Annotated in this window: 53 protein-coding genes, 2 tRNA genes, 2 riboswitches and 1 other annotated feature (2 of these 58 cut by a window edge); of the genes, 41 read left to right on the top strand and 14 right to left on the bottom strand. The window is 44.1% G+C overall.

The window, feature by feature from the left end:
* Nucleotides 1–948: the 3' portion of a formate--tetrahydrofolate ligase gene (locus OC538_RS04905; RefSeq protein ID WP_262173517.1), read on the top strand. Its footprint begins 732 nt before the window's first position; 948 of the gene's 1,680 nt are visible here — the last part of the coding sequence; the start codon falls outside the window, past its left edge; the stop codon is at nucleotides 946–948.
* A 46-nt stretch (nucleotides 949–994) separates the two neighbouring features.
* Here OC538_RS04905 and OC538_RS04900 read toward each other — a convergent pair whose 3' ends face one another.
* Nucleotides 995–2,692, bottom strand: coding sequence for a M3 family oligoendopeptidase (locus tag OC538_RS04900; protein WP_251694199.1), 1,698 nt, complete (start codon nucleotides 2,690–2,692; stop codon nucleotides 995–997).
* A gap of 184 nt (nucleotides 2,693–2,876) precedes the next feature.
* On the opposite strand from OC538_RS04900, the gene OC538_RS04895 reads away from it, so the two are divergent.
* The gene (locus OC538_RS04895; protein WP_251694200.1) at nucleotides 2,877–3,164 is read left to right on the top strand and encodes a DUF6509 family protein; all 288 of its coding nucleotides are present in this window, start codon (nucleotides 2,877–2,879) and stop codon (nucleotides 3,162–3,164) included.
* A gap of 210 nt (nucleotides 3,165–3,374) precedes the next feature.
* Nucleotides 3,375–4,358: an NAD(P)/FAD-dependent oxidoreductase gene (locus OC538_RS04890; protein ID WP_251694201.1), complete on the top strand. Its 984-nt coding sequence runs from the start codon at nucleotides 3,375–3,377 to the stop codon at nucleotides 4,356–4,358.
* A 24-nt stretch (nucleotides 4,359–4,382) separates the two neighbouring features.
* On the opposite strand, the gene OC538_RS04885 is transcribed toward OC538_RS04890, so the two are convergent.
* From OC538_RS04885 to OC538_RS04875, 3 genes are all read right to left on the bottom strand, one after another.
* A complete protein-coding gene (locus OC538_RS04885; protein ID WP_251694202.1) occupies nucleotides 4,383–5,492 on the bottom strand; it encodes a DUF1648 domain-containing protein in 1,110 nt (369 codons plus the stop codon).
* Nucleotides 5,493–5,494: 2 nt separating this feature from the next.
* Nucleotides 5,495–5,878 carry a GntR family transcriptional regulator gene (locus tag OC538_RS04880; protein ID WP_251694203.1) on the bottom strand — a complete coding sequence of 128 codons (384 nt, stop codon included), beginning with the start codon at nucleotides 5,876–5,878 and terminating at the stop codon, nucleotides 5,495–5,497.
* A gap of 90 nt (nucleotides 5,879–5,968) precedes the next feature.
* On the bottom strand, nucleotides 5,969–7,486 hold the full coding sequence (locus OC538_RS04875) for a polysaccharide deacetylase family protein (RefSeq protein WP_251694204.1): 1,518 nt from the start codon (nucleotides 7,484–7,486) through the stop codon (nucleotides 5,969–5,971).
* A 373-nt stretch (nucleotides 7,487–7,859) separates the two neighbouring features.
* Here OC538_RS04875 and OC538_RS04870 point away from each other — a divergent pair, with 373 nt between their 5' ends.
* Both OC538_RS04870 and OC538_RS04865 read left to right on the top strand, forming a co-directional pair.
* A complete protein-coding gene (locus tag OC538_RS04870) occupies nucleotides 7,860–8,837 on the top strand; it encodes a rhodanese-related sulfurtransferase (protein ID WP_251694205.1) in 978 nt (325 codons plus the stop codon).
* A 168-nt stretch (nucleotides 8,838–9,005) separates the two neighbouring features.
* Nucleotides 9,006–9,824 carry a DUF368 domain-containing protein gene (locus tag OC538_RS04865; RefSeq protein WP_251694206.1) on the top strand — a complete coding sequence of 273 codons (819 nt, stop codon included), beginning with the start codon at nucleotides 9,006–9,008 and terminating at the stop codon, nucleotides 9,822–9,824.
* Here the strand turns inward: OC538_RS04865 and OC538_RS04860 are convergent.
* From OC538_RS04860 to asd, 3 genes are all read right to left on the bottom strand, one after another.
* A complete protein-coding gene (locus OC538_RS04860) occupies nucleotides 9,817–10,155 on the bottom strand; it encodes a DUF5658 family protein (RefSeq protein ID WP_251694207.1) in 339 nt (112 codons plus the stop codon). The genes OC538_RS04865 and OC538_RS04860 overlap by 8 nt on opposite strands.
* Nucleotides 10,156–10,432: 277 nt before the next feature.
* Nucleotides 10,433–11,932: a catalase gene (locus OC538_RS04855; RefSeq protein WP_251694208.1), complete on the bottom strand. Its 1,500-nt coding sequence runs from the start codon at nucleotides 11,930–11,932 to the stop codon at nucleotides 10,433–10,435.
* 199 nt (nucleotides 11,933–12,131) lie between these two features.
* The gene (asd, locus tag OC538_RS04850; RefSeq protein WP_251694209.1) at nucleotides 12,132–12,905 is read right to left on the bottom strand and encodes an archaetidylserine decarboxylase; all 774 of its coding nucleotides are present in this window, start codon (nucleotides 12,903–12,905) and stop codon (nucleotides 12,132–12,134) included.
* A 64-nt stretch (nucleotides 12,906–12,969) separates the two neighbouring features.
* On the opposite strand from asd, the gene pssA reads away from it, so the two are divergent.
* Both pssA and OC538_RS04840 read left to right on the top strand, forming a co-directional pair.
* Nucleotides 12,970–13,503 carry a CDP-diacylglycerol--serine O-phosphatidyltransferase gene (pssA, locus tag OC538_RS04845; protein ID WP_251694210.1) on the top strand — a complete coding sequence of 178 codons (534 nt, stop codon included), beginning with the start codon at nucleotides 12,970–12,972 and terminating at the stop codon, nucleotides 13,501–13,503.
* 425 nt (nucleotides 13,504–13,928) lie between these two features.
* Nucleotides 13,929–14,016, top strand: a tRNA-Ser gene (locus OC538_RS04840).
* Between the two features lie 601 nt (nucleotides 14,017–14,617).
* Here the strand turns inward: OC538_RS04840 and OC538_RS04835 are convergent.
* Nucleotides 14,618–15,754 (bottom strand): restriction endonuclease, encoded by a 1,137-nt coding sequence (locus tag OC538_RS04835; protein WP_251694211.1) that lies wholly within the window; start codon nucleotides 15,752–15,754, stop codon nucleotides 14,618–14,620.
* Nucleotides 15,755–16,228: 474 nt separating this feature from the next.
* Between OC538_RS04835 and OC538_RS04830 the strand changes: the two genes are divergently transcribed.
* Complete coding sequence (locus OC538_RS04830; protein ID WP_251694212.1) at nucleotides 16,229–16,642, top strand: hemerythrin domain-containing protein; 414 nt, start codon at nucleotides 16,229–16,231, stop codon at nucleotides 16,640–16,642.
* Between the two features lie 55 nt (nucleotides 16,643–16,697).
* The gene (gene recQ, locus OC538_RS04825) at nucleotides 16,698–18,476 is read left to right on the top strand and encodes a DNA helicase RecQ (protein ID WP_251694213.1); all 1,779 of its coding nucleotides are present in this window, start codon (nucleotides 16,698–16,700) and stop codon (nucleotides 18,474–18,476) included.
* 238 nt (nucleotides 18,477–18,714) lie between these two features.
* On the opposite strand, the gene OC538_RS04820 is transcribed toward recQ, so the two are convergent.
* From OC538_RS04820 to OC538_RS04810, 3 genes are all read right to left on the bottom strand, one after another.
* Nucleotides 18,715–19,356 carry a queuosine precursor transporter gene (locus OC538_RS04820; RefSeq protein ID WP_251694214.1) on the bottom strand — a complete coding sequence of 214 codons (642 nt, stop codon included), beginning with the start codon at nucleotides 19,354–19,356 and terminating at the stop codon, nucleotides 18,715–18,717.
* A gap of 15 nt (nucleotides 19,357–19,371) precedes the next feature.
* A complete protein-coding gene (gene queF, locus OC538_RS04815; protein ID WP_251694215.1) occupies nucleotides 19,372–19,869 on the bottom strand; it encodes a preQ(1) synthase in 498 nt (165 codons plus the stop codon).
* A gap of 90 nt (nucleotides 19,870–19,959) precedes the next feature.
* A riboswitch (PreQ1 riboswitch) is annotated at nucleotides 19,960–20,003 on the bottom strand.
* A 35-nt stretch (nucleotides 20,004–20,038) separates the two neighbouring features.
* Nucleotides 20,039–21,196, bottom strand: a complete 1,158-nt coding sequence (locus OC538_RS04810; RefSeq protein WP_251694216.1) for an MFS transporter — start codon at nucleotides 21,194–21,196, stop codon at nucleotides 20,039–20,041.
* Nucleotides 21,197–21,350: 154 nt separating this feature from the next.
* On the opposite strand from OC538_RS04810, the gene OC538_RS04805 reads away from it, so the two are divergent.
* From OC538_RS04805 to argF, 3 genes are all read left to right on the top strand, one after another.
* Nucleotides 21,351–22,334: a diaminopimelate dehydrogenase gene (locus OC538_RS04805; protein ID WP_262173510.1), complete on the top strand. Its 984-nt coding sequence runs from the start codon at nucleotides 21,351–21,353 to the stop codon at nucleotides 22,332–22,334.
* A 76-nt stretch (nucleotides 22,335–22,410) separates the two neighbouring features.
* Nucleotides 22,411–23,499, top strand: a complete 1,089-nt coding sequence (locus OC538_RS04800; RefSeq protein ID WP_251694218.1) for a M42 family metallopeptidase — start codon at nucleotides 22,411–22,413, stop codon at nucleotides 23,497–23,499.
* A gap of 238 nt (nucleotides 23,500–23,737) precedes the next feature.
* Nucleotides 23,738–24,703: an ornithine carbamoyltransferase gene (gene argF / locus OC538_RS04795; RefSeq protein ID WP_251695254.1), complete on the top strand. Its 966-nt coding sequence runs from the start codon at nucleotides 23,738–23,740 to the stop codon at nucleotides 24,701–24,703.
* A gap of 56 nt (nucleotides 24,704–24,759) precedes the next feature.
* On the opposite strand, the gene sspI is transcribed toward argF, so the two are convergent.
* A complete protein-coding gene (gene sspI / locus OC538_RS04790; RefSeq protein WP_251694219.1) occupies nucleotides 24,760–24,975 on the bottom strand; it encodes a small acid-soluble spore protein SspI in 216 nt (71 codons plus the stop codon).
* Between the two features lie 91 nt (nucleotides 24,976–25,066).
* Here sspI and OC538_RS04785 point away from each other — a divergent pair, with 91 nt between their 5' ends.
* The 3 genes from OC538_RS04785 (at nucleotide 25,067) to pheT (ending at nucleotide 29,615) form a co-directional block, all read left to right on the top strand.
* The gene (locus OC538_RS04785; RefSeq protein ID WP_251694220.1) at nucleotides 25,067–25,831 is read left to right on the top strand and encodes a TrmH family RNA methyltransferase; all 765 of its coding nucleotides are present in this window, start codon (nucleotides 25,067–25,069) and stop codon (nucleotides 25,829–25,831) included.
* 55 nt (nucleotides 25,832–25,886) lie between these two features.
* Nucleotides 25,887–26,115 (top strand) — a binding site (T-box leader).
* A gap of 38 nt (nucleotides 26,116–26,153) precedes the next feature.
* Nucleotides 26,154–27,191 carry a phenylalanine--tRNA ligase subunit alpha gene (gene pheS, locus OC538_RS04780; protein WP_251694221.1) on the top strand — a complete coding sequence of 346 codons (1,038 nt, stop codon included), beginning with the start codon at nucleotides 26,154–26,156 and terminating at the stop codon, nucleotides 27,189–27,191.
* A gap of 12 nt (nucleotides 27,192–27,203) precedes the next feature.
* Nucleotides 27,204–29,615, top strand: coding sequence for a phenylalanine--tRNA ligase subunit beta (gene pheT, locus OC538_RS04775; RefSeq protein ID WP_251694222.1), 2,412 nt, complete (start codon nucleotides 27,204–27,206; stop codon nucleotides 29,613–29,615).
* 184 nt (nucleotides 29,616–29,799) lie between these two features.
* Here the strand turns inward: pheT and rnhC are convergent, their stop codons facing one another.
* Complete coding sequence (rnhC, locus tag OC538_RS04770; RefSeq protein ID WP_262175160.1) at nucleotides 29,800–30,732, bottom strand: ribonuclease HIII; 933 nt, start codon at nucleotides 30,730–30,732, stop codon at nucleotides 29,800–29,802.
* Nucleotides 30,733–30,917: 185 nt separating this feature from the next.
* Here rnhC and zapA point away from each other — a divergent pair, with 185 nt between their 5' ends.
* From zapA to uvrC, 12 genes are all read left to right on the top strand, one after another.
* The gene (zapA, locus tag OC538_RS04765; protein ID WP_251694224.1) at nucleotides 30,918–31,178 is read left to right on the top strand and encodes a cell division protein ZapA; all 261 of its coding nucleotides are present in this window, start codon (nucleotides 30,918–30,920) and stop codon (nucleotides 31,176–31,178) included.
* Nucleotides 31,179–31,187: 9 nt separating this feature from the next.
* Nucleotides 31,188–31,727, top strand: coding sequence for a CvpA family protein (locus OC538_RS04760; RefSeq protein ID WP_251694225.1), 540 nt, complete (start codon nucleotides 31,188–31,190; stop codon nucleotides 31,725–31,727).
* 118 nt (nucleotides 31,728–31,845) lie between these two features.
* Complete coding sequence (gene polX / locus OC538_RS04755) at nucleotides 31,846–33,552, top strand: DNA polymerase/3'-5' exonuclease PolX (RefSeq protein WP_262173507.1); 1,707 nt, start codon at nucleotides 31,846–31,848, stop codon at nucleotides 33,550–33,552.
* Between the two features lie 16 nt (nucleotides 33,553–33,568).
* Complete coding sequence (locus OC538_RS04750) at nucleotides 33,569–35,923, top strand: endonuclease MutS2 (RefSeq protein ID WP_262173506.1); 2,355 nt, start codon at nucleotides 33,569–33,571, stop codon at nucleotides 35,921–35,923.
* Between the two features lie 81 nt (nucleotides 35,924–36,004).
* The gene (locus OC538_RS04745; RefSeq protein WP_251694228.1) at nucleotides 36,005–36,418 is read left to right on the top strand and encodes a DUF350 domain-containing protein; all 414 of its coding nucleotides are present in this window, start codon (nucleotides 36,005–36,007) and stop codon (nucleotides 36,416–36,418) included.
* 227 nt (nucleotides 36,419–36,645) lie between these two features.
* Nucleotides 36,646–38,343 carry a long-chain-fatty-acid--CoA ligase gene (locus tag OC538_RS04740; RefSeq protein WP_285846932.1) on the top strand — a complete coding sequence of 566 codons (1,698 nt, stop codon included), beginning with the start codon at nucleotides 36,646–36,648 and terminating at the stop codon, nucleotides 38,341–38,343.
* Between the two features lie 89 nt (nucleotides 38,344–38,432).
* Nucleotides 38,433–39,014 carry a TetR/AcrR family transcriptional regulator gene (locus tag OC538_RS04735; protein WP_251694229.1) on the top strand — a complete coding sequence of 194 codons (582 nt, stop codon included), beginning with the start codon at nucleotides 38,433–38,435 and terminating at the stop codon, nucleotides 39,012–39,014.
* Nucleotides 39,015–39,069: 55 nt separating this feature from the next.
* The gene (locus OC538_RS04730) at nucleotides 39,070–39,843 is read left to right on the top strand and encodes an enoyl-CoA hydratase (protein ID WP_251694230.1); all 774 of its coding nucleotides are present in this window, start codon (nucleotides 39,070–39,072) and stop codon (nucleotides 39,841–39,843) included.
* 22 nt (nucleotides 39,844–39,865) lie between these two features.
* Nucleotides 39,866–40,639 (top strand): electron transfer flavoprotein subunit beta/FixA family protein, encoded by a 774-nt coding sequence (locus OC538_RS04725; RefSeq protein ID WP_251694231.1) that lies wholly within the window; start codon nucleotides 39,866–39,868, stop codon nucleotides 40,637–40,639.
* Between the two features lie 161 nt (nucleotides 40,640–40,800).
* The gene (locus OC538_RS04720) at nucleotides 40,801–41,775 is read left to right on the top strand and encodes an electron transfer flavoprotein subunit alpha/FixB family protein (RefSeq protein ID WP_251694232.1); all 975 of its coding nucleotides are present in this window, start codon (nucleotides 40,801–40,803) and stop codon (nucleotides 41,773–41,775) included.
* 120 nt (nucleotides 41,776–41,895) lie between these two features.
* Entirely contained in the window at nucleotides 41,896–42,210 is a 315-nt protein-coding gene (gene trxA, locus OC538_RS04715; RefSeq protein ID WP_251694233.1) for a thioredoxin, read from the top strand.
* 60 nt (nucleotides 42,211–42,270) lie between these two features.
* Nucleotides 42,271–44,049 (top strand): excinuclease ABC subunit UvrC, encoded by a 1,779-nt coding sequence (gene uvrC / locus OC538_RS04710; RefSeq protein WP_251694234.1) that lies wholly within the window; start codon nucleotides 42,271–42,273, stop codon nucleotides 44,047–44,049.
* 93 nt (nucleotides 44,050–44,142) lie between these two features.
* Here the strand turns inward: uvrC and OC538_RS04705 are convergent, their stop codons facing one another.
* Nucleotides 44,143–44,559, bottom strand: coding sequence for a DUF2507 domain-containing protein (locus OC538_RS04705; RefSeq protein ID WP_251694235.1), 417 nt, complete (start codon nucleotides 44,557–44,559; stop codon nucleotides 44,143–44,145).
* A 218-nt stretch (nucleotides 44,560–44,777) separates the two neighbouring features.
* On the opposite strand from OC538_RS04705, the gene OC538_RS04700 reads away from it, so the two are divergent.
* The 14 genes from OC538_RS04700 to OC538_RS04635 all read left to right on the top strand — a co-directional run.
* Complete coding sequence (locus tag OC538_RS04700) at nucleotides 44,778–45,389, top strand: succinate dehydrogenase cytochrome b558 subunit (protein WP_251694236.1); 612 nt, start codon at nucleotides 44,778–44,780, stop codon at nucleotides 45,387–45,389.
* Nucleotides 45,390–45,444: 55 nt separating this feature from the next.
* On the top strand, nucleotides 45,445–47,199 hold the full coding sequence (gene sdhA, locus OC538_RS04695; protein WP_251694237.1) for a succinate dehydrogenase flavoprotein subunit: 1,755 nt from the start codon (nucleotides 45,445–45,447) through the stop codon (nucleotides 47,197–47,199).
* Nucleotides 47,196–48,005 carry a succinate dehydrogenase iron-sulfur subunit gene (gene sdhB / locus OC538_RS04690; protein WP_251694238.1) on the top strand — a complete coding sequence of 270 codons (810 nt, stop codon included), beginning with the start codon at nucleotides 47,196–47,198 and terminating at the stop codon, nucleotides 48,003–48,005. Before sdhA ends, sdhB begins: the two co-directional genes overlap by 4 nt.
* A 279-nt stretch (nucleotides 48,006–48,284) precedes the next feature.
* Nucleotides 48,285–48,728, top strand: a complete 444-nt coding sequence (locus OC538_RS04685; protein WP_251694239.1) for an acyl-CoA thioesterase — start codon at nucleotides 48,285–48,287, stop codon at nucleotides 48,726–48,728.
* Nucleotides 48,729–48,815: 87 nt separating this feature from the next.
* Nucleotides 48,816–49,028 carry a helix-turn-helix domain-containing protein gene (locus tag OC538_RS04680; RefSeq protein ID WP_251627222.1) on the top strand — a complete coding sequence of 71 codons (213 nt, stop codon included), beginning with the start codon at nucleotides 48,816–48,818 and terminating at the stop codon, nucleotides 49,026–49,028.
* Between the two features lie 190 nt (nucleotides 49,029–49,218).
* Nucleotides 49,219–49,659: a MarR family winged helix-turn-helix transcriptional regulator gene (locus OC538_RS04675; RefSeq protein WP_251695256.1), complete on the top strand. Its 441-nt coding sequence runs from the start codon at nucleotides 49,219–49,221 to the stop codon at nucleotides 49,657–49,659.
* Nucleotides 49,656–50,480: a glutamate racemase gene (gene racE / locus OC538_RS04670; RefSeq protein WP_262173502.1), complete on the top strand. Its 825-nt coding sequence runs from the start codon at nucleotides 49,656–49,658 to the stop codon at nucleotides 50,478–50,480. Before OC538_RS04675 ends, racE begins: the two co-directional genes overlap by 4 nt.
* An 81-nt stretch (nucleotides 50,481–50,561) precedes the next feature.
* Nucleotides 50,562–51,320 carry a ribonuclease PH gene (rph, locus tag OC538_RS04665; protein WP_251695258.1) on the top strand — a complete coding sequence of 253 codons (759 nt, stop codon included), beginning with the start codon at nucleotides 50,562–50,564 and terminating at the stop codon, nucleotides 51,318–51,320.
* On the top strand, nucleotides 51,317–51,931 hold the full coding sequence (locus OC538_RS04660; RefSeq protein WP_251694240.1) for an XTP/dITP diphosphatase: 615 nt from the start codon (nucleotides 51,317–51,319) through the stop codon (nucleotides 51,929–51,931). The genes rph and OC538_RS04660 overlap by 4 nt, the downstream gene beginning before the upstream one ends.
* Complete coding sequence (locus OC538_RS04655) at nucleotides 51,928–52,428, top strand: metallophosphoesterase (RefSeq protein ID WP_251694241.1); 501 nt, start codon at nucleotides 51,928–51,930, stop codon at nucleotides 52,426–52,428. Before OC538_RS04660 ends, OC538_RS04655 begins: the two co-directional genes overlap by 4 nt.
* A 71-nt stretch (nucleotides 52,429–52,499) precedes the next feature.
* Nucleotides 52,500–52,573: transfer RNA gene (locus OC538_RS04650), tRNA-Arg, on the top strand.
* 1,347 nt (nucleotides 52,574–53,920) lie between these two features.
* Nucleotides 53,921–55,096, top strand: a complete 1,176-nt coding sequence (locus OC538_RS04645; protein ID WP_251694242.1) for an AAA family ATPase — start codon at nucleotides 53,921–53,923, stop codon at nucleotides 55,094–55,096.
* A gap of 15 nt (nucleotides 55,097–55,111) precedes the next feature.
* Nucleotides 55,112–56,554 (top strand): VWA domain-containing protein, encoded by a 1,443-nt coding sequence (locus OC538_RS04640; protein WP_251694243.1) that lies wholly within the window; start codon nucleotides 55,112–55,114, stop codon nucleotides 56,552–56,554.
* A 161-nt stretch (nucleotides 56,555–56,715) separates the two neighbouring features.
* Nucleotides 56,716–56,825: riboswitch (SAM riboswitch) on the top strand.
* 159 nt (nucleotides 56,826–56,984) lie between these two features.
* Nucleotides 56,985–57,671, top strand: the 5' portion of a protein-coding gene (locus tag OC538_RS04635) for an aliphatic sulfonate ABC transporter substrate-binding protein (protein WP_251694244.1). 297 nt of this gene lie beyond the right edge of the window; 687 of the gene's 984 nt are visible here — the first part of the coding sequence; it begins with the start codon at nucleotides 56,985–56,987; its stop codon lies beyond the right edge, outside the window.

Genomic DNA, 57,671 nt, shown 5'->3' with positions numbered 1-57,671 from the left:
GAAGGCGCTTTGACTTTATTGTTGAAGGAAGCATTCAAACCAAATCTTGTCCAGACGATTGAAGGGACGCCAGCTTTGATACACGGCGGACCTTTCGCAAATATTGCGCATGGCTGCAACTCGTTGATGGCAACGAATACGGCTAGACAATTGGCTGATATCGTTGTGACCGAAGCTGGATTCGGATCAGACCTCGGCGCCGAGAAATTCATGGACATCAAAGCGCGTAAAGGCGGTTTTGCACCGGATGCAGTCGTCCTTGTGACAACAATCCGTGCTTTGAAAATGCATGGCGGAGTCGCGAAGGCAGATCTTGCGAACGAAAATGTCCAAGCAGTCATGGAGGGCATTGTCAATCTGGAAAAACACGTGGAGACAGTCCGTTCCTTCGGTGTACAGCCCGTCGTCGCATTGAACCGGTTCATTACAGATTCTGCAGCTGAACTTGATTTCATTCTGAAATGGTGTGCAGGGAAAGGTGTCCGGGCGGCGCTGACGGACGTTTGGGGCCAGGGCGGAGCAGGCGGCCAGGATTTGGCGAAGCACGTTATAGAAATGTTGGAGGAACCGAATGAATTTGCACCTCTATATGATGTGGAACAGCCTGTCATTGATAAAATAACGGCGATTGTTCAGAAGGCATATGGAGGAAAGGGAATCATCCTCACCGATAAGGCGAGGAAAGATTTATTGCAGATCGAACAGAATGGATGGGATATCCTTCCTGTCTGTATGGCGAAAACGCAATACTCCTTCTCTGATGATCCTAAGAAACTCGGCAGGCCAACAGATTTCACAATTACTATTCGTGAAATCATTCCGAAGCTAGGTGCAGGCTTCCTTGTCTGCCTGACGGGAGATATTATGACGATGCCAGGATTGCCGAAAAAACCGGCGGCCCTTCAAATGGATATAGACGAAAAAGGGAATGCGATCGGATTGATGTAATCCAATTAATTAAAAAGGCTGCCTATACTGGCAGCCCTTTCAATTATTATAAAGCTTTATCGTCAACTGAATTCAACCATGTTTCAATCGTACCAACAACTGATTCAACACAGCCATCCTCAAAAGGCGATAGCAAATTAGCCTCTTTCACCAACTCTGTAAACGGCTTCGATCCGCCAAGCTTACATAAATGCAAATAATCCTTCCAAGCAGTATCACGGTCCTCAAACGAACGCTTCCAAAATTGGAACGCGCAGATTTGAGCCAACGTGTAATCGATATAGTAGAACGGAACTTCGTAAATATGCGATTGGCGCTGCCAAATAGAACCTGCCTCCAAATACGGATTGCCATCATAATCACGCATCGGCAAATACAATTTTTCAATCCGCTTCCATTCCGCTTTACGTTCTTCAGGCGTCATTTCAGGATTTTCATAGATTGCATGCTGGAATTCATCTACCGCCACGCCGTATGGTAAAAATAACAGACCGCTGCTCAAGTGGGCAAACTTATACTTTTCTGTATCGTCTTCAAAGAACAACTCCATCCATGGCCAAGTGAAGAATTCCATACTCATGGAATGGATTTCGGCTCCTTCATGTGTCGGCCAGACGTATTCAGGAATACCTATATTACGGCTTGAATACACTTGGAAAGCATGCCCCGCTTCGTGAGTGAGGACATCGATATCGCCAGATGTGCCATTGAAGTTCGAAAAGATGAAAGGTGAATCATAATCATCGATGAACGTGCAATAACCGCCAGACTCTTTCCCTTTCTTCGCTTCAAGATCGAGAAGATGCTTTTCCGTCATATACTTGAAGAATTCATCGGTTTCAGGTGAGAGTTCTTCGTACATCTTTTTTCCGTTTTCAATGATCCATTCCGAGGAACCTTTAGGTGTGGCATTCCCGCTCAGGAAGTTAAGCGACTGGTCGTAGTACTTCAATTCATCAACACCGATACGATCAGCCTGGCGCTCGTATAACTTCGTTGTAAGCGGAACAATATAATCCCGTACTTGGTCACGGAAGTTTTTCACCATATCTGCGTCATAACCGATCCGGTTCATACGCGCGTAACCTAGCTCCACAAAGTTCTTGAATCCTAATTTTGTTGCGATTTCATGTCTCACTTTGACGAGATCATCATAGATGCGGTCAAACGCATCACCGTTTTCCGCATAGAACGAATAAGAAGCCTCCATTGCGGACTTCCTGATGCCTCTGTCAGTTGACTCAGCGTACGGGCCGAGCTGCGCAAGAGTCAATGTCTTTCCGTCAAACTCGATTTGAGCGGAAGCGACGAGCTTTGCATATTCGGAAGTAAGTTTATTCTCTTGTTGAAGAAGGGGAAGGACTTCTGGCGAAAAGGACTTGATTGCATTATCCGCAAGAGCGAACAGCTGGGTACCCCATTTTTCTTCTAATTCTTTCCGGAAAGGTGTCTTCACCAACTCTTTATAGAATGCGGTCCCAAGTTCCTGGAATTCAGGCCCTATATCATCGAAATACTCCCGTTCCTTTTGATAGAAATCATCATTCGTATCGATGGATGAACGGATGTACATCAGGTTTGATTGCGTGGAATAATTGCTTCCGATGGTATTCAGCTCTTCAATTACACCATTCTGTTCTTCAAAGGACTTTGCTGAACGGAATTGTTCCAGCAGTCCATTGAACTCTTGCTTGATATTGTTCATGTCAGGCCTTTTGTACTCGAATCTTTCAAAAGTGAGCATTGTCATTCCCCCGTGATCAAATTGTGTGAATATAATTCACTGTCTTCATTGTTAACTAATCATTGTGAAAATGCAAAAGAAAGTTTGCATCTTACATAGATAGTCTGATGAAAGTGATTACGTGACCAATTCGTCTAGTTTGCTGTAAGATGGTAATGAAAACATTAAGTGAGGATGAGACCAAGTGGAAATAATTGAATATAGCATGATCGAACTCATCGATCCAACAGGCATACTGACAGGGAATCGATACGAATTTCGCATATACGTAAAATTCGATGAAGAAGATGAGCTTTATAATGAAAAGGGGACTGGCATTCGGGTCATTTATGTCGTCGATGGGGAAGAAGGAAGAGTGGCTTCGTACCATCTTTTCGAACGGTCGACAGAGGCGGCGATTGATTTTGATCTCGACGATGAAGAAATCATCCAACTAGCCGCTTTCTGTGAGGAGCAATTAGAAGAAGAGTAAAATGATCGTTGAAACGGCTCCCTTGTTACGATGGTTGCTGTTTCGACGACTCAATGAATTTATCGATTTGAAATCTGATTTCGCAAGTCAAATTATGTGTTTTTTATTGAAAAATAATAGATAATGTGTAGAGTAGATATGTAGGGGATACTGATTAAACGGATTTATCTTACATCCATCCAAATTTAAAGTACATTGGAGTGTTTATAGATGAGCAATGAGATAGTCGATATTACAATTATAGGCGGGGGACCAACAGGACTTTTTGCTTCGTTCTACGCGGGCATGCGGGAAATGTCGGTTAAAATCATTGATAGCTTGCCGCAGCTTGGCGGACAGTTAATCGAGCTGTATCCGGATAAGTTCATTTATGACGTTGGCGGCTTCCCGAAAATCCTCGCGAAGGATCTTGTCGCAAATCTTGTTACACAAGCACATTATTCAAAACCTGAAATCCACCTAGGTGAAACTGCGCTTTCCGTGACACGTGATGGAGACCACTTCATCCTCCAAACGGATAAAGGAGTCCATTTGACACGCACAATCCTTTTGACTGCTGGGATTGGTGCTTTCCAGCCACGTAAAATCGGATTGGCAGAAGAAGCTGAGTTTGAAGGAAAGACATTACATTACGGAATTAAAGACTTATCCCAGTTTAAAGGAAAAGACGTGCTTGTATGCGGCGGAGGGGATTCGGCAGTGGACTGGGCAATGATGCTTGAAGATATCGCATCGAATGTATCACTTGTCCACCGGCGCGAACGATTTACAGCGCATGAAACAAGCGTGAACCAATTGATGTCCTCGAAAGTCAATGTTCTCACTTCCCGTGCTGTAAAGTCGATAGTCGGGGAAGATGGCATCGTTAGAGAAGTCGTCATCGCCCAAAAGGACGGTTCAGAAGAAGCATTGCACGTGGACCACGTCATCGTCAATTATGGCAATATTTCATCCCTCGGAGCAATCAAAGAGTGGGGGCTTGAGATGGACCGCAACTCAATCGTCGTCAATTCTAGAATGGAAACGAATATAGAAGGCATTTATGCAGCAGGGGACGTCACGACATATGACGGGAAAGTAAAGCTGATTGCTGTCGGTTTAGGTGAAGCTCCAACAGCCGTGAACCATGCAAAAGCATTCATCGATCCGAAAGCACGACTGCAACCATTGCACAGTACAAGTGTCTTCAACTAAAAAAACCGGCGAAAGCCGGTTTTTTCAATCCAGTAAATATGCAATTCCCAATATGACAAGCAATGGACCGATGATGATCAAATAACCGATGGGATTTCCGAAGTTCAACGTCCATCCGACCCCGAACCTCTTTTCTACAAGGATGGAAGGGTCGTTTTTATTTACATAGAATACGCCTGCTTTCCAATAGGCGTCATCGTCATAATCAGTAACACCCGCGATGGGTTCCTCGTCAATGTCAAGCTGCACCCGGGAGCCCCCTTGGCCGACTTTGAATGCGTACACTGCTGTTGCGATTAAGATGATGAATAGAAATCCTAAAGGCATCATCATCATGAAGGTAGGTCCTCCCAAATTTTCGTGAATCGTTGTCAATTGGAAAAAGCCGAAAAGAATCGTCATTGAAATGGATACTAAAAACAGTAGCCAGCTAGTGTACTTTCTGAACGATAATTGTTGGATGCGCGAAGTACTCCTTTTCGACGCATTCAGTTTCACTCCGGACTTCTTCGTAAAATAATTGATTGCTAGCATCATAACCTGCATGATTCCTAGAATGAGCAGTAGCGCAATAACGGAAAATGGGTTTTTCGCAGTGAAAGCATCCGGTTGTCCGTTAGGGCCCCAATGGGTCGGTATCATATCCGGCATGGCGCCGTATTGGATCGCTGTATAGACGATCAAACCGAGTGTAATGGGAATAGGCAATGCAAACATGAGGGAAGGGAGCATTTCATCATTGGAACGGCTCGTCAAATCTGCGACCCGTACTCTTTTTAAGTTGTCTCCCCATTTATGATCCCGTTTTCTTTTCATCGTCTTAATATGAAAATACAAGTAAAGTCCCATGCTGATCAAGAGGATTCCGAACTGAAGGATCAATCCGGTGAAAACGATCTTGTCTTCCTGCAAATTATTCCCGATTGCCCAAATTACATAAATGAGGAGACCTATCAACCCGATGAAAAAGATAGTTGCTGAATAGGTTTTCTTGTACCTGACGAGCGTTTTATCATCGGTATGACCCTCTGGTATCGTCACTCCGAAAACAATTGTATTCTTCAAAAGGTAAGGAATAGCTGCCTGCATAACGATCAAAAATAAGATGATTACCAAGAATAATGAAAGTACCATTGTCATCCCTCCGTAATTTCCGAAATGATTGATGAAGTGAGTGATAAAATCTGTTCCTTGTCCATGCCATAAACGATCGATTCTGCAATAAGCGGCTTCAAATGCAATTTGATAAGGTCTAGTTGCATATCACTCGGGCCTTTAGTGGATATCGAATTGATAATTGCGCCCGATTTTGGAATGATTTCAATAATATTTTTCCTTTCCAGTTCATGATACGCTTTGTTTACTGTATGCATATTCACGCCTAGATCAGCCGCTAGGGACCGGACGGAAGGCAAAGCTTCGGAAGCCTTTATTGTCCCTGAAGCAATTAATTCAATCAATTGATTCGCCAACTGAGTATATATCGGGATTTCTGAGGTCGGTTCGATTTGAATGAACATGTTAAACCCTCCATTCTGTTCTAACATCATTATAACAGAGGTCGGAAATAAAATATACAAGCAACACAAAAAAACCTGAACAACTAGTGTTCAGGGGGATGACTCTTCTAATTCTTTGACAGTGACGAAATCATAACCTTCATTTTTCAAATACGTCAGAACAGCATCAAGTCCATCGGCAGTCGATTGGTGGATGTCATGCAAGAGTATGATGCTGCGATCCTTCACATTCTCTTTCACGACTTGTAGAATTCTAGCGGGATCACGGTATTTCCAATCTTGCGTATCTACATCCCATAATACGACCGGTATTCCGGCTATATTGTGAACGGTGTCATTGACAGCTCCATAGGGAGGTCGGAATGCTTCGACTTTTTGTCCGGTCACATCCTCGATGATAGCGGAAGTCTTATCAATCTCTTTAGCGATGCGTTCAGGTTCTAATTTGGTCAAATCTGCATGTGTCCAAGTATGGTTGCCCAATTCATGGCCGGCATCCTTAATTTCATTTACAATGTCCGAGTAGTATTCGACACGGCTGCCAAGCATGAAGAATGTTGCTTTTGCATCGTGTTTTTGAAGGGTTTCTAAAATTTGTCTCGTCACTTTCGGATCAGGACCGTCATCAAATGTCAAAGCGACCTTTTTATGGACGGTTTCAACAGGAGGAGAATCTTTTGATTGATCATCGCCTTCTGTATCCGATTCAGTTGGCTTGTCGGAGTGCTCATTGTTTTGTTCTTCATTCGATGAATCCTGTGAACCCTGATTCGGGATTTCAATTGTATCTTCTCTGTCCTCGGGCTTGAACGCCGAAGCTAGCAATTCGTTTATTGCATCAATAGGAACGGAGACGATTGGTGGTCCAACCAAGCTATCCGCTATCGTATTTTCATCGAAGTAGATAATGAGTACATCATCCGTGATGGCGAAATTCCTATAATTCATCCACCTGGGCTCCGTATATTTTTCCAATCCATCCTCAATAATATGTTCCTGCAACGAATCATCTTTATGAATTGCCCGACGCACTGATGAAGCGAGTGTCTGCAGGCGGTTGGAATCTCCTGCAAATAAGTCCCTTATAGAGAAGCTTTCTCCCGTCTCGGGGTTCAAATGGAATGAACGGATTTCCATTTTGCCTGATTCCGAATCGCTGAAGCTGCTGCTATTAAGAAAGACAAAGGAGTAATTCCCTGAGGCATGGGGCAGCGTTTCATAGGAGACGTTCAATTCCCCTGACATATTTTCATCAAGCCGTTTCTTCTCAATCATCGTTTCAAGGTATCTTTCCTGAACTTCTTCAATATATTTTTTGACTTCCGAATTGAAAATAGTATGTATGCTTTGCGGATATTGGATGGCATAAGGAGCGTTTATGTCGTTTGATGTTTTTGTAATGATCTTGATGCCTGGATAGTTGGAATCTATTTGTTCCGTTTCCATAGGGATGGATGAGGTCGTTTCCTTCTCATCAGGCTGTGAAGCGGTAAGGCTTTTCTCTGGTGTGAATACGAGAAGTATGGCGCTTACTGTCAATAGGACAATGGCGGTGGAAAAAGTGATATCAATCCATACCGATCGTGCTTTGTGATGCTTTCTTTTCATGTTGCGCGGCTCCTTTTTGTTTTTTTGGTATCAGAATTCTATTAAACTTCCTGATTGTTCTTTCTGTAAAGTTAGACGGAGCGACTCGATAGATAGTTTCGGATAATCGGGAAAAATGTCGAATCTTTCATACTAGTAGTATACAACAATTATGTCCTGGTTGGGGATGGGTAAATAAGGGCAATTGAAATGCGTTACCGCAGAAATAGAAGAAGGAAAACTTCTTTTTCGAAGCACGATTATATGTTATACTGTCTGATGCCCGGATCTTGCAAATGCGGGTGAGCTGTTAAGTGTTTACAATCAAATATTGTTAAACCGATCAAGCTGTTATTTCTACTGCAAAGAAAACAAACAGAAGGTGGTCGAAGAAATGGAAACAGGAGCATATCGGGTATTGTTGTACTATAAATATGTACACATCGAAGACCCAGAAACATTTGTTGCCGAACATTTGGCTTTTTGTAAGGAATTAGGATTGAAAGGCCGTATTCTAATCGGTGAAGAAGGCATCAACGGTACATGTTCCGGAACGATTGAACAGACGGATGCTTACATGGAGAAGATGCATAACGATGAACGCTTCAAAGATCTTTGGTTCAAGATTGATGAAACAGATGGACATGCGTTCAAGAAGATGCACGTTCGCTATCGTCAGGAAATTGTAAACCTGAGCTTGGAGGAAGACATTAACCCATTGGAATTGACTGGCGAATATTTGAAGCCTGAAGAATTCTTGGAGCGGATGCAAGACGAAAACACGATTGTGTTGGATACGAGAAATGATTACGAGTATGATCTTGGTCATTTCAGAGGTGCTATTCGACCTGATGTTGAGACATTCCGTGACCTTCCGCAATGGGTCCAAGAAAACAGGGAAATGTTTGAAGGGAAGAAAGTTCTTGCGTACTGTACAGGCGGAATCAGATGTGAGAAGTTCACAGGCTGGATGAAGCGTGAAGGTTTCGAGGACGTTGCCCACCTGCAAGGTGGAATTGTCACTTACGGCAAAGATCCAGTAGCGAAAGGCCAGCTTTGGGACGGACAATGCTACGTATTCGACGAAAGGATTGCGGTTCCGATCAATCAAGTTGAACATGTCATCGTTGGTCGTGATCATTTTGACGGTACACCTTGCGAGAGATATGTGAACTGTGCAAACCCTGAGTGCAATGCAAAAATATTATGCTCTGAAGAAAACGAGCATTTCTATATGCGCAGCTGTTCGGACGAATGCCGAACACATCCGCGCAACCGCTATTTTGTCGAACAGAATTTGACGGTGGATGAATTTAACAATAGAATTGAAGCGATTGCAGCTAAAAGGAACGAAGCAACTGCTGCTATATAATACATTATTGACGCTTGGGTGTGGTATTGCGCCCGAGCGTTTTTAATTCAGATTAAATTCGGGTGATTTACGGAATAGTAAAAAACATTGGAATGGACTTTATATGGCTCACGGCAAACGGTAAATGGTATACTACTATCAGTGAAAAGATATTGGAGGAACTGCAGTATGGAATGGAAAAACATTTATCGCGGATTCCTGATGGGAATCAGCGACTTGATTCCGGGAGTGAGCGGGGGGACAATCGCGTTTATTCTTGGTATATATGATCGATTATTAGTTGCAATCAGCGGCTTTTTCAGTCGTGAGTGGAAAAAGCATATCGGCTTTTTACTACCGTTAGGCATTGGCGTCGGTTTGACATTGTTGCTCTTCAGCAGGGTCATCGACTTCTTGTTGAAAGAATACCCCCAACCTACGCAATTTTTCTTTTTGGGACTGATCATCGGTGTCGTGCCGTACATTTCAAGGCAGGCGGGTGTCAGGAAGAACTTTAAAATTGGCCATTTCATCCTCTTGCTACTCGTCGGTGCTGCTTTGGCTGCGACAGTATTCATCAAGCCGGCAGAAACGGGAATCATTACATCGTTAACCTTGCAGAACACGCTCGGTTTGTTTTTGGCAGGATGGGCAGGAAGCATGGCGATGCTGTTGCCGGGTGTGAGCGGTTCGTTTGTTTTACTGCTACTCGGTGTTTACTCGACGGCAATCAATGCGCTATCCACCTTTAACATTCCAATCATCATCGTTATCGGGGCTGGAGTCATTGTCGGCTTCATTATTAGCAGCAAGGCAATCCATTATTTATTAAATAAATTCACTCATGCCATGTTTGCAATCATTATTGGCTTGATCATTGGTTCAGTATTTGTCATTTATCCTGGCATCCCTGAAAGCGGGACGCCATTTGTAATGAGCGTCATTGCTCTCATCACCGGTTTGATTGTTGCAAATATATTCAATGCAATTAGCCCATCTGCTAAATGAATGCAGTGACGATAATGATCCAGGAAATGTGGATGAAGATAACGATTGTATAGATGATCAGTGCAACAATTAGTAGATTTTTTACTACTACTGAGGGTTTCATGTATTTCATAAATAGGAAGAGTATAATTGGAAGACTTGACTTCATCAAATAGAATGCAATGATATTTATATCGTACAGGGAACGGACTAATGGATTCGCTTCTTCAATATGACCGTAACGGATGCCGAAATCAGTAAAGATTGCATCAATCATGCATAGGCAAAATAAAAGAAAGCACGTATTCAATAACCTGTCCTTGGATGTTGGCATCGCCTTGACCGTGTCCATATGTATCACTCCTGACATAATTGGCGTATATCCCACACTAACTGGCTGTAAGATCCCCCACAAGCGGGGAATCAACAGCCAGTAAATGCCCGATTGGTTTAACTAACAATCAGTGGAAAAACCCACTGATTGAAGTTTCACTTTATCCCATAGGATATGGAGGGGTTGGCCGATTTATTCAATGGAGTGACAGAAGATTTTCCGGTCATATATAAATATTGATTTGCAGCAAGAAAAATGCCAACGATAGGAGAAATCCTTTCGTTGGCATTTTTTATTATTGATTGCTTGTAACTTCTTGTTTAACCAATACATCGTCCATTGATATGCCGAGTGCAGCGGCAACGCCTGCGCCATAAGCGGGATCTGCTTGGTAACAGTGGCGGATATGGCGGTATTTGATTTCATTTGGGGCGTCGCCAAGGTTGCGGGCGGTATTACCGAATAATAACTCCTTTTGTTCATCGTCCATCAAATTAAACAGCTTGCCAGGTTGCGTGAAGTAATCATCGTCATCCTGACGGAAATCCCAGTGCGCTGCATCGTCATAGATTTTAAGCGGCGGCTCTTTGAAATCAGGCTGTTCTCTCCATTCTCCGAAGCTGTTCGGTTCATAGGAAGTCCTGCTTCCATGGTTGCCATCCACTCGCATCGCGCCATCACGATGGAAACTATGGAATGGGCATTTTGGAGCGTTGACCGGGATCTGATGATGGTTAACGCCGAGGCGATAACGCTGGGCGTCACCATAAGAGAATAATCTTGCCTGCAACATTTTATCAGGTGAGAAGCCGATGCCGGGAACGATTGCAGCAGGTGTAAACGCGGCTTGCTCGACTTCTGCAAAGTAGTTATCCGGATTACGGTTCAATTCGAATTCGCCCACTTCGATAAGAGGGAAGTCGCCTTTATACCAGACTTTCGTCAAATCGAACGGGTTATAAGGCATGTTCAATGCCTGCTCTTCAGTCATCACTTGAATATACATCTTCCATTTAGGGAAGTTGCCGCTATCGATGCTTTCTAACAAATCCCGTTGGTGAGTTTCGCGGTCCGTGCCGATCAATTCAGTTGCCTGCTCGTCCGTCAAATTCTCAATCCCTTGCTGGGAACGGAAATGGAATTTCACCCATACACGCTCATTGTTTGCATTAATCATGCTGTACGTGTGACTGCCGAATCCGTGCATATGGCGATATGTCTTCGGAATTCCGCGTTCACTCATGACGATGGTTACTTGGTGCAGCGCTTCAGGAAGGGAAGTCCAGAAATCCCAGTTGTTTGTCGCACTTCTCATATTCGTGCGCGGATCCCTTTTAACGGCATGGTTCAAGTCAGGGAATTGAAGGGGGTCTCTAAAGAAGAAGACCGGTGTATTGTTTCCAACAAGATCCCAGTTACCTTCTTCCGTATAAAACTTAAGCGCGAATCCACGGATGTCACGCTCAGCATCAGCAGCTCCTCGTTCGCCTGCAACTGTTGAAAAACGGGCAAACATATCCGTCTTTTTGCCGACCTCAGAGAACAACTTCGCTCTTGTGTATTGAGAAATATCATTTGTCACCGTGAAAGTTCCGTAAGCACCGGATCCTTTTGCATGCATGCGTCGTTCAGGAATGACTTCACGGTCGAAATGCGCTAGTTTTTCAATCAACCAAACATCCTGCAAAAGTACAGGCCCACGAGGCCCCGCAGTCATCGAGTTTTGGTTGTCCACTACAGGTGCCCCAGCAGCGGTTGTCAGTTTCTTTTGAGAATGATTATCATTGCTTGTCATTGATAATGCCTCCTTGAATTTCTAATCTACTATACTTCTTTTTCAATATAGCATAGCCTATACATGAAATCCACAGTTAATTATAATGATTATTGATAAATACTTTTTATTGTGTAATTATAATTATACTTAACAGAATAAATCGAATGTGATGAATGTCGCAATGATAAATTATGAACAAATGTGATCATAAATCTCTTCACCATTCTCCGACGGATTGTCCCACCTTCACTTCGGAATTCACCGGAATCGTAGGTCGGAAGGAGCCGTTATTCTCTAAAAATAAAATGACAGTTGATCCAAATGAGAAGTAGCCGAACTCCTCGCCTTTTTTACAAGAAGTGGAGGAATCCAAAATATGAATGCTATTCACATTCAGAGCCCCCACTTTAATCATAGCCATCCTTCCATGAGTCGTCATAAGTTCTGAAATGATTCGGTAGTTTGTCGCAAAAGGCTGGTTGCCTAGCCGTAAACCAAGATCATTTACCGGGAAGGAAGTTGTTCCGAGAGCATATCTCGATAGAATTTCACCGTCGTATGGATAATGGAAATGATGATAATGGCTTGGGGAGAGATAAAAAACATAAAAGAATCCACCGTTAAATGGAAGTGCTCTCTTTTCATCTCCCAAAACTTGGTTTATACTATATAGATGGTTCTTTATCATAAATGTCTGATTCATACCGATCGTTCCAAATTCCGTGACAACACCGTCAACCGGGGAAGTCAGTATATTGGGGCGCTCGTCGATCGGCCGTGAACCCTTTTTCAAATTACGCGTAAAATAAGCTTGAAGGCTATCATAATGATCTATTGGAAATTCTGCTTCCTCTTCGTTAATATGGTATGTCTTCGCAAACGGTTTGATGAGTTTCCGACTTAGGCGTGAGCGGGCAATTGTTTTTAATAAAGTGGAAGATGCGGGATGTCCGCTCAATTCGACAAAGCGTTTAAATACTATTTTTTTCATTTCAACCGTCTCCTATGTTTTCAGATTAGTAGTTTGGCAAGATAACAATACTGGAGGTATCGTCATGTTTTTATCTAGATACTTAGATTATACGAAAATAAAAGGCCAAGTGGCGAATTCAATCACAATTACAAACTTAAGCTTTGGAATCATCGCAATCATTCTTATCGCCCGGGATCTTGGCCATATGAGCTTGGTGTTCATTTTCCTTGCAGCTCTTTTCGACCGTTTCGATGGAATGGCAGCACGGCACTTTCATTCTGAATCGATGTTTGGCAAAGAACTAGATTCATTAAGTGATATTGTATCATTCGGGGTAGCTCCTGCGCTTTTAATCTATATGACTGATTTATCCTCGATGCTTTGGGTAGGAATTGCAGCAACTGTCTTTTATATCGCCGCTGGAGCCATCCGTCTCGCTCGCTACAATGTAAAGGAATTTGATGGTTCCTTTTATGGACTGCCGATTACGGCAGCTGGTGTTTTGTTGACATTGACATACTTTCTCAGTCCATATATCGGACCTCCGTTTTTCGTTATAATCATGGTCGTACTTGGCTTGGCAATGGTGAGCAATGTTAGAATTGCAAAGGTTTAAACAGCAGAGACTTACGAGAATGGAGTTCGCTTAAAAGTCCATTTATAGTGGCGATCATTTGACAAAGTGTTGATTTGCGCTTCAGGTGGACGCTTTCCGGGGGGGCGAGCGGTAAGCCTCCTCGTTCGCTTCGCTACCTGCGGGGTCTCACCTGTCTCGCTAATCCCCCAGGAGTCGCCACCTTCCGCTCCAATCAACAGTCATACCTCGATTCAATAAAACACTAAAGAATTACCAGCTATAATTCAATAAGCCTATTATCAGTGAAATTGATATTGGGCTTATTCTAAGCTTTTATTCGGTCTCAATTAGATCGATAAAACCTGGAAAAGTCAGTGTTTATCGTCGTAAGGATATTGGTATTTTTGTCAAGTGTGAACTTTACAATCTTCTAAGTGGGGCGTATAATTTATGTTGTCTGAATTGGAGACGTACCCAAGAGGCTGAAGAGAGCTGACTCGAAATCAGCTACGGCGTTCACGCGCCGCGGGGGTTCAAATCCTCTCGTTTCCGTAATACGAAATCAATGGATTTCAATAAGTATCAAAACCCTTGTATTCAGTAGGGTTTTTCTTTTTGTCTATTTCATCAAATCGTATCTAATTGAAACCAACCGATGTTAAATCCGATGTTAGCATCGGGTAGAAAAATGTGATATGCTCATCGCGAATTTGCTGGAACTAACGAATCACAAGGACAAAGCGATTATTAAAACAGCGCATTGAAGGGCCAGCTAAAAAGTTCTTCACTTAGATAAAGCTATATACCCGACAGTACTACGTGCGCCACAACACTGTATTTAAAAAATGGATGGTCGCTTGGTCTGGGTGGAGTAGCTGTAGTAGATTTAGCTATGGCGGGAAAAAACTGAAGTGAGATTGGCGACATTAAAGATACTAACCAAAGGTAATCCCTAATATGAAAACTATTTGTGCTCTCGGTTAAATATATTTATTTCCGTACTCGATTTAAGGGTACTTTAGTGTTTTCCTCATAACGATTCAGTAATCCATGTAACCATGTGTCTGTATATCTAATTCTTGAAATATTTGATTGCTGCACTTGAGTAACTAAATAAAGAAGAGTACATCACGTAATTGTGATGTACTCTTCTTTACTCACCTTCAAAGAATGTGAAATCAACTTCTTTAATTAATACCTTACGCTTGATAGTGACACCAACATTATAATCTAACATATATCTAGCTAATTTGTTACCATCAATCAAGATAACTTTCTTATAAGGAAGAACTTTAACATAGTCATTCGCACCTTGAGAAAAACTAGATGTAGTAATAAAGACACCCTTACTAGCACTTCTCCCTTCTAAAGCACCTACAAACGCCATTATATCGGGTCTGCCAACGGTGTTTATCCAACGTTTAGCTTGAACATAAATATTATCCAAACCAAGTTTATCTTCTTTTATTATTCCATCAAGACCCTCATCATTTGTACTTTGAGTTACTTCTCCATCCCCGTAACCCATTGCAGTTAATAGTTCCACAACTATGCTTTCAAACCTTTTCCAATGGACTTTCTGAAGTTCTGTAAGGATCTTATCTATCAAATACTTATCAAGTTCTACTAATTGCTCGTTAATTACTTTTATCGGATCTACCACTTGTTCTAATTCTTCTAGTTCTTCTTGAATCTCAATTTCACTTTCATTAAGCAAATCTAAACCATCTTTAGTAATTCGGTAGGTATGTTTTCCTACTTCTTCTATATATCCTTTTTTCTGTAATGAAAATCTCGTTGCCCTCATACGACTCACAAATACTGTTTCTTTGCTATCGGGATACGAAAAATTAATTTGTTCTTCTATCAATTTAAAATGATTTGCAACTCCCTCATTCAACTTAGTCGCAATGTATAAATCTTCATCTGACATTACCAATAATATTGGGATGACTAAATCTTTAGAAGAAGGCATTGTCGTTAAAACTTTACTCTCGATTATTGTTAGTCTATTCTTTTCTGAAATTATTCTGTTTATTTCAATCTCAGAACTTGGAACTCCTTGTTCTTCAAAAATATTTTCAATTTCATTTAAACTTAAATGTGCGTCATTTAATTTCTTAACCTTCTTTAAAAATTCATATGCTTCTTCATCGTAGTACTTATAAATTCCTGTTTCTTCAAAGGGTAGATATCTTTGGAACTTTTTAATCCACTGTCTTCCTTTTGATTCAGTCCAACCAAATCTTTTAGATAGCTCTGTTTGACTGATGGTTTTATTATTCGTCATAAATACACCCCCATAACTTTTATTTAATTCTATTGTAAATTATGGATATACGCCACTCAATTATGATGTGCGATAGGAAATACAACTCACGTGACTGTTGCAGTGATTGCATGTGTGATTAAGTTCCTGAAAGTGCATGGGCATATTATATTTATTAGGGGCATCCGTTGCTTGGAGTGCAGGCGCCGACTCCTGCGGGAATAGCATGAGCCTTGAGACCCCGGAAGGAGCACGCTTTTTGCGACTGAGGAGGCTCGAGCCATGCCCGCGGAAAGCGTGCGCCGAAACGGAGAGCAACTGCCTGTTGATATCAAAGTCCCTTAAATACATATAGAAAACGACTTAACTGCAGGTAAGCAAGCGTCAGCCTGAAGCGGAAATCCTGTTGGGACATATGTATAAGTATTTCAATTGGTGACTTGTACAAATGTCTGTTATTCTATAAGAAAGCATCTAATTGAAAGGATGAGTGACATGTCAGGACCGGCATTGAAACAACTCCAAGCTCACCGCTCCATCCATGAAGGCGGATTATCAGGAGCAGTCAGCAAGACCGAACTGCTAATAGAGTTTCTGCAGGAAGGCGATATGAAATCGGCTGATCGAGCAGCTGATGAACTGATCGATTATTGGAAGTCAAGGGTGATTAGCCACGCTGATGCCGAAGAAGAAGGGCTCTATCTGGAAATCAAAAAAGAGAATCCAGAATTGGAAGAGGCCATCACCCAATTGACGAGAGATCACGATCTGCTTAGGATTATCGTAAAAGATATCGAAATGCTTCGCGAAACAGAAAAACTCAGCCCTACAGTTTTACAGAAGTTTTATGCACTGCTAGTTGTCAATGAAATACATAGCCGCGATGAAGAACGGTTGTTGCTGGAGTAAGAAAGGTGAAAAAGCGCCGAAAATGGGTGCTTTTTTCTTTGATTGATAAAGAGAGGTGAGTCCAATCGAAAAAATTAATTCCGTCTTATCTACCTATTTTGGATTTTCTTCCTTCCGCACCGGGCAAGAAAAAGCCATCCGAAACGTGCTTGAAGGGAAAGACACACTATGCGTCATGCCTACAGGCGGCGGTAAATCCATCTGCTATCAAGTTCCTGCGCTAGTAATGGAGGGCACAGTACTTGTCGTATCCCCCTTAATTTCATTGATGAAAGACCAAGTGGATGCCTTGCATCAAATCGACATACCAGCAGCGTACATTAATAGTACATTATCAACGGAAGAATATTTCGGGACGGTTGAAAATGCACTAGGAGGAATGTATCGTCTGCTTTATGTAGCTCCTGAGCGATTTGAATCCCCTTCATTTATTCAGCAAATCGGTAAAATGGATATCCCGATGATCGCCATCGACGAGGCACACTGTATCTCGCAATGGGGACATGATTTCAGGCCGAGTTACCGGATGTTAAGCAAAGTCATATCTTCCTTCGAACAAAAACCGGTCGTTTTGGCTTTGACGGCTACTGCAACGCCTGCCGTCCGGGAAGATATTTGCGGCCAATTGCATATTGAACAGGAAAACACAGTAATGACTGGCTTTGAGAGAAGCAATCTCACCTTTTCTGTCATTAAAGGGCAGGACAGGGACAAGTTCGTCAAGGACTATGTTAAAAAGAACGATGGAGAGGCGGGTATTATTTATGCCGCCACCCGTAAAGCAGTTGACCAGATCCATGCCACGTTAGAACGAAGCGGAGTCGCTGTTGCAAAATATCATGCTGGACTCTCGGATGGTGTCCGGCAAGCGGAGCAGGACCGGTTCCTTATGGATGAGGCGACGATCATGGTTGCAACGAATGCATTTGGGATGGGAATAGATAAAAGTAACATCCGTTACGTAATCCATTACCAAATGCCGAAAAACATGGAAAGTTATTATCAGGAAGCAGGCCGTGCGGGAAGGGATGGACTGGATAGTGAGTGCACCGTTTTATTCTCTTCGCAGGACGTAATCACGCAACGGTTCCTCATTGACCAATCGCAGGATCAAAATCGAATTCCCGCCGAGCTTGAGAAGCTGCAGTCGATGATCGACTACTGCCATACTGAATCATGCCTTCAAAAGTTCATCATTTCATATTTCGGGGAGACGGACGTGCAGGATTGCGGCCGTTGCGCAAACTGTACAGACACCCGCGAGAGCTTTGAAGTGACGGTTGATGTGCAGAAGGTACTATCCTGCGTCATACGAATGGGGCAGCGATTCGGAAAAACGATGATTGCTCAAGTTCTGACAGGTTCACGAAATAAAAAAGTGTTGGAGTTCGGGTTTGATAAATTAACTACATATGGTTTGATGAAAGAAAGGAATGCGAAAGACATTTCCGATTTTATCGAATTCATCATCTCCGAAAATTATCTCGGTGTGGAAAACGGTCAGTTCCCGATTATCTATGTCACTGAACAAGGCAAGGATGTATTGACTGGTAAAATCAAAGTGTTTAGAAAAGGAACCGTCGAAACGAAGCAGATAGCGAAAGATGATCCTTTATTCAACCAGTTGCGTGCACTTCGCATGAAGCTTGCTCAAGAAGCAGGAGTACCTCCGTTCGTCGTCTTTTCGGATAAGTCATTGCGTGACATGGCGGCAAAAATGCCGGTTACGGAAGAAGAATTTTTGGAAGTGAACGGCGTCGGGGCGGCGAAGCTGGAAAGATACGGCGAAGCATTCATGGAAGAAATAAAATCATTCGCTTCACAAACTAGTTAACTAAATACAAAACAGGTGAAGGATCGCAAAAATGCGATTTCCTTCACCTGTTTTTTATACATTTACATTTGGAACTTCTCGTTTATCCCCATAAAGTTCTCATTATTCCACAGAGAGTTCTCGTTACAGATCATTATGTTCTCATTACTCCATGGAAAGTTCTCATTCTAAGTCAAAAAGTTCTCGTTTAGGGCTATGAAGTTCTCATTTATCTTTGAAAAGTTCTCGTTTATGGCGATCAGTTCTGTAATGATATCTCTTCGCTCATAATTTCAGGTTCCTTTTTTCTACATACAGACACGAGCAAATAGACGATCGGCGTATCCAAAACGGCGATGATGAATTTGAAGACATATTGGCTAGCGATCATTCCTAACAAAGCACCTATCGGCATCGTTCCCGCAAAAGCGATTGTTATGAAAATCGTCGTATCGACGAGTTGGCTTGCCATCGTTGACACATTGTTCCGCACCCATAACTTTTTCGCACCATGCCTTCTTTTCAATCTATCGAATATGGTGACATCCAGGTTCTGACTGATGAGGTACGCAGCCAAGCTTGCGATTGTCACGCGGAAGCCCGCTGTGAAAATCGTTTCGAATGCTTCCTGATGTTCATAGAAAGAGGCTGCCGGCAAATGGATTGCTAGCCAAATGAAGCCGATTGCGAAAAGCTGTGCGATGAAGCCAGTCTGAACCGTCTTTCTTGCAGCTTCTTTTCCATAGGCTTCCGTCAATACATCCAAAATTGGATACGTGCAAACGTAGATGATGGCTGCTGCCGGTATTACGATCCAATCGCCGATGCTCATCAACTTGACCGCCACGATATTCGATAAAATTAACAGGCCGACAAAAATCCCGCTTAAATAATAACGCATTTCATTGTTTCCCCCTCAACGGTTATCGATCTTTTCGGGATACATGTCATGGTTCATCATTCGATGTTCCGCCATTTTTTCGTATTTCGTACCAGGCTTTCCGTAATTGCAATAAGGATCGATGGAAAGTCCGCCACGCGGAGTGAACTTGCCCCATACTTCAATATAGCGTGGATCAATCAGCTTAATTAGATCATTCATGATGATGTTGACGCAGTCCTCGTGGAAGTCTCCGTGATTGCGGAAACTGAACAAATACAATTTCAATGATTTACTTTCGACCAATTTTTTATCCGGCACGAAACTGATATACATTGTTGCGAAGTCCGGCTGTCCTGTCATCGGACAAAGTGATGTGAATTCGGGGCAGTTGAATTTGACGAAGAAATCCCGTTCCGTGTGCATATTATCGACGGATTCCAAAATAGTAGGGTCATACTCATAGGCGTACTTTGTATTTTGATTCCCTAGCAAAGTTAAATCCGTTAATGTGTTTTCATCTCTTCCAGCCAATTAAAAAACCTCCATGATTATAGTTGTCAGGGAGGGGCCATAGAGAACAAAAAAAGCCATGTCACGTAAATGGACATGGCAAAATTTCCGTCATCCATAGTTTTTTATAGAGGGTCGCTATGAACCTCTCCCGAACAGGGTTATTCATTTCGTGTAAGACTTTAACCTATCAAGGCCCCTCTGTCAATAGTAGACTCTTTTTCATTCCGAGGATCGTATAAACGGCGACGCTTATTAGGATGATGCCAGTGAGCATGAACCCACCCTTGAATGTCAAATCCAAATAGCCGATGAGACTTGAGCCTGCGACGACCCCGATGGAAAAGAATGCGTAGAAATAGCCGTAAGCCTTTCCGCGGAATTCCGGTGATGAAGAATCGATGAGCAAAGAATTAATGGAAGGGAATAGAAATGCAAAACCTATTCCATACAATGCCATTGCCAAATACAGGAGCTGCAACTCTGAAACTTGACTAAGGAAAAGCATACTTGCCCCCATCATCGAGATGCCGAAAGCCAATGTGATCATCGGACGTACTTTATCGAAAATACGGTTGATCGGCAGCAGGAATATCAGGATGGCGACGACGCCGAACGTGCTGAGCAGCATGCCCGTCGCTTTTGTGTCAAATCCGAGCGCCTCGACTTTCAAAGGCAAGACTAAAGCCAACACACCTTGTGAGAACATAAGGAAAAACGCGCCTGCGAAAGCACGGACCATGCCGGGATGCTTGAACAAATACCGGACTCTGAAATGCTTTGCTTCTTTTGTTCTTTGCTTTTTTTCAAATGAAACAGATCGTAAAACAAAAAATGCGGCGATCGCAAGGATGAACATAATGACGCCGTTAACTGTCATAATGAATGGAGCACCCGTTTTTGAAGCGACAATGCCGCTATAAGCAGGACCAATGATTGCCGCCATTCCTACAAAGGCGCCTGAAATGGCTACACTTCGGCCTCGCTTTGATTCTTCGGCACGATTGGCGAGGAATGTAAAGGCAGCAGGGACAATTAGCCCTTCCATGAAGCCATGGACGAAGCGAATCCCGAGAAGGGAAGCAGGTCCTATTGCGAAGGAATAAAGAAGCAGAGAAATACCTGATGCAAATAATCCGATAAGCAGAATAGCGAACGGTCCTCTACGGTCCGTCATGAATCCGGAAATGACATTCCCGATGGTATTGGAAAATGAATACATTCCGACAGCCAACCCCGTCATGAACGATGAAGCACCTAAGGACAAAGCAAAAGGGCTCATGATAGGAAGTTGTGAAAATAAATCAAAGAAGGAAAAAAAGACGATTATATAAACGAAAGCACGCATTTGGAATCCTCATTTCATAAAATTGACTCATATTCTACTTTACCATGGATGCCGGATTAGGCAAAAGGACAGCTTGTGAACAAAAGAATAATTAGCCAAAATTGTGGCGAAACGATAAAATGAGAGAATACTTGCAAAGAGAGGGATGGTCATAGTGGACACGAAAATCAGAATTGGCATCGCTGGATACGGAAATTTGGGCAAAGGGGTCGAGTCGGCAATTGCTCAAAACGATGATCTGGAGCTCGTTGGCGTATTCACCCGTAGAGAACCGGGAGACTTGAGAGTGAATAGCGGTGCACCTGTTTTGCGTTTGAATGAAATCGAAGAACATGTGGATGATATTGACGTACTGATCTTATGCGGGGGTTCGAAAGATGATCTTCCTGAACAAGGACCTGCGCTTTCGAGGCTGTTCAATACAGTAGACAGCTTTGATACGCATGCTAAGATTCCCGTATACTTTGAAGCGGTAGATGAATCGGCTAGACCGAATGGTAAAACGGCTATCATTTCCGTAGGATGGGATCCAGGACTATTTTCGATCAACAGGCTTTACGGAGAATCGATTCTTCCTGAGGGTGCAACCTATACGTTCTGGGGGAAAGGGTTGAGCCAAGGACATTCGGATGCTGTCAGAAGGATCGAGGGGGTCAAAGGGGCAGTCCAATATACGATTCCTGTTGAATCGGCAGTCGAACAGGTGCGCAACGGATCACAGCCGGAACTGACGACGCGCGACAAGCATACACGTGAATGCTATGTTGTATTGGAAGAAGGTGCCGACGCAGCCGAGGTAGAGCAAGCGATCGTGACGATGCCCAATTACTTTACAGATTATGATACGACAGTCCATTTCATTACTGAGCAGCAATTGAGAGAAGACCATAGCGCAATGCCTCACGGCGGTTTTGTCATCCGTAGCGGGAAAACCGGCGCTACGAACAATCAGGTTATGGAATTTTCATTGAAATTGGACAGCAATCCGGAATTCACATCCAGCGTACTAGTCGCTTATGCGAGGGCGGCTTACAGGTTGAATAAAAAAGGGGATATAGGCGCAAAAACCGTGTTTGACGTCGCCCCTGGACTGCTTTCTCCGAAGAGTGCAGCACAGCTTCGCAAAGAAATATTGTGATTGTGAAAGCACTTCCATTGTTGCTATCTTTCATCTATACTGAATTTGAAGTTTTTTACTTAGGAGGTCGAAATAAATGTCGAAGATGGATGATACGTTACTCATGCTGAAAGACTTGACGGACGCGAAGGGGATTCCCGGCAATGAACGTGAACCGCGTGAAGTCATGAAGAAATATATCGAGCCATACGCTGATGAAATTGAATACGATGGACTCGGATCTTTGATTGCCAAAAAAAGTGGCGATGCAAATGGACCGAAAGTGATGGTGGCAGGCCACTTGGATGAAGTCGGCTTCATGGTGACGAAAATTGACGATAAAGGATTCATTTCCTTCCAGCCGGTCGGCGGATGGTGGTCGCAAGTCATGCTTGCCCAACGAGTGACGATCGTTACGCGTAAAGGGGACACTTTGACGGGCATCATCGGATCGAAGCCTCCTCATATCCTATCTGCGGAAGCCCGGAAAAAGCCGGTGGACATTAAAGACATGTTCATCGATATCGGAGCTGAATCGAAGAAGGAAGCGATGGAATGGGGCGTTCTGCCCGGTGATATGATCGTTCCGTATTTCGAATTCACGGTCATGAACAATGATAAATACTTGCTTGCGAAAGCATGGGATAACCGCATTGGCTGTGCAATCGCAATTGACGTCCTGAAAGCGCTAAAAGGTGAAAATCACCCGAATATCGTATTCGGCGTTGGTGCGGTGCAAGAGGAAATCGGCTTGCGCGGTGCAAAAACGGCTGCTGCAAAAGTGAATCCGGATATCGGCTTTGCAGTTGACGTAGGCGTTGCGGGAGATACGCCAGGCGTCACTTCAAAGGAATCGACAAGCAAAATGGGCGACGGGCCTCAAATCCTTCTCTATGATGCATCGATGGTTTCCCATAAAGGTTTGCGTGATCTTGTCGTCGATACGGCAGAAGAACACGGCATCCCATACCAATTCGAGGCGATTCCGGGCGGAGGAACAGATGCAGGTTCAATCCATGTAAGCGGGAACGGCGTGCCGTCTCTTGCCATTTGCGTCGCAACTCGCTATATCCATTCCCATGCAGCAATGCTGCACCGGGATGATTACGAAAATGCGGTGAAATTGATTGTGGAAGTAATCAAGAAGCTCGACCTTGACACAGTTGATCAAATCATTTTTCAATAAGGACTGATAGGAAAGATCGTGCCTGCTAGAGGTGCGATCTTTTTTATACATATATATGTGAATAAATGCATATTGGTAAATTCTTATCTAATGAATAAAAAACCATTAGTAAAGCATACTTCTGACTAACTAAGTATTTCTAGATTGCTCATAATAATTCATTTGACTTTATAAATATACGTACATATAATGAAACATACAAACCATATTCAGGATGGAGATGATCATTTTGGTGAAAATGCATATATCGACATTAAAAACTGCGAAAAAAATTGAAGGTCAGCTAAAAGGCCGTGATTTGTTGACGTTATTGGACTATACGAGTGAAGAAATCGATTATTTATTGCAAAAAGCGTTGGTGATGAAGAAAGAAGTAATTGCAGGAAAAATTCCCCCCATACTGCAAGGGAAGACACTCGGCATGATTTTTGAAAAACATTCCACACGTACAAGGATTTCATTCGAAGTCGGCATGGTACAGCTTGGCGGCCATGCGATGTATATGAATGCGAATGATCTTCAAATCGGACGCGGAGAATCGGTGCATGATACCGGAAAAGTATTGTCGGGGTACTTGGACGCTGTCATGATTCGAGCAAACTCGCATGAAATGGTGGAAGAGCTAGCGAAGCATTCATCAATCCCCGTTATCAATGGACTGACGGATATGTATCATCCATGCCAAGCGCTTGCGGATTTATTGACGATGATCGAAGTGAAAGGGTCTATTGCCGGCAAGAAACTCGCTTATGTAGGCGACGGAAATAATGTTGCCCATTCGTTGGTCATTGGGGCGGCGAGTATGGGGATGCATGTAGCGGTCGCAACGCCTAAAGGGTATGAGTTCAATTCCGACCTTTATGTGGAAGCTGAAAAAATTGCTGCGGCGAATGGCGGATCCGTCTTACAGACAAACAATCCTATTGAAGCGGTGAGAAACGCAGATGTCGTCTATACGGACGTCTGGGCGAGCATGGGGCAGGAGGAAGAGGCTGCTGCGCGACTTGAAGCATTCAAAGGGTTCCAGATAAACGATCAGCTTGTTGCAAATGCAAAGAAAGACTATATGTTTTTACATTGCTTGCCGGCCCACCGTGAAGAAGAGGTTGCGACTTCCGTAATTGACGGTCCGAATTCGTATGTTTTTCAGCAGGCGGAGAACAGATTGCATGCACAAAAAGCTGTATTGGCGGCTTTACTGTAGGGAATTATGTTCAAAGAACGGTAAAAGCCACTCAGATGAGTGGCTTTTACCGTTCTTTATGATCCTGCAGAGAACGCCTGGGCAAGTTCACCGCTGATTTTCGACTTTTCCTGTTCATCGGCATTGACCCACAGCTTTTCAAAAAATACTCCTAGACCTGGTAATAAATGTTCTTCGCCTCGCTGTAATGCATCCTCAACAACGCTTCGAATATCGGTCGCCGAGTTATTCGACATATTAGCGGCGATGGCGTCACGAATTTGAAAATTCATCTTATCATCCTCCTGCCATCATTTTGTACACATTGATCGCCAACTATACGGACATTTGTTACACTAGAAGAAAAAGGATGTCGCACAATACATGAAAAGAATCGAATCAACGCAAAATGCGCTCGTAAAACATTGGAAAAAGCTTGTAACGTCTAAGAAGGATCGCGATAAATCTGAAGAATTCCTCGTTGAAGGCTTCCATCTCGTCGAAGAGGCTATGAAGAAGGAAGGGACAATCCTTCATTTAATTGTTAGGGAGGATTTGGAACTTCCTGCTAGTTGGAAAACCGATAATCTACAACTTATCCAAGTAACAAAGGCGGTTGCAAAAGAACTGGTAGAGACAGAGCAGTCACAAGGAATATTTGCTCATTGCCGTCAGCCGGAACATTCAGGTGAGGAAGCTGACAGCTGGAAGAAGCTTTTATTCATCGATGCTGTACAGGATCCGGGAAATATCGGAACAATGATCCGGACTGCGGATGCTGCTGGAATGGATGCAGTTATCCTCGGGAAAGGTTCAGCGGATCCATTCAATCCTAAAACAGTGCGTTCCGCTCAAGGATCTCATTTCCATATCCCTGTCGTGAAAGGGGAGCTCGGTGAATGGATTGACCGGGCAAAGTCGTCCGGCATCAAAGTCATCGGAACGGGTTTGCACAATGCCGTCGATCATTTCACTGTAAGTCCGTTGAGTGAATTTGCGCTAATCGTTGGAAATGAAGGAAGTGGAGTTGCCGCCGAATACTTATCGAAAGCCGATGACATCGTGAAGATTCCATTGTACGGAAAAGCGGAATCATTGAATGTCGCCATTGCTGCGGGCATCCTGCTTTATACGTACGGTAAGCAATGAGATCTATGTTGATGAACAAAACGAAATCGGGTATAGTAAAGTTGTATATAATTTTCGAATGGCTATGACCGGGAAAAGTAAACAGTATGAAACCGACAGGAAATCGGCGCCTTGACTGAGAGCGCGGATAGGCGAAACACTGTTGAAGTTCACCCCGCGAGCTGCCGCTTGGACCAGTGCAAACTGTAAAGGCGTGCCGGTAGAGGGCCGTTATTCCAAATGAAGTGATTATGCGTTCTGCATAATAATCAGGGTGGTACCGCGAACTCGTCCTCGTCCCTTTTTTGGGGCGGGGTTTTTTTATTTTGAAAGGAGAATGACAATGGAACAGCAACTGCAGCAATTGAAAGAAGAAGCGTTGACGAAAATCCAGGAAGCATCGTCCGTCAAGGAATTAAATGACGTCCGTGTCGCTTACCTCGGCAAGAAAGGTCCCATTACCGATTTGTTGAAAGGGATGGGGAAACTGCCAGCTGAAGAACGTCCTAAGATGGGGGCGCTCGTCAACGTCGTCCGTGAAGCGGTGACGGAATCACTGGAAGCGAAAATGACGAAACTGGAAGAAGAAGCGATCAATGCGCAATTGGAAAAAGAAGCGATCGACGTCACTTTGCCTGGCCGTCCGGCACCAACAGGCAATCATCATCCACTGACACGCGTAGTTGAAGAAATAGAAGACTTCTTCATCAGCATGGGCTATGAAATCGCAGAAGGCCCTGAAGTGGAAAAGGATTATTACAACTTTGAAGCGCTCAATTTGCCGAAAGGGCATCCGGCGCGTGATATGCAGGATTCCTTCTATATTTCCGAGGAAATTCTTCTTCGAACACATACATCGCCGGTACAAGCAAGAACGATGGAGGCGAAAGGCGGAAGTTCCATCAAAATCATCTGCCCGGGCAAAGTGTATCGCCGGGATAGCGACGATGCAACGCATTCCCACCAATTCACGCAAATCGAAGGACTCGTTGTAGGAGAAGATATTCGTATGAGCGACTTGAAAGGGACGCTCGACCTGTTCGCAAAGAAAATGTTCGGTGCAGATCGTGAAATCCGTTTGCGTCCAAGCTTCTTCCCTTTCACTGAACCATCCGTTGAAATGGACATTTCCTGCTTCAAATGCGGAGGGGACGGCTGTAATGTTTGTAAGAAGACGGGATGGATCGAAATTTTAGGTGCAGGAATGGTGCATCCGAATGTACTGAAAATGGCGGGCTACGACCCTGCAGTCGTAACAGGATTCGCATTCGGTATGGGACCTGAGCGGATTGCGATGCTGAAATATGGTGTGGAAGATATCCGTCATTTCTATACGAATGACGTACGTTTCATATCACAATTCCATCGGACGGAAGCTTAAGGAGGAGATAAAATGTTAGTATCAACGAAATGGCTAAATGAGTACGTCAATATAAACGGAATCAATCCTGCAGATTTAGCAGAAAGAATTACACGTTCCGGCATCGAGGTGGATTCCATCATCGATCGTTCACATGGGATGACCAATGTCGTTGTTGGACATGTGGTGGAGTGCGTGAAGCATCCCGAAGCGGATAAATTGAACATCTGCCAAGTGGATGTTGGTGAAGAGATTACACAAATCATTTGTGGAGCGCCGAATGTCGCGCAAGGACAAAAAGTGATTGTTGCGCGGCCCGGAGCGGTTCTTCCAGGAGATTTTAAGATTAAAAAAGCGAAACTGCGCGGTGAAGAATCGAATGGCATGATCTGTTCTTTGCAAGAACTTGGAATCGAAGGGAAACTTGTTCCAAAAGCTTACGCGGAAGGCATTTATGTGTTGCCTGAAGACGCGGTTCCGGGTGAAAATGCTCTTCCATTGCTTGGCTTGGACGATACAGTGCTCGAATTCGACTTGACTCCGAACCGCTCAGATGCGCTAAGCATGCTAGGTGTCGCTTATGAAGTCAGCGCGATTTTATCCCAAGGGATTGCACTTCCGAAAATCGATTATCCTACGGCAGCGGAAAAAGCGGAAGATTTACTGAAGCTCCGTGTAGATGCAACCGTCGACAATCCGATGTACGTAGCAAAAGTCGTGAAGAATATCAAAGTGGCGGAATCTCCATTATGGCTCCAAAATGCGTTGATGGCTTCAGGCATCCGTCCTCATAATAATGTTGTGGATATTACTAATTATGTCTTAATGGAGTATGGTCAGCCATTGCATGCATTCGATTACGACCGTCTTGAGACGGGTGAAATCGTTGTTCGTCATGCAGAAGCGGACGAAGTGATGACGACATTGGATGATGTTGAACGGAAATTGAACCCTCAAAACCTTGTCATTACGAATGGAAAAGAGCCTGTAGCTCTAGCAGGCGTCATGGGGGGAGCGAATTCGGAGGTTCATGACGGAACAACAACTGTTGTCATTGAATCCGCTTATTTCGCACCTTCATCAGTTCGACGCACTTCAAAAGAAGTCGGACTTCGAAGCGATGCTAGCACACGTTTCGAAAAAGGCGTTGATCCAAACCGGGTTGAGGAAGCGGCAGAACGTGCAGCGCAGCTAATGGCAGAGCTGGCAGGCGGGGAAGTCCTCGCAGGATCGGTCATCTTTGATGAACTTGATAAAACGGCAGAACGCATTACAGTTTCACCGGATTACATTAATAGCCGCCTCGGCATGAAGATATCGATGGATGAAATGCTGACCATTTTGGAACGTCTACGTATTCCTACGCAGGCAATCAATGGCCAGCTGGTTATCGATGCGCCGACACGCAGGCAGGATTTGAAGATCAGGGAAGATATTATCGAGGAAATTGCACGTATGCACGGATACGATGAAATTCCGAAAACACTCCCTGTATTCGAATCGACGCCGGGCGGATTGACGCCATACCAAGCGAAGCGTCGGATTGTCCGTCAGTTCCTTGAAGGGGCGGGACTTTATCAGGCAGTCACGTATTCATTGACATCGAAGGAGCAGGCGCAAGCGTTTGCTTTGGAGACGGCTCCAGTAACGGAATTGCTAATGCCGATGAGCGAAGACCGGAGCGTGCTTCGTCAAAGTCTGATTCCACATCTATTGGAGGCGGCAACGTATAACGTTGCACGTCGCATGGATTCAGTTGCACTTTACGAAACAGGCTCTGTCTTCCTCGGGGAAGAAGAGGATGGACTTCCTCGCGAAGTGGAGCATGTGTCAGCGGTAGTGACAGGCAAATGGGTGAACCATGATTGGCAAGCAGAGACGAAGAAAGTTGATTTTTATGTAGTCAAAGGGATTGTAGAAGGCATGATGGACCTTCTAGGCTTGTTGGATGGCCTGTCGTTTGAAAAGGAAGTAGTAGATGGCATGCATCCGGGACGGACGGCTGCAGTTCTATTGCACGGGGAACGAATTGGTCTAATTGGTCAAATCCATCCAACCGAGCAGAAGAAGCGTGATTTGAAAGAGACGTATGTAATGGAGTTAAATCTCGAAAGAATCCTATCTGCCGAAACGGATGAGCTTTTATATGTTCCGGTTCCACGTTACCCATCCATTTCACGGGATATTGCACTCGTTGTCGCGAGCGAAACTTCCGCAGGCATGCTGGAAGCAATCATCAGACAGGCGGGCGGAAAGCTGTTGAAAGATGTGAAGCTGTTCGATTTGTATGAAGGGGATAAAGTTGAGGAAGGCAAGAAATCACTTGCGTTCTCAATGACTTATTTTGACCCGGAACGAACATTGACGGACGAAGAAGTCGTCAAGGCACATGAAAAGGTATTGAAAGCATTAACAGAGGAAGCAGACGCTCAGCTTCGCGGATAAAACGAAAGACCGCTTATGGGGAATGTATCTCCATAAGCGGTCTTTTTTCTAATTAGTGAGGGTCAGAGTCCAAAGCACGCCGTTTCGCGATCAAAGATGCGAGTTTCGCGCTCAAAGAGAAGGCTTACGCGCTCAAAGATGCCTCTTCCGCGCCAAAAGTCAGCCGTCTCTATGCCCTAAACAATCATTTTTTCATCGCGGCAATCTTTTTCGCTTTTTGTGCATTGGCAAAATGCCATTTCGTCATCGATTTCAGAGCGGCTTCTCCATCTTTCAATAAAATCCTTGCCGCAGCTTCATCCACACCGCGTCCCGCACCTTTCGGGAGCATTACGCCGGCAATCGCACTCAACCGGTCCATCTCTTCCAGGAAAGCGACCCTTGCGATGATTGACGCAGCTGCGACAGCTACATGCAAACCTTCCGCCTTCGTCGAAAACAATACATTTTCACGAACGATTTCCGGTTCGTTTTTAATATGATTGTAGTAAATTCCACGTTCTGCGAACTGGTCGATTAAAATATAATCTGGCTTTTCATCATTCATTTTACGAAGAACATGTTTCAATGCCTGATTATGAAGCAACGCCTTAATCTTACCCTGCGACCATCCCTGCGCCTGCACTTCATTATACTTATCATTTGTCAAAGTCAAGACACTGTGTACTAGTGTCGCCTGTAAATCAGGAGCTATTTTTCGCATTAAATCATCGGTCAATTGCTTGGAGTCCCTTACGCCTAATTCACGTACCAGTTCGACTTGATTTGAACTAACGAAACATGCAGCGACCGTAACGGGACCGAAGAAATCGCCTGTACCAGTCTCATCAGAACCGAGAACGGATAGCTCGGAAAAACGCTCAGGCAATATCTCGCCTTTTACACTTGTTTTTTTAGAAGATGGCTTCCCATCAACGCTTCCCCAAAGAGCAGCTTCCCGAAGTGCTCCACCGCCTTGAAACAACACTTTCCCCGACTTATATGCCGTAATAGCAACGTCTGGCAACTTTGCCGCAAAAACAACGCCAGGTGCATTTCGTGTAACTTTAAGAGCAACGTAATGGGCTATTAATTTTTCGAACTTGGCTTTTTCCAATTGAAGAACACATTGGCTCATATATATCGTCCCTTCCAAAACCTTCTTTCCATATTGTACAATAATCCTGAAGGTAGATGTATGTTGTGCTTTTGTAAGTCCGCCTGAAACGGAATTCAACGGTGAAACCATTACCTTCTCTTTTCAACTAAAACAATTTCATGGTATGATTGGGTACAGAACTTTTTACATAGGAGGGTTCATCATTGGCAGACGAGCAAAAAACGCGCGTTGCGGTTGACATATATGGACAGACGTATACTATTGTCGGCAGTGAAACGAGCAATCATGTTAAGCTCGTCGCTTCGATGGTCGATGAAAGAATGAAGGAAATCAGTTCTCGAAATCCTTATTTGGACAGTTCCAAAATCGCGGTCCTCACTGCTGTAAATAGTGTACACGATTATTTGAAGCTGAAAGAACGAATTGAGCTCCTTGAAGAAGAATTGAATAAGTTGAAGGGTTGACGGTCGTATATGCTTGATTTACTACTATTATTCCTCTTTTTGGGAGGATTGATCACCGGTTTTAGGCGGGGGCTTATCGTACAGGTTATACATATGACAGGCTTCTTTATCGCCCTTATCATTGCTTACATATACTACAAACCATTGTCCGAGAAGTTCGTTTTATGGATTCCGTATCCCGGCGTGACTGCGGCATCCAAATTGAGTTGGACAGTTGAACAGCTTGATTTGGATCAGACATTTTACAGGGTCCTTGCATTTGTCATCATTTTTATCGTTGTCAAATTTGTATTGCAGTTGATTGCATCCATGTTTGATTTCCTGAAGTTCCTGCCGGTATTGGGCTTTTTATCACGTTTCGGAGGAGCAGTTCTAGGTTTCATCGAGTTTTATATTCTCATATTCCTATTACTCTATCTACTGGCAATGCTGCCGATGGATTCCATTCAAGGGATGATTGGAAAATCATTATTGGCGGACGCGATATTCGAGCATACGCCAATCATTTCGGAAACGGTGAAAAAATGGTGGTATATCTATATGAAGTGATGTATTGCAGCCTGTGCAAAAACGCAGGCTGCCCTATACAAACATTCTGAACGGCTTCCCCCTTGGTTGGAGGGAAGCCTTTTTTCTAGAAACGATTAAAATGGAGGAGTGGTTACTCATGAATAAAAAAACGATCATTCGCACATTTGAAAAAATCGCTTTATATATGGAGTTATTAGGGGAGAATCCATTTAAAGTGGGGGCATTCCGGAAAGCGGCGAATGTGCTCGAGCTCGATCCGCGGAGCCTTGCGGAAATGGATGATATTTTGAAATTAAAGGGGATTGGCAAAGGGACAGGCGCAGTCATCATCGATTTGATGGAAAAAGGCGAGTCGGACTTGTTGAAGGAGCTTGAAGAAGAAGTTCCAAAAGGGCTTATCCCTTTATTGAAAGTACCTGGACTAGGCGGAAAAAGAATTGCCAAACTTAGGGAAGCGATCGGTATCGATTCTATTGAGTCATTGCGTCTCGCTTGTGAAGCGAACAAAGTGAGCGGAATTCCAGGGTTCGGCAAAAAGACCGAGGAGAAGATCCTGCATGAACTTGAACAGCTAGGTACCAAAAAAGGGAAGCTGCCGGTCTGGCAAGCAGAATCGATTGTCAAAGCAATTGAGGATGAATTACGTGGAATAAAGGAAATTACCCGTTTTTCGGTAGCAGGAAGTTTCCGCCGTGCAGAAGAGGAAAGCAGCGATGTCGATTTCATCATCGTTACGGATGAACCTGCTGTTGTTCGGGAAAAGTTGATGGAAGTGATGCCGATCGAGGAAACAGTCGCGGCCGGCGATTCCAAGTTGTCGGTCGTTCTTGACATGGCTGAACTGGTCGATGCCGATTTCCGCTTTGTAACTGAGGAACAATTTGCGACTGCGTTGCACCATTTCACAGGTTCGAAAGACCATAATGTGAAGATGCGTCAACTTGCCAAGTCACAAGGAATGAAAATTAGCGAATACGGTGTTGAACTGGAAGATGGAACAGTAAAGACATTTGAATCGGAATCCGATTTCTTCGCATTCTTTGATCTCCCTTTCATTCCTCCATCTATAAGGAAGGATGGAAAGGAAATAGATCGAGCACATGAAATTGCGGGACTGGTGACACTTGAGGATATCCGTGGCGATTTCCATATGCATACGACTTGGTCTGACGGTGGATATTCAATTCGTGAGATGGTCGAAGCATGCAGGGATCGCGGATACTCTCATATGGTCATTACAGATCATACACAATATTTGAAGATAGCAAATGGATTGTCGCCTGAAAGGGTTCGAAGCCAAATTGAAGAGATCCGGAAATTGAATGTTGAATATGACGATATCGAGATATTCTGTGGGACAGAGATGGATATCCTTCCGGATGGAACTCTTGATTTTGATGATGATTTATTAAAGGAGCTGGATTTCGTCATTGCGTCCATCCATTCAAATTTCAATCAACCGCAGGAGCAGATCATGAACAGGCTGCATGCGGCAATGAAAAATCCGTATGTTACGATGATTGCTCATCCGACTGGCAGGATTATCGGCCAAAGGGAAGGCTATGACCCGGACGTATCCCAATTGATTGAATGGGCGAAGACATACGATAAAATCCTTGAACTGAACGGAAATCCGCATCGCTTCGACTTGGCTGTCGATTATTTGGCAATGGCGCAGGAGGCCGGCGTCAAAATCGCCGTCAATACGGATGCGCATACAATCGATCAATTGGATCATATGGATATTGGCGTGAAGTATGCGCAAAAAGCATGGTTGAATAAAGAGACGGTCGTGAACACGTGGCCGTTGGAACAATTCATCCGTGAAATCATACGGAAATGAAGGGAAGTGTAAGGCGTTGGAAAAACGAGTTTTAAAAACACTTGAGTTTGATAAGATCCGGGATATTGTAGCAACATATTGCACATCATCTGCGGGACGGACATATATGGAAAAATTGGTTCCTGTTTGCGACTTCCAGGAAGTGGTCCGTTTACTTGAAGAGACGGATGAGGGGCTCGCTATATTGAGGGTGCGTGGGAACGTGCCGATGGGCGGCATCAGCGACATTCGGCCGCATGCAAAACGAGCACAAATCGGCGGTGTCCTCAGTGCATATGAATTGATGGAAACTGCTAATACGATTCGAGCGAGCCGGATTTTGAGACAGTTCATCGAAGCGGTCGATGCAGACGAAGACATTGAAATCCCGCATTTTCTAGCCAAGAAAGAAGCTTTGCCAATTCTCACGGGACTTGAGCATGAAATCAATGCCGCCATTGACGACAATGGACATGTTGTCGACAGTGCATCAGGCACGCTTCGATCAATTCGTCAAAGCTTGCGAATCCAGGAGGGACGTGTACGGGAAAAGCTTGAGGGCTATACGAGGGGAAGGAACGCGTCGAAAATGCTTTCCGATGCCATCGTGACGATCAGAAACGACCGATACGTCATTCCTGTTAAGTCAGAATATAGATCCCACTTCGGAGGCGTTATCCACGACATGTCATCATCCGGGCAAACGTTGTTCATCGAGCCGGATGCTGTCGTTCAGGCAAATAACGAAATCCGAAACTTGAAAATGAAAGAAAAAGATGAAATCGAAAAGATCTTGCAGGAGCTATCTGTCAAAGTCCAAGAAGTGGCCCATGATCTTTTTGTCCTTGTCGATATTTTATCTGAAATTGATATCATCCTTGCCAAATCGAAGTTTGGGATTGCGCATAAATGTACAAAACCGGCAGTAAATAATGAAGGCTATATCCGGCTGGCAAAAGCACGCCATCCTTTATTGCCGATCGAACAGGCTGTTGCCAATACGATTGAATTTGGGAAAGAGATTACGACAATTGTCATTACAGGGCCGAATACAGGAGGGAAGACCGTCACATTGAAGACGGTCGGTTTGTGCACATTAATGGCTCAGGCTGGACTTCCGATCCCTGCATTGGACGGATCGGAAGTTGCCGTCTTTGACTCCGTATACGCGGATATTGGTGATGAACAGTCCATTGAGCAAAGCCTCAGCACGTTTTCATCCCATATGGTGAACATCGTCGATATCCTGAAGAAATTCGATTCCCGTTCGCTGCTCATTTTTGACGAACTTGGCTCAGGCACTGATCCGCAGGAAGGGGCTGCATTGGCCATTTCCATTTTGGATGAAGTGCATGGCACGGGGGCAAGAGTCATGGCGACGACCCACTATCCCGAGTTGAAGGCGTATGGTTATAATCGCCCGGGAGTGGCGAATGCCAGTGTGGAATTCGATATTGATACACTGAGCCCGACCTATCGTTTATTGATAGGAGTTCCTGGGAGAAGTAATGCATTCGAAATATCTAAGCGGCTCGGTCTAAATGAACATATCATCAAACGGGCAAAAAAATTCACGGGAACAGATCGCGGTGAAGTCGATTCGATGATCGCTTCACTAGAGTCGAGCAGGGTGCAATCGGAAAAAGATGCCGAGCAGACGCATGCACTGCTTATTGAAACGGAGAAACTGAAACGCGAATTAGAGACGAAGGTATCCGAATTCGATGAAATGAAAGAAAAACTAATCGAGAATGCAAAAGGGAAAGCGAAAAAAATCGTGGACGATGCACGAGTCGAAACGGAAGCAGTAATTTCCGATTTGCGTGCATTGCGCTTGAACGCAGGAGCCAACGTAAAAGAGCATGAATTGATTGAAGCGCGTAAACGGTTGGAAGGGGCAGCTCCCGAGGAAAAGAAGAAAAAAATCAAAGCTAAAGCTGCTCCAAGGCCACTTGAAGCCGGTGACGAAGTGAAGGTCATCACATACGGACAGAAGGGTACATTGGTCGAAAAGGTGTCAGCAAACGAATGGATCGTCCAAATCGGGATATTGAAAATGAAGCTGGACGAATCTGTTCTGGAATATACGAAACCGGAAAAAGTGAAAGACACTGTCGTCTCCGCCTCTGTCAGAGGAAGAGATTCTTATGTTAAACTGGAACTAGATCTTCGTGGAGAAAGATATGAAGATGCCTTGCATCGTACGGAGAAATATTTGGACGATGCATTGCTTTCCAATTATCATCAAGTATCAATCATCCACGGAAAAGGGACAGGAGCTTTGCGGCAAGGTGTTCAAACATATTTGAAAAACCATCCTCGTGTAAAAAGCTTCCGTTACGGAGAAGCGGGCGAAGGCGGCCATGGAGTGACTGTCGTCGAATTAAAGTGAAAAAGAGTGAAATGAAATGAAACTTTTCCTGCGCCTATACGTAAACGTTGGGATGAATGAATTTCAAAGGAGTCAAACTAAATGACGGAAATCGGGTTTTGGAGTCATCCTCTCGTAGAAACTACAGGCTACTTCAGCGTTGTAGTCCTTTGCCTCATCTTTTCGATGGTGCTATTTGAACTTGTGACAAAATATAATAACTGGGAAGAAATCCGTAAAGGGAATGTAGCGGTCGCCATGGCGACAGGGGGGAAGATATTTGGAGTGGCAAATATTTTCCGCTACTCAATCGAGCAGCATAATTCATTGCCTCAAATGATTGGATGGGGCCTGTTCGGTTTTTTCCTGCTTGTTGTAGCATACGTGCTGTTTGAATTCCTAACACCCAAGTTCCAGATCGATAAGGAAATCGAAGAGGATAACCGATCAGTCGGATTCATTTCACTGACGATATCGGTAGGCTTGTCGTTTGTAATTGGTGCCAGCATTTCATAGGAGACTTGATATGGAGAAATTGTCTAAGATATTAATCGTTGTCTGTATTCTATTCATTCTAGTAGGAATTTACTGGATGTTCACAAATACGCCTTGACTGAAATTTGCCGGTCAAGGCATTTTTTCATAGGAAAAGTAATATTCTATTTGAAAGCGGATTCATTTATCGATATAATATTTTAAGAGGGAATTTTCAAAGTATTGGAATGGGAAAAGGGGGGGTTACAATGATAGCAAGACCTTGGTTGGATATGTATCCACCAGAAATACCGAAGACGATTGACTATGATCGGATTCCGCTTCAGGAATTCCTGACGAGATCGGCAAACAAGTTTCCTGAAAAGACGGCCATGCATTTCATGGGCAAGGATATTAGCTATAAAGAGTTCCATGAGTCGGCGTTGAAATTTGCCAACTATTTACGTTCACTTGGCATTGAAAAAGGGGACCGCGTTGCGATCATGCTCCCGAATTGTCCACAAAGTGCAATCGCCTACTATGGCATCCTCTATATCGGGGGCATTGTCGTGCAGACGAACCCGCTTTATACAGAGAGGGAATTGGCTTATCAGATGGCGGATTCCGGGGCAAAGGTTATCATCTCGCTTGATATTCTTTTCGGACGGATTACGAAGATCGTGAAGGAAACGAAATTGGAGCATGTCATCATTACTGGTATTAAAGAGTACTTACCATTTCCGAAAAACCTTATCTATCCGTTCATCCAGAAAAAAGAGCATGGCATCATCGTGAAGGTGGAACACCGTGGCATGAACCATCTTTTCACGGAAATAATGAAAATAGCAAAACCTGATCCTGCTTCCTATGATTTTAATTTCGACGAAGATATTGCTTTGCTTCAATATACCGGTGGGACGACTGGGCCGCCGAAAGGGGTCATGCTGACGCATGCCAATCTGATTAGCAATGCACAGATGTGTAATGCGTGGTTGTATAAATGTGAGGACGGCGAAGAGACGGTCATGGGAATCCTGCCATTCTTCCATGTGTATGGCATGACGACGGTCCTTGTCTTATCTGTCATGTTAGGCAATAAAATGGTGCTGATCCCTAAATTCGACTTCGATACTGCATTAAAAGCGATTGATAAACAGAAACCAACGTTGTTCCCAGGCGCCCCGACAATCTATATCGGATTGCTGAATCATCCTGATCTCGCGAAGTATGACCTCTCATCCATCAAAGCGTGCATTAGTGGATCCGCAGCATTGCCTGTCGAACTTCAAGAAAAATTCGAAAAGGTGACTGGCGGGAAACTCGTAGAAGGATATGGATTAACCGAGACGTCGCCTGTTGCCATTGCAAATTTCGTATGGGAGAAAAGACGTGTGAAAGGGTCTATCGGAGTTCCTTGGCCTGATACGGACGCCTGCATTTTAGGACCAGAAACATCAGAGCCGTTGCCGAACGGGGAAGTCGGGGAAATTGCGGTACGAGGTCCTCAAGTAATGAAGGGCTACTGGAACCGACCTGAAGAAACGAACGAAACTTTCCGAGACGGGTGGCTATTGACCGGAGATTTAGGGTACATGGATGATGAAGGACATTTCTATGTTGTCGACAGGAAAAAAGATATGATCATTGCGAGCGGCTTCAATATCTATCCGCGTGAAATCGAAGAAGTCCTTTACGAACATGAGGCAATACAAGAATGTGTCGTCGCCGGCATACCGGATCCATACCGTGGAGAAACAGTAAAGGCTTATATTGTTCTGAAAGAAGGGCAATCGGTGACAGAGGAAGAATTGAATACGTATTGCCGTGAACATTTGGCGTCGTTCAAAGTGCCTCGACAATATGAGTTCAGGAAAGAGTTGCCGAAAACTGCAGTCGGAAAAATATTACGGCGCGCCCTCGTTGATGAGGAGAAAAAGAAGTTGGAACAGGAATTGCAAACTTCCTGACGAAAGACTTGACGATAATCAAATTAACGATTAATATGAAAATATGAATGAATCCTCATTCATATTTTCTTCTTTTTGGTGGTGAGAATGTGAAACGTGATAAACCGAAATATAAACAGATAGTGGATGCGGCCGTCATCGTCATTGCTGAAAATGGCTATCATCAGGCGCAAGTCTCGAAAATCGCCAAGGAAGCGGGCGTCGCTGACGGAACAATTTATCTTTATTTCAAAAATAAAGAGGATATCCTTATCTCCGTATTCCGGGAGAAGATGGGCGTTTTTGTCGAGAACGTACAGGAAATCCTGAAAAAAGAAATCTCTGCGACAGAAATGCTTGCAAAGATGATTGAAAACCATTTCAGTTTGCTTAATGGCGACCGCCACCTAGCCATTGTAACTCAATTGGAACTGCGGCAATCAAACAAAGAGCTTCGGTTCAGGATCAATGAAGTATTAAAAGAATACTTGTCTTTGCTCGATGCCATTTTGAAGGAAGGAATCGAGAAAGGTGAGTTTGACAAGCAGATCGATATTCGGTTGGCACGTCAAATGGTATTCGGTACGATTGACGAAACGATCACCTCATGGGTGATGAATGATCAAAAGTATGATTTGATGAAATTAGCACCAGAAGTCCATCGCTTACTTTTAAATGGAATGAAAGCGTAAACACAAACGATAATGAGCGATGATAAATAGGCATTTCGGAAAGGGTGGGGAATGTATGGAGTTCTTGAAACTTGCTATTGAAGATGGAGTTGCGGTTGCCACAATCAACAGACCGCCTGCCAACGCATTATCAAGCGGTCTTATCCGAGAGGTTGATCAACTGCTCGACAAAGTGGAGAATGATGATTCAGTAAGGGTTATCGTTCTGCATGGGGAAGGAAAATTCTTTTCGGCAGGCGCAGATATTAAGGAATTCACGACAGTAACGTCCGGCGAACAATTTTCGCAGCTTGCTTCAGCAGGCCAGGACGTGTTCGAACGGATGGAAAGCTTCAAAAAGCCGATCATTGCCGCGATTCACGGCGCTGCGCTTGGCGGCGGCCTGGAATTGGCGATGGGATGCCATATCCGGTTTGTCACGGAGAGGGCAAAACTTGGATTGCCGGAATTGCAGTTGGGATTGATTCCGGGCTTCGCAGGAACCCAGCGCTTACCGCGGTATGTCGGCATGGCAAAGGCCGCGGAAATGCTGTTGACGAGCGAGCCCATCACTGGGGAAGAGGCGGTCCAATGGGGTCTAGCCAATCGTGCATTCCCGGATGAGGAACTGCTTCCGAACACGATGGAAATTGCAAAAAAAATTGCGAAGAAAAGTCCGATTGCGATGAAGGCAGCTCTACGCATGCTTCAATATACGAAAACAGACTCGTTCTACGAAGGGGTGAAAGCTGAGGCTGATTCATTCGGAGAAGTTTTCGTCTCTGAGGATGCAAAAGAAGGCATTCAAGCATTCATTGAAAAAAGGGAACCACATTTCAAAGGGAATTAAAAAAGCCAGGGAGGTCTGCAATATGAACATTTATGCATTGGTGAAACGGACATTTGACACGGAGGAAAGAATCGCTGTATCAAACGGTAAAATCGTTGAGGACGGTGCGGAATTCATCATCAATCCTTACGACGAATATGCAATTGAAGAAGCGATCCAAGTACGCGACGAACATGGCGGTGAAGTGACGGTCATCACGATCGGCGACGAAGAAGCCGAAAAGCAGCTTCGTACGGCGTTGGCAATGGGTGCGGACAAAGCTGTCCTTATCAACACCGAAGATGATCTGGATGAGATGGACGAGTTCACGGCTGCTAAAATCATCGCAGAGTACTTGAAAGACAAAAATGCGGATCTGATCCTTGCGGGGAACGTCGCGATCGATGGCGGGTCCGGACAAGTCGGTCCACGTGTTGCGGAATTACTGGGAATCAATTATGTAACGACAATTACAAACCTTGAAATCGATGGCACATCTGTAAAAATCATCCGTGACGTCGAAGGGGATTCCGAAACGATTGAAACTTCCTTGCCATTACTAGTCACAGCACAACAAGGTTTGAACGAACCTCGCTATCCTTCTTTACCAGGAATCATGAAGGCGAAGAAAAAGCCGCTAGATGAACTGGAATTGGACGATCTGGACCTTGATGAGGACGACGTGGAAGCGAAGACGGAAACAGTCGAAATCTATCTTCCTCCTCAAAAAGCGGCGGGCCGCGTCCTTGAGGGCGACTTGTCCGACCAAGTGAAAGAGCTTGTGGATCTTCTGAATAAAGAAGCAAAAGTGCTTTGATTTGATTCATCCGAATCAAATCAAAGCGCCTCCGGCGGATGTCACGGATTTTTAAGGGTGGTTTTCGAGCACGCTCGAAAAAATCCGGACGCAATCACGCCAAGGCGTGATTGATTGTTGGATTGATTGTTGAATTCATATTGTATTGGGAGGGACTCTATATGTCTAAGAAAGTAGTAGTACTTGGTGAAGCTCGTGAAGGAGCATTGCGTAATGTGTCATTCGAAGCGATTGCAGCTGCCAAAACGGTGGCGGGCGGCGGGGAAATCGTCGGCTTGCTATTTGGTGACGCAGTTCAATCATTAGGGGAAGAAATGATCAAATACGGTGCGGATCGTGTTATCACTGTGGAGCATCCGCATTTGAAACATTATACATCAGACGGCTTCGGTCAGGCATTCACGGCGGTTTATGAGCAGGAAAAGCCAGACGCCATCGTATTCGGACATACGGCATTAGGGAAAGATCTATCTCCGAAGATTGCTAGTAAGCTAGCATCGGGTTTAATATCCGATGTAACTGCAATCGATGGGGAAGGCGATGACGCAGTTTTCATCCGTCCGATCTTTTCTGGTAAGGCATTTGAAAAGGTGAAGAACAAAGACGGTCTTCTTTTCATTACGGTCCGTCCAAACAACATTGAACCGCTTGCTAAAGATGAAAGCCGTTCGGGTGACGTCTCTTCTGTTTCTGTTGATATTACCAACCTACGCTCGGTCATTAGCGAAGTAGTCCGCAAGTCGACAGAAGGCGTCGATCTATCGGAAGCGAAAGTCGTCATAGCCGGCGGACGTGGTGTGAAAAGTGCAGAAGGCTTCGCACCACTTGAAGAATTGGCACAATTGCTCGGTGGAGCGGTCGGTGCATCCCGTGGAGCATGTGATGCGGATTACTGCGACTACTCCTTGCAAATTGGGCAGACAGGTAAAGTCGTAACGCCTGACCTGTACATCGCAGCAGGAATTTCAGGCGCTATCCAGCATATGGCTGGAATGTCCAACTCAAAAGTGATTGTAGCTATTAATAAAGACCCGGAAGCAAACATTTTTAAAGTAGCAGACTACGGCATCGTCGGAGACTTGTTCGAAGTCATCCCAATGATGATCGAAGAAATTAAGAAAATCAAAACGAACTAACTTTACGTGGCTCCTGCTAACACAGGAGTCTTTTATATGTGAAGCAGATGTTTAGCCCGTCACTATCCCCCGTGATATAATGCAGTCATAGTTGGATTTACTAAAGGAGGAAATAATTAAATGGCTATTGTTCATGCGACTGACCAAGACTTTAAAGACCAAACTAAAGACGGACTTGTACTTGTTGACTTCTGGGCAACATGGTGCGGACCTTGTAAAATGATTGCTCCAGTATTGGAAGAACTCGACGGTGATCTAAACGGTAAAGCGAAAATCGTTAAAGTAGACGTTGACGAAAACCAAGCAACTGCCGGCGAATACGGCATCATGTCAATCCCGACACTTGTCCTCTTTAAAGACGGGGAAATTGTCGACAAAGTTGTCGGTTTCCAACCGAAAGAACAACTTGCTGAACTGATTGAAAAACACGCGTAATGGATTACTTGAAAACCGGGAACCTTCATTGGAACCCGGTTTTTTTGGTAGGTGAGAATGATGAAAGAACAAATAGAGCATAAACTGTCCCTGCTGCCGGACTTGCCCGGCTGCTACTTGATGAAGGACCGTCAAGGCACGATCATTTACGTTGGCAAGGCAAAAATACTGAAAAATAGGGTCCGCAGTTATTTCACAGGATCCCATGATGCGAAAACACAGCGCCTCGTGGGGGAAATCGAGGACTTTGAATATATCGTTACGACATCTGATATCGAGGCGCTCATTCTTGAGCTGAACCTTATAAAACAGTATGACCCGAAATACAATATCATGCTGAAGGACGACAAGACGTACCCTTATCTGAAAATCACCTCTGAGCGGCATCCTAAACTGATTGTAACGAGACAACTTAAAAAGGATAAAGGAAAGTATTTCGGTCCCTATCCGAATGCCACGGCGGCGCATGAAACGAAGAAGTTGTTGGATCGTTTGTATCCATACCGCAAATGCCACCAGCTGCCCGACCGGGTCTGTCTGTACTATCATTTGGGCCAATGTCTCGCTCCATGCGTGAATGAAATCGAGCAGGAAACTTATAAGGAAATGGTGGATGACATAAGCCGTTTCCTGAATGGTGGCTATAAGAGCGTGAAGAAAGAGCTGACGGAGAAAATGTCCGCAGCTGCAGAGAATCTGGAATTCGAGCGAGCTAAAGAATACCGGGACCAAATTGTCAATATCGAAGCGGTCATGGAGAAACAGACGATGATGATGAATGACTTCACTGACCGTGACGTATTCGGCTATGCGGTTGAAAAGGGATGGATGTGCGTCCAAGTATTCTTCGTACGGCAAGGAAAATTGATTGAGAGGGATGTTTCCATTTTCCCTTTATATCAGGACCCTGAGGAAGAGATGTTGACGTTCATTGGTCAGTTTTACGGTAAAACCGGCCACCTTCTGCCGAAGGAAATATTACTTCCGGAAGGGATCGACCAGGAAATCGTTCAGCAACTATTGAACGTGAATGTATTCATCCCGCAGCGTGGGAAGAAAAAGGATCTTGTGAAATTATCGAATAAAAACGCTGAGATTTCTTTACGTGAAAAATTCCAACTCATCGAACGTCAAGAGCAAAGAACGATCGGCGCTTGTGAAGATCTCGGAGAGGCGATGAGGATTTCTACCCCTTTGCGGATCGAAGCGTTTGACAACTCCCATACTGGAGGTGTCGATCCTGTCTCCGCCATGGTTTCATTCATCGACGGGAGACCGAACCGCAAAGATTATAGGAAATACAAAACGAAGACAGCGGCAGCCCATGACGATTATGGAGCAATGCGGGAAGTGATCAGAAGACGGTACGTTAGGGTATTAAGAGATAATCTGCCCTTGCCGGATTTGATCATCATTGATGGCGGGAAAGGTCAGATGGAAATCGCCCGTGAAGTGGTCGAAGATGAACTTGGATTGTCCATTCCAATTGCTGGTCTCGCTAAGGATGACAAGCACCAGACCGCCCAACTGCTGTATGGGAATCCAGCGGAGGTCGTTCCGTTGAAACGGACGAGTGAAGCATTTTATCTGCTTCAGCGAATACAGGATGAAGTGCATCGGTTCGTCATAACATTCCACAGGAAACGCAGGGATACCAATTCCTTGACCTCTGTTTTAGATGGATTGCCCGGGGTGGGACCTAAGCGGAAACAGCAGCTGCTGAAGCATTTCGGTTCTGTTAAAAAAATACGGGAAGCCTCTGCCGCAGAGTTGAACGAGGCAGGTCTCCCGATGAAGGTTGCCGAATCGGTGATGGAATATTTCAAAGAGGAAAAATGAAAAGGGCTCTCATCAATTGCTGATGAGAGCTTTTTTTGCAGTTTATCAATCATGCTGCCCCAACAATTGAAGGATAGTGATGTGCGGGACAAGTCATACTTGTGTCTTCAAGTCCCATTTCACAAGGAATCGAACATGATTCTCTCTCGGGAATTTTTCTCCATAGCATTCGGTGAGTAAGCCATTCAGCTTCTGGAACTGTTCTGCAATGAAGCCGGCTTCTAGATTATAAGATCTGTTTTTCAGCAAAGTTGTGTCGCTTTGCTCGAGTACGAATAAAGCTTCATCCTTTGCTGTTTTGCCTTCGTGAGGGACAAGTGGACCCCAACCGGCTTCCCGGAAGAAATCCGGCAGCTCGTCGATCGAAAAAATAGGGAACTTTCTAGCTATCTCTTTCCCGGACCAGTAAAGAATCTCATCTTCATGGTTGCCTAATATGTTCGGAAGCACATGGTCCCTTATGATTTCATATCCTAATCGGGTTGGAGTTTCATAGGTTTGTTTAGTCAACGATCATGCAGTCCTTTCGGTGGGGTCGGATTATGTATTGAACTTTTTTGACAATTGTCTGGAAAAGCCTCCATCACCTTGACCTCCTCAAAAGTGAGGAGTACAATGAACATGTTATCATATTGTACCATTAAGAGGCATGCCGTCAACGTCTATCATTTGTACAAACAGTGACGACGCTTTTCGGATATATCTCTTAAAAAGGGAGGGTAAAAGACTTGTCGAGAGAATCAGATTTTTACTTGCGCCGACTGCATTCATTGCTCGGAGTTATTCCGGTTGGGTTGTTCCTCGCTCAACACTTGGTCATCAACCATTTTGCAACGCGCGGTGAAGAAGCGTTCAATAACGCATCCAATTTCATGGGGAGCTTGCCGTTCGTCCTGTTCTTGGAATGGTTCATTATCTATATTCCGTTAATGTTCCATGCGTTTTATGGTGTGTACATAGCTTTCACTGCGAAAAATAATGTTCAGCGCTACGGTACATTCCGTAACTGGATGTTCATGTTGCAACGTGTAACAGGCGTTTTCCTAGTCATTTTCATAGCGTGGCATATCTATGAAACGAGAATCCAAAAAGCACTTGGGGCAGAAGTGAACTTCAACATGATGGAAGAGATCCTTTCTAATCCATTCATGCTTGCGTTCTATATTGCAGGTGTTTTGGCAGCGACATTCCACTTGGCAAATGGCCTATGGTCGTTCGCAGTTACGTGGGGGATTGCACAATCGCCACGCTCGCAAAAAATCGTTTCTTACATTACTATCGTAGCATTCTTAGTTCTTTCCGTAATAGGCGTACAAGCTTTATTGGCATTCGTTGTCTAATACAATCTAGTTCCTGAATTACAAGTATATGTAAAATTTGAGGAGTGAAACAATAATGGCAAAAGGCAGATTGATTGTCGTCGGTGGCGGACTTGCCGGCTTGATGGCAACTATCAAAGCTGCGGAAGAAGGGGTCGGGGTAGACCTGTTCTCACTCGTTCCGGTAAAACGCTCCCACTCCGTTTGTGCGCAAGGCGGCATCAACGGCGCAGTGAATACGAAAGGTGAGGGCGACTCGCCTGCAATCCACTTTGATGACACTGTTTATGGCGGGGACTTCCTAGCGAACCAACCTCCCGTTAAAGCAATGGCGGAGGCGGCTCCTGGGATCATCCACTTGATGGACCGGATGGGTGTCATGTTCAACCGCACACCTGAAGGATTATTGGATTTCCGTCGTTTTGGCGGTACGTTGCATCACCGTACAGCATTTGCTGGCGCTACGACTGGCCAACAACTTCTATATGCATTGGACGAACAAGTTCGCCGTCATGAGGTGGCGGGTCTTGTTCAGAAGTATGAGCACTGGGAATTCCTTGGCGTCATCATGGATGAAGAAGGAATTTGCCGTGGGATCAAAGCACAGAACATGCAGTCCATGGAAATTAAGGCGTTCCCTGGAGACGCGGTCATTATGGCGACTGGCGGACCTGGAATCATCTTCGGTAAATCGACTAACTCAGTAATCAATACAGGTTCCGCAGCTTCGATAGTGTATCAACAAGGGGCTAAATATGCGAATGGTGAATTTATCCAAATTCATCCTACTGCAATCCCGGGAGACGACAAACTACGTCTTATGAGTGAATCTGCTCGTGGTGAAGGCGGCCGTATTTGGACATATAAAGATGGTAAGCCATGGTACTTCCTTGAAGAGAAATATCCGGATTACGGAAACTTGGTACCACGTGATATTGCGACACGTGAAATTTTTGATGTCTGCGTAAATCAGAAATTGGGAATTAACGGGGAGAACATGGTATACCTTGACCTTTCCCACAAAGATCCGAAAGAGCTTGATATCAAACTGGGCGGCATCATTGAAATCTATGAAAAATTCACTGGTGATGATCCTCGCAAATTGCCAATGAAAATCTTCCCTGCGGTCCATTACTCAATGGGCGGACTTTGGGTCGATTACGAGCAGCAGACGAATATTCCTGGTCTGTTTGCAGCTGGCGAATGTGATTACTCCCAGCACGGTGCGAACCGCCTTGGAGCGAACTCCTTGCTATCTGCCATCTATGGCGGAATGGTTGCAGGTCCGGAAGCGGTCAAGTATATGCGCGGCGTAAAACGCACTGCTGATGAGCTTCCTTCCACATTGTTTGAATCTGCTGTGAAAGAAGAACAGCAAAAATGGGACGATACGTTAAAGTTGGATGGCAACGAGAATGCATATATTCTGCATAGGGAACTCGGCGAAATCATGACAGATAACGTAACGGTTGTCCGATATAATGATAAATTGCAAGAAACGGACTACAAGATCCAAGAGCTTCTTGAGCGCTACGAAAACATCAATATTGTGGATACGCAACAATGGTCAAACCAAGGCGCGACATTTACTCGCCAGTTGAAAAACATGCTATACTTGGCACGAGTCATCACTTTGGGAGCGCTAAATCGTAATGAGAGCCGTGGTGCACATTACAAACCGGACTTCCCGAACCGTGACGACGAAAACTTCTTGAAAACGACGATTGCAGAATTCGACGGGAAATCTGCGCCGATCCTTTCTTATGAAGAAGTGGATGTATCCTTTATTCCGCCGCGTAAACGTGACTATTCAGCGAAGAAAGGAGATTGACATTAGTGACTGAGCAAACAACAGCTGTCCTTGAACAGCCAACTGCAGGAAAAACGGTCAAATTTGAAATTCAGCGACAAGATACTCCTGATTCAAAACCATATATGGAAAGCTTTGAAATCCCATACAGACCGAATATGAACGTCATTTCCGCCCTCATGGAGATTCGTCGTAACCCGGTGAATGCCGACGGGAAGAAGACGACACCAATCAACTGGGACATGAACTGCCTTGAAGAAGTTTGCGGCGCATGTTCAATGGTGATCAACGGACGCCCTCGCCAATCCTGTACAGCTTTGGTCGATCAGCTTACACAGCCGATCCGCCTAGAGCCGATGAGAACATTCCCGGTTGTGCGTGACCTTGTTGTTGACCGTGAATTCATGTTTGATTCCCTTAAACGAATTAAAGCCTGGATCCCGATCGACGGAACATACGATTTAGGCGAAGGTCCTCGTATGCCTGAACGTAAACGCCAATGGGCTTACGAATTGTCCAAATGTATGACATGCGGTGTCTGCCTAGAGGCTTGCCCGAACGTCAACGACAAAACGAACTTCATCGGACCTGCGCTATTGTCCCAAGTCCGTCTTTTCAACTCACATCCAACTGGTGCGATGAACAAAGACGAGCGCCTGGAAACAATTATGTCCGACGGAGGAATCGGCGAATGCGGTAACTCGCAAAACTGTGTCGTCGCATGTCCGAAAGGAATTCCTTTGACGACTTCCATCGCTGCGATGAACCGTGCAACAACAGTACAAATGTTCAAAAACTTCTTCGGAAGTGACCATATGGTTGACTGATTTCAATCGATTAAAAGAACTGTCCGGAAAGTCGAAACTGACTTTCTGTGACAGTTCTTTTTTGTCATAAAGTACTCTCGCGTCCAAACCGGCCAACTGCGCGTCCAAACCGAGGCATTCCGCGTCCAAAGCAGCCGCCTGAGCGTCCAAACCGGTCTATCGTACGTCGAAAGCCAGCTGTATGAAATTGAAAAACCGGTATTCTATTGGCTGTTTACACTCTATTTGCTATAATAAAAGAATGAATGTTCATTCATTTTTATAAAGGGAGTGGGATTGTTGAGGATTGCATATATTGAAGACATGAAACAGTGGATGGAAGAGTTCACATTTTCAGTGCCAGTATCCGTGCGTTTTTCAGAAACGGACATGTACGGCCATTTAAACAACACAGTCACCTTCGCATATTTTGAATATGCACGAATCGAATATTTAAAGCATGTTGGTCACATGGTTGACTGGCTTGATCCGAACGGAACGACAATACCAGTCGTTGCCGATCTCCAATGCGACTATATGAAACAAGTATTCTTCGATGAACAATTGTCGATTTATGTCAAAGCTGCATCAATAGGAAACAGCTCAGTCGACATTCATTATTTGGCGAGAAACGCAAAGGGCGAAATCGTATTTACTGGAAGAGGAACGATTGTACAAATAGATAGGACAACAGGTAAAGCCGTTCCTTGGAAAGATGATCAAAAATCCGGTTTTTCCTTGTAAAATGATGAACGAGCCGGCACAGCCTAAACCATCTTCACATATTGTAAAGTGAACGTGGATAGGAGGGGGCGCGTCTTGACAGGAGAAATGAAAAACCGTTCTTTGCTTACAGCAAGGGAGCGAGAAATCTTTAATCTATTAGTAGATGATCATACGACGAAGGAAATCGCAGGACGGCTCGGCATTAGCGAAAAAACCGTCCGGAATCATATTTCGAATACTATTCAGAAATTAGGAGTATCCGGAAGGGCTCAAGCGATTGTCGAATTGTTGCGATTAGGGGAACTGAAACTGAATTGAGAAAATCTATTGTCGTTCCTTGATGCCTGACTCGTTATGAACCGTCATATACATGAATATGCTCAGCTTCCTGAAATAATTAAATACTTATTATCCTCCTTAAACTGTTGCGTTATATGACGAAAAAGGTGACAATAAGTAAACAGTATTCGTTTTCAGGGAGCTGGTATATGTGGCGGAACAAAACGCAATGAGTCTTGAAGGCACCGAGAACATTGCTCGGATGGAAAAGGAACTCCGATATATATCTGGAATCATTAAACAGCAAGGCCGTAAAATTTTAAGCAATTATACGATTACACCTCCCCAATTCATTGCGTTGCAATGGTTGTTCGAGCATGGGGACATGACAATCGGCGATTTGTCGAATAAAATGTATCTGGCATTCAGCACGACTACAGATCTCGTCGATCGTATGGAAAATAACAAGCTCGTTAAGAGGGTGCGTGATGAACAGGATCGCCGTGTCGTACGCATTCATCTATTAGGCGAGGGTGAACGCATCATCGAAGAAGTGATCGACAAACGACGGAATTATTTAAATGCAGTTCTCGAAGATTTTTCAGAGGTGGAAATAAACGAGTTTTCCCGATTGTTGACAAAACTGCACAAAGAGATGATCAAGGATTGAAGATTTGGAATGAAGCACCGATCGGAGTCATTGATTCCGGTGTCGGCGGATTGACCGTCGTAAAAGAAATGGCACAATTTTTACCCGATGAAACCATTATTTATATTGGCGATGATGCGCGTTGTCCATATGGGCCACGTTCAGTTGAAGAAGTGAAGGAATTTACGATGGAGATGGCTACAGCACTTGCAGGAATGGGTATTAAAATGCTGGTTGTCGCTTGCAATACGGCTACAGCGGTGACGCTGGATCTATTGCGTGAACGATTCCCTTTTCCTGTGTTGGGAGTAATTGAACCGGGAGCACGGGCGGCGGTGCAAGTATCATCTACCGGGAGAATCGCAGTCTTAGGTACGGTCGGCACGATTAAAAGCAAGGCATACGAATATGCCATCTCCTCTATTTCGGAGGGGGCAGACATTATTCCATTAGCTTGTCCTGAGTTTGTTCCTCTTGTTGAAAGTGGTCAATACAAACAAAGCGACATTCGACCAATCATGAAAAAATCGTTGGAGCCAATAGTACATTTACAGTTCGACACGGCCATTTTAGGCTGTACGCATTATCCACTTCTGCACGATCACATCCAGGAACAACTGCCCGCAGGTGTGAATATTGTCTCATCTGCATATGAGACGGTTCGGGATGTGGAGAATACGTTGGCTAGATTCGACCTGGCGAACAGCTCCGGCAGACGGAAAGATCCAATTTTTTATACTACAGGACAAATGGAAGGGTTTAAATCGATTGCAACCGATTGGCTCGGCATCGAAAATCCCGACGTTAGAAATATTGTACTAGGTAAACCCGGCTGCCAATAAAGGCAACCGGGTTTTTGCTATGACGAAAATGAGTGTGGTAAGATGGATGCTGAATTGAAATTTGTGGAGGGTGTATCCAATATGAGGCATGATGGAAGAACTGCAGAGATGGGAAGGCCAGTGACGATCGAAACGGATTATCTGATTCATCCAGAAGGATCAGTATTGATCTCTTTCGGAAATACGAAAGTGATTTGCACTGCGTCCATTGAGGAAAGGGTTCCACCTTTTCTAAGAGGAAGTGGACAAGGCTGGGTGACAGCTGAATACTCCATGCTCCCTCGTGCTACTGGCCAGCGGACTCAACGGGAATCCTCACGTGGAAAAGTCGGCGGCAGAACGATGGAAATACAACGGTTGATCGGACGCGCTCTGCGTGCTGTAACCGATCTTGGTGCTCTTGGTGAACGTACGCTCTGGATTGACTGCGATGTAATCCAAGCGGATGGAGGCACTCGTACAGCGGCCATTACAGGAGCCTTTGTTGCAACGAGCATCGCTGTCTCCAAATTGGCAAAGGAGAAGGAGCTTAGCCGCTTTCCGATTAAAGACTATTTGGCCGCAATCAGTGTAGGTAAGACGGTTGAAGGTGCTTTGATTCTTGATCTTGATTATCCGGAAGATTCAACAGCCGCTGTCGATATGAACGTCGTCATGACGGGGGCAGGGGAATTCGTTGAATTGCAGGGAACCGGCGAGGAAGCGACGTTCACTAGGCAAGAAATGAATGATCTTGTCGAACTTGCGGAATCAGGCATCCAGCGGCTAATCGCCATTCAAAAGGAAGCGCTTGGTGAGATTGATGCGCTAATTGGCGGAAAGGTTGACGAAGTAGAATGAAGAAGATATTGATTGCGACGAACAATAAAGGGAAAGCGAAGGATTTTGAAACGCTTTTTAGCCCATATGGTTTTGAAGTGCAAACATTGAACGATCTGGAACAGGACATTGATGTAGAAGAGACGGGCGTCACTTTCGAAGAAAACGCAGTCTTGAAGGCCGAGACTGTCTCCGAACTGTTAGGCATTACGGTCATCTCGGATGATAGTGGACTGGAGATCGATGAGCTGCAAGGGGCTCCAGGCGTCTATTCTGCGCGTTATGCGGGTGAGCCGAAGAATGATGATGCGAATATCGACAAAGTGCTGTCAGAGCTTCAGGGAGTGTCAGAAGTGGATCGGACGGCACGATTCCGTTGCGTCCTTGCCGTCGCAGGACCGGGTATTGAGACTGTCACGTTTTCGGGAAGCTGTGAAGGGTTGATTCTCGAAGAGCGAAGAGGTACGAACGGTTTCGGTTATGATCCGATTTTTTATTCACCGGATAAAGGAAGGGCGATGGCTGAATTGACACCTGAGGAAAAAGGGCAGATATCCCACCGGGGTGCGGCTCTTCGACAGTTGAAAGAGCATTTGCCACAGCTGTTGGATTCGTTAGGTGAAAGGCAATGAAGATCATTGTGATGAGTGATTCGCATGGCGATAAGGAAACGGTGAAGACCGTTTCCGCGTTGCAAGCGGATGCTGTTTTCCATTGTGGTGACAGTGAATTGTCATGGGATGACCCGCTATTGCATACTATCCATATCGTGAAAGGAAACTGTGATAGGGATCTACGTTTTCCGGATTCGGTCATCGTTGAAGTGGGCGGCAAGAAAATTTGGATGGTGCACGGACACGAGCACGACGTCAAACGGACAATGCTGCCTTTGTATTACGGAGCGCAGGAACTCGGTGCGGATATCGTACTGTTCGGCCATTCCCACTCATATGCGGCTGAATTGAGGGAAGGTATATTATTTGTCAATCCAGGAAGCGCATTGCTTCCGAGGGCGGGCAAGCAGCCTACCTTTGCAGAAATTGAATGGGATGGCAGCTATCGGATATACTTCAAAAACATGGACATGGAAACCATAATTACAGCGGATATGAAAAATATCGTAAATTAGTGTTGACTTTTCCAGTCAGCCTGCCTATAATAAAGTTTGTCGTTGGCAATCAGTTGTTGCTAAATGAACTTGTCTCAGTAGCTCAGTTGGATAGAGCAACAGCCTTCTAAGCTGTGGGTCGGGGGTTCGAATCCCTCCTGGGACGTATTAAGATGAACTATAATAAGAAATGAAAATAATGACCGTACACGTTGATATCACAGCGTGTACGGTCATTATTTGTTTTTCGGAGAATATGTTCTAGAATGTAAGGAAATGAAATCATTTAATACGAATTTTACACATTCGACGTACTAGCCATGTCCCCAAAGTTTGAGGCAGATGGCGGGTTCTCCAAGTTGATTTAGAAGTATAAAAAGATTGATCTACTGACTCTAAACGAAGGGCTATAAACGGGGCTCTCTGAGGAGAATGTACTTCATGTATTAGAGTTTGTGGAAGCAAGGCAAAAGAGGGCATCTACTTTCTTCTGTTCCCAGTTCTCCCATTCAAAATGAGGACAAGCCCAAATAGCGGATGTGAACCTTGTGTGTTCAGTAGATTAACTCTGCTCGCCAGAAACTATTAAGAATACCCAAATGAAATTGTGGAAAATTGATTCAACGAACTTCCTTAATGAATTGTGAAAGCCCATTATTTCGGCTTGGTCCGAAATTAAGAAGTATAACCTAAAAAAATTTCCCGATACTAGTGTTAAATTTTATGTGTTAATATCAAAAGAAAGTGGGTGTTTTCTTCAAATACTTTGAGTAACTTTAGCAAGCTGCTAGCTCGTCCAATGTATACCTTACGGATAATAGTGGAAATGCAGATATAATTTCAATTTTCCAGCACAACCATTAGCATTGCCTAAATATATTTGTCAACTTCCTCGCAAAAAGTTCAGTCAAAGATGAAGCTTTTTTATGGGTTGCGGAGTATTTTCCAAGAGGAATAGCTTTAGAAATCATTTATCCTAGTGAAAGGAGTTAGATAAATATGATGGTATTATTGGGCATCTCATTCATTTGTTTTCTAGCATTAATGTTTAGTTTACTATTGATTAATCAACAAAAAACAATTCAAATCAATAGAAGAATAGAAGGAAAATTAGATAAGTTAATCACTATGTTAGGTAAGGAGAAAAGTAACCAATGATTAAGGACTGGTTAGAGAAAAAATGAGTAGTGGGCGCAATTTGTGCATTAACTAGATCAAGAAATTATTGAGGGGATTATATAAACGCAACACAAATACAATACAATGTTCTAGGAAACATCATAACAACAACGTTTATTGGTACAGATTTACGTCCCCCAGGGTTGTATTTAATAATTTTTGATAAAAAGCGCTGCAACCGTTGTGACTTCAACGTTTGCGGCGCTTTTTCATCGTTGCAGCAATCACTTGCACGAAAACTTAGTCATCGGCAGATTAAAATGACTTAGTATCCTTCAGACTGTAATGTGAAGAAATTATTATACACATTACAAAAGGTAAGGAGATATAGAAAATGACTATGGCGAATTTGAAAAAGTTACAGGAAATCAGACTGGCACTTACTGCGAAGTATTTTGAACGGGAGAACGAGGTTGAAGGGATTCTTGTCGCCCTGCTTTCGAGACAGCATATGCTCATGATTGGACCCGCCGGAACTGCGAAATCTGCATTGGCTGTTGAGTTGGCAAAAATCATACACGGAACAGAATACTTCCAATGGTTACTAACTAGGTTCAGCACACCTGAAGAAGTTTTTGGCCCGTTGTCGTTGAAAGATCTTGAGAAAGGCATATACAAGCGGAATACAGCATCTAAAATGCCGGAAGCCAATCTTGTTTTCCTGGATGAGATTTTTAAAGCCAATTCTGCAATCTTGAACAGCTTGCTGACGCTTATAAACGAAAGAGTTTTCTATAATTCCGGAACACCCGGAAAGGCACCCTTAATTTCAGTTATTGGGGCTTCTAACGAATACCCTGAAGAAGGGGAAGGGCTGGAAGCTTTATTTGACAGGTTCTTACTACGGTTCGAGTTGGATTATATCGCAGATCAAACGAATTTTGTTTCGATGATGAAGGGAACCGGTAGGAATCAGTTTTTGCCTTCCATGACGATGGACGAATTGATTCAACTTCAGTTGTTGACGGACAGTGTTTCAATACCGGATGAAGTGTATGAAATACTGTCGGAAATTCGAAATGAATTACGTGACGAAGGGATACGCCCTTCGGACAGGCGTTTTAAACAGTCGCTGTCCATACTTCAAGCGAAGGCGTTGATAAGCCAGAGACAAGTTGTGAATGTATCCGACATTGTCATCCTTGAAAATGTCCTATGGGAAACGGTGGACCAAAAAGATGTAGTGTCTTCCGTTATCCGAAATCATTCACAAGATGTCGTTACTCAGATCCTTCATTCCATACAAAACGAGGCAAATGAAGTGTTCTACACTGTACTTCAGGATCCTACGACCGAGTATGGAATGGAGGCGACTCATAAAATGAAAACCTTAGTGGCAGATTTAAAAAAACTCAAAAGTGATTATCATAGTCGGAAGGCTGATATCGACGCATTACTTGATAAATTGACTTCGATGGAACATGAAATCTTGAATAAGATTTTAGAGCCTTGGTATTTTGATGCTCGAAATGAACAGAAGGAATCTGCCAGCACCTTTTTTAAAATGTGAAAGGGGATAATCTTTGTGAAGAGTCATAAAAATTACAATGGCAATCAATCGGTTTTGAATACGGACGCGTTCGATAAAAGACGTTTCAGAGAGATTTTCGATATGTCATCGGGACTTCAACAGGTAAGAGCTGAAGGTATACTACCGATGTTCGATTCATTACTAGCAGATATTTGGGCTTCCTTATACAAAATGAAACCTGACATTATTGAAGGTGACATTAACGGTGTCCTAAAGATTAATAAATCACTCATGGAAAGAATCATGGAGGATGAAAACTTTGCTACCTATCGAGGCATCACCCGTTTGGATGATTTGTCGTCAGCTATCGGCACGATCAAAATCGGGAGGATGGTGAACCAATGGCTCATTGACCAAAAAAAGGAAGATGAAGATTTTGATGAGCAGATGCAGGAAATTCTCGCAATGCAAAGGCTACTCCAAAGACAGGAGTGGCAAGAAGAGGCGGAAAATGGAAGTCGTGCAATAGAAGAGAAAATTACAAGGTCCATGGATAGATTCGATGAGAAATTGCAACAGATGCTCCAAGGCAACTGTGATAGCTTTTCACAAGCATTGGTTCGAGCTATGCAAGAAACAGTGCAGGTGAAGGAGGCTCTTAACTCTTTACTTGGGGGCACCCGAGCTGGCAGTGGGGATGCAGAACTGAAAAAAGTTCCTCTACGAGACCAACTATTGCTAGCAGAGAAGATAGCTTCCGATAAAAAAATGAAAGAAATTGCAGACTGGGCTGGTCGATTCAAACAGGCAGCCCGAAAAAAACAAAAGGTCAAATATAGCGAGGCAATGGGGAGAAGCGGAGTAACAATAGGCTCCAATATTGAACGATTGTTGCCGATGGAGCTGGGATTGTACATGCATCCAATAACGAGGAACGACTTTCTTCGTCGGTTTGTAGAAGGTCAGACGATGATATATGAACAGGAAGGAAAAGAGGTACTTGGGAAAGGTCCAATCATACTTTGCTTGGATCAGTCAGGTAGTATGCAACACCTTGATACTCAATCCAAAGGGTTCACGTTAGCCCTCATGTCGATTGCCAGAAAGCAGAGAAGGGATTTTTGTTTGATTTTATTTTCCACGCGCTTACAAGTGTTTACATATGAAAAGGGAAAAATAAAGATTTCAGATATGGTGAAGCTGGCACAAACCTTCTTGAGCGGTGGGACGGATTTTTCCTTACCCCTTTGTAAATCGCTAAATGTTATTAGTGAAAGCCGTTTTAAAAAAGCTGATGTAGTGTTTGTTACGGACGGTGAAGACAGCATAAAAGATTCATTCCTTGAAGAGTTCAGTAAGAAGAAAAAAGAGAAAGTCTTTAATGTCCTATCCTTTATTATAGGTAACAGCACAAACACTGCGGAACAGTTTTCCGATAAAGTTGTCATGGTGAAAGACTTTGAAGACGAGGGAAGTCATGCTGCATTTGAAATTTAAAGGAGGCACTTTAAAGGGGCGGGGAGTAACAATTCGATACGGAATATCAATTTGAATTATTAATATAATATGAATTATAAGGTTGACAATTTATTTATATATGTTTATACTAATTTTCAATCAGTTGAAGCAATAAAAATGATTTTAACAACTACATACAACTCTTATTACGAGTGGCGGAGGGAATAGGCCCGAAGAAGCCCGGCAACCAACAGATGTATTTCTGTAAAGGTGCTACATCCTACAGGTGTTTGAGCCTGGAAGATAAGAGGAGGAATTCTGCAGCCCTCTTCTTATGAAGAGGGTTTTTCATATGGATAAATAAAAATCTAGTTATTCATAAGCTCAAATCCGACTATACCAATCGGTGCAATTACAAATTGGATTGAATTGAATTTCAATATAAAAATGAATTTAGGAGGAAATGAACATGAGAAGATTGATTGTCTTACTGCTAATGGTGATGGGTGCAACGGTCCTAATGACAGCTTGCTCATCTGGTGAAGGGATAGAAAAAAAGAAATTAAATAAAGTTGTATTGGATTATGCCTATTACTCACCAACTAGCCTAGCGTTAAAAGAATTTGGTTGGGCAGAAGAGGCGTTTGAAGAACAAGGGATTAAGGTGGAATGGGTACTCAGCCACGGAAGTAATAAAGCACTTGAATTCCTAAATTCAAAAAGTGTCGACTTCGGTTCGACAGCTGGAGCTGCTGCGTTAATTGCCAAGTCAAACGGTTCTCCGATTGAATCAGTCTATATCTATTCAAAGCCTGAATGGACTGCACTTGTGGCAACAGGGGATTCAGACATCACGTCAATTGAACAATTGAAGGGAAAGAAAGTAGCTGCGACGCTAGGAACGGATCCATATATTTTCCTTCTCCGTTCGTTACAGGAAGTTGGCTTGTCATCAAAGGACTTGGAAATTGTGAATTTGCAGCACTCTGATGGAGCTAACGCCCTTCTAACGGGTCAAGTAGAAGCATGGGCAGGGCTCGATCCACATATGGCAAAAGTTGAAGTCGATTCTGGTGCCAAATTATTTTTACGAGACCATGAAAAAAATACGTACGGAACACTGAATGTCCGATCAGACTTTGCTGAACAACATCCT

It is taken from the genome of Saccharococcus sp. Marseille-Q5394, assembly GCF_946901335.1.
Lineage (GTDB): Bacteria > Bacillota > Bacilli > Bacillales_A > Planococcaceae > Sporosarcina > Sporosarcina luteola_C.
The sequence above is the reverse complement of the archived record's forward strand: the minus strand, read 5'-3'. Positions and strand labels throughout refer to the sequence as shown.

Bases quoted from the DNA above. Each gene is read 5' to 3' on its own strand.
- OC538_RS04675 (WP_251695256.1), top strand. From the start codon at position 49,219: ATGAGTCTTGAAGGCACCGAGAACATTGCTCGGATGGAAAAGGAACTC.
- OC538_RS04830 (WP_251694212.1), top strand. From the start codon at position 16,229: ATGTCAGGACCGGCATTGAAACAACTCCAAGCTCACCGCTCCATCCAT.
- rnhC (WP_262175160.1), bottom strand. From the start codon at position 30,732: ATGAGCCAATGTGTTCTTCAATTGGAAAAAGCCAAGTTCGAAAAATTA.
- uvrC (WP_251694234.1), top strand. From the start codon at position 42,271: ATGAAAGAACAAATAGAGCATAAACTGTCCCTGCTGCCGGACTTGCCC.
- OC538_RS04885 (WP_251694202.1), bottom strand. From the start codon at position 5,492: ATGGTACTTTCATTATTCTTGGTAATCATCTTATTTTTGATCGTTATG.
- OC538_RS04800 (WP_251694218.1), top strand. From the start codon at position 22,411: ATGTCGAAGATGGATGATACGTTACTCATGCTGAAAGACTTGACGGAC.
- OC538_RS04855 (WP_251694208.1), bottom strand. From the start codon at position 11,932: ATGACAAGCAATGATAATCATTCTCAAAAGAAACTGACAACCGCTGCT.
- OC538_RS04870 (WP_251694205.1), top strand. From the start codon at position 7,860: ATGGAAACAGGAGCATATCGGGTATTGTTGTACTATAAATATGTACAC.
- OC538_RS04810 (WP_251694216.1), bottom strand. From the start codon at position 21,196: ATGCGTGCTTTCGTTTATATAATCGTCTTTTTTTCCTTCTTTGATTTA.
- OC538_RS04890 (WP_251694201.1), top strand. From the start codon at position 3,375: ATGAGCAATGAGATAGTCGATATTACAATTATAGGCGGGGGACCAACA.
- OC538_RS04720 (WP_251694232.1), top strand. From the start codon at position 40,801: ATGTCTAAGAAAGTAGTAGTACTTGGTGAAGCTCGTGAAGGAGCATTG.
- OC538_RS04820 (WP_251694214.1), bottom strand. From the start codon at position 19,356: ATGCGTTATTATTTAAGCGGGATTTTTGTCGGCCTGTTAATTTTATCG.
- argF (WP_251695254.1), top strand. From the start codon at position 23,738: ATGCATATATCGACATTAAAAACTGCGAAAAAAATTGAAGGTCAGCTA.
- OC538_RS04660 (WP_251694240.1), top strand. From the start codon at position 51,317: ATGAAGAAGATATTGATTGCGACGAACAATAAAGGGAAAGCGAAGGAT.
- OC538_RS04740 (WP_285846932.1), top strand. From the start codon at position 36,646: ATGATAGCAAGACCTTGGTTGGATATGTATCCACCAGAAATACCGAAG.
- sspI (WP_251694219.1), bottom strand. From the start codon at position 24,975: ATGAATTTTCAAATTCGTGACGCCATCGCCGCTAATATGTCGAATAAC.
- OC538_RS04835 (WP_251694211.1), bottom strand. From the start codon at position 15,754: ATGACGAATAATAAAACCATCAGTCAAACAGAGCTATCTAAAAGATTT.
- OC538_RS04900 (WP_251694199.1), bottom strand. From the start codon at position 2,692: ATGCTCACTTTTGAAAGATTCGAGTACAAAAGGCCTGACATGAACAAT.
- pheS (WP_251694221.1), top strand. From the start codon at position 26,154: ATGGAACAGCAACTGCAGCAATTGAAAGAAGAAGCGTTGACGAAAATC.
- asd (WP_251694209.1), bottom strand. From the start codon at position 12,905: ATGAAAAAAATAGTATTTAAACGCTTTGTCGAATTGAGCGGACATCCC.
- OC538_RS04760 (WP_251694225.1), top strand. From the start codon at position 31,188: ATGCTTGATTTACTACTATTATTCCTCTTTTTGGGAGGATTGATCACC.
- OC538_RS04645 (WP_251694242.1), top strand. From the start codon at position 53,921: ATGACTATGGCGAATTTGAAAAAGTTACAGGAAATCAGACTGGCACTT.
- sdhA (WP_251694237.1), top strand. From the start codon at position 45,445: ATGGCAAAAGGCAGATTGATTGTCGTCGGTGGCGGACTTGCCGGCTTG.
- OC538_RS04745 (WP_251694228.1), top strand. From the start codon at position 36,005: ATGACGGAAATCGGGTTTTGGAGTCATCCTCTCGTAGAAACTACAGGC.
- OC538_RS04880 (WP_251694203.1), bottom strand. From the start codon at position 5,878: ATGTTCATTCAAATCGAACCGACCTCAGAAATCCCGATATATACTCAG.
- OC538_RS04655 (WP_251694241.1), top strand. From the start codon at position 51,928: ATGAAGATCATTGTGATGAGTGATTCGCATGGCGATAAGGAAACGGTG.
- OC538_RS04785 (WP_251694220.1), top strand. From the start codon at position 25,067: ATGAAAAGAATCGAATCAACGCAAAATGCGCTCGTAAAACATTGGAAA.
- OC538_RS04680 (WP_251627222.1), top strand. From the start codon at position 48,816: ATGAAAAACCGTTCTTTGCTTACAGCAAGGGAGCGAGAAATCTTTAAT.
- trxA (WP_251694233.1), top strand. From the start codon at position 41,896: ATGGCTATTGTTCATGCGACTGACCAAGACTTTAAAGACCAAACTAAA.
- pheT (WP_251694222.1), top strand. From the start codon at position 27,204: ATGTTAGTATCAACGAAATGGCTAAATGAGTACGTCAATATAAACGGA.
- OC538_RS04730 (WP_251694230.1), top strand. From the start codon at position 39,070: ATGGAGTTCTTGAAACTTGCTATTGAAGATGGAGTTGCGGTTGCCACA.
- rph (WP_251695258.1), top strand. From the start codon at position 50,562: ATGAGGCATGATGGAAGAACTGCAGAGATGGGAAGGCCAGTGACGATC.
- pssA (WP_251694210.1), top strand. From the start codon at position 12,970: ATGTTTTTATCTAGATACTTAGATTATACGAAAATAAAAGGCCAAGTG.
- OC538_RS04865 (WP_251694206.1), top strand. From the start codon at position 9,006: ATGGAATGGAAAAACATTTATCGCGGATTCCTGATGGGAATCAGCGAC.
- OC538_RS04860 (WP_251694207.1), bottom strand. From the start codon at position 10,155: ATGGACACGGTCAAGGCGATGCCAACATCCAAGGACAGGTTATTGAAT.
- OC538_RS04875 (WP_251694204.1), bottom strand. From the start codon at position 7,486: ATGAAAAGAAAGCATCACAAAGCACGATCGGTATGGATTGATATCACT.
- polX (WP_262173507.1), top strand. From the start codon at position 31,846: ATGAATAAAAAAACGATCATTCGCACATTTGAAAAAATCGCTTTATAT.
- OC538_RS04725 (WP_251694231.1), top strand. From the start codon at position 39,866: ATGAACATTTATGCATTGGTGAAACGGACATTTGACACGGAGGAAAGA.